This is a genomic window from Streptomyces sp. SID13666 (assembly GCF_010548325.1).
In the GTDB taxonomy this organism is placed as follows: Bacteria; Actinomycetota; Actinomycetes; order Streptomycetales; family Streptomycetaceae; genus Actinacidiphila; species Actinacidiphila fildesensis.
This window is the reverse complement of record NZ_JAAGLX010000028.1, coordinates 1-57,671: the sequence shown is the minus strand read 5'-3', so window position 1 is coordinate 57,671 and position 57,671 is coordinate 1. Positions and strand designations below refer to the sequence as shown.

Sequence of the window (57,671 nt, the reverse complement as noted above, 5' to 3'; positions counted from 1 at the left end):
CGGTCCCGGTACGCCGCGCCGGCCTGGACGGCCAGTCCCTGCCCTTCGCCGACGACAGCTTCGACGCCGCCCTCTCCACCTGGACCCTGTGCACCATCCCCGACGCCGACGCCGCCCTGCGCGAGGTCCGCCGCGTCCTCAAGCCCGGCGGAACCCTGCACTTCGTCGAACACGGGCTGGCTCCGGAGACGGACGAGAACGTCCGCCGCTGGCAACGCCGCCTGGAGCCGATGAACAAACGCCTCCTCGGCGGCTGCCACCTCACCCGCCCGACCGTCGAGATGCTGACGACCGCCGGTTTCACCATCAGAGAAGTCGACACCTTCTACGAAGAAGGCGCCCCCAAACCCATGGGCACCGCCGCACTGGGTGTGGCGGTGGCGCCGTAGCGGGCGCGGCCTGCGGCAACGGGTTCGACCTCTTGCGGTCACGTGGTGGCTGTGGCCAGAGCAGTACGGAGTGGTTTTCTGCGTCGCTTCGCGCCTTGACCGGGCGGAGGGGGAGGCCCCGGCGCTGCGCGCCTGCCAGTGGGGCGGTCCGCTGCGCGGCCCGGCGTCGCGCAGGGAATCCGGTCCGCTGCGCTCCCCGGGCGGGCCCCTCGCCTGGTGGTGGGGGCGTATCCCGACCTCTTGGCCTTGTAAGTGAGTCTTGAGACCAGTGGTAGGTGAGTTCCGACTCCAGCGGAGTGGGGCGGCGCGTCGCGCAGGCTCGCACCCGAATCCCGCCAGCGCCGCTGGTCAAGACACCTGTGGCGGCGCTGTGCGCTGAGCTTTGCGCACCTCGGACAACGCACTCTCCAAGGCCGCCGTCCTATTGTTGGCTGATGCGCGCAGACCATATCGACCGTCCGGCCGATCTCGACGTCGTCCGTGAGTCCTATGACCAGGTGGCCGACAACTACGCCCACATGGTGGTGACGACGGGCATGGGTGACATCCGTCGCCATCCCTGGCTCAAGGCGTCGATCGACGCCTTCGCCGACACCGTGGGCGAGTTCGAGCCCGTCCTCGACGTCGGTTGCGGCCCCGGCACAGTGACCGGCTACCTCGCCGAACGTGGACTCGACGTATCTGGGGTGGATCTCTCTCCCCGCATGATCGAGAACGCGCGCCGTCTTCATCCGCATTGCCGCTTCAGCGTCGCCTCCGCCACCGAGCTCGACCTCGGTGAAGCATCGCTCGGTGGCGTGCTCGGGTGGTGGTCACTGTTCAACCTCCCCCGCGATGTCCTTCCTCAGGTCCTCGCCCATTTCGCATACGCCCTGAAGCCGGGCGGGCACTTCATCGCCGGCACACACGTCGGCGACGAGGACGCGGTGCGCACCGAGGCATACGGAGGAGTGCCCGTTCGTTGGACCACGCACAAGTGGCGGCCGGAGCAGCTCGTGGACCTGATCGAGCAGGCCGGACTGCACCCGGTCGCCGAACTCCGGCTCCCCGCGGATGAGTGGAGCGGGCCGGGCGTAGTCGTCATGGCCAAGCGCCCCGCCTGAGATCCAGGCCCCGGAGACGGCACAAGATCTCGTGTCGGGATCCATTACCTGGCCTGCCCAGAGCCGCCCCGACCGAGCAGCCGACGCCGGCAGGTGGAGTCGCACTCACTTACACAACGAGGTCCCCAAGGCGGCAACTGGAGTCAGAACCGCCAGACAAGTGGAGTCCGACGTCACATAGGAAGCCAACTGGCCGCCCGCAATGGATCAGTCTGTGTGGACGGAGTTCCGCCATGTTGAGTTCTGGCCGTCGCTAGTGATCCACGTCTGCCGAGAGACCGCCCCACACGTCCCGTTGGACATCACTCGTCACACCCGCCCCACTTTCCCGGCCTGGAGAGCGGTTCAAGCTCCGCCCCTGCCCAAGAGCACCACCCGCAGGGCACCCCGGCCCCAACTACCCCACCACCCGGCAAGGGGAGCGCAGCGGACCGCCCTCACTCCGCTCCGGGGCGCGCAGCGAACCCGGCCCCACTGGCAGGCGCGCAGCGCCGGGGCCTCCCCTCCGCCCGGTCAAGGCGCGAAGCGACGCAGAAGGGCACTTCGCACTGCTCTGACCCCAGCCACCAGGTTCACCGCAGGATGTCGAACGCTCCGGCCCTGACATCCCGCAGGAACGCGCGGAGCGCGGCAGGGGTTGTGGTGACGATGACGCCGGGATCGTCGCTCTCCCGGAGGAGGACCGCGCCGGCGAGGGGTGCGATCTCGACGCAGCTGTTGCCCTCATCGGCGCCGGAGAAGGACGACTTCTGCCAGACAATGGAGGTGCGCATGTCGTGTGGTCTCACATTTCCCGTGCAATGGAGTGGATGAATCGGCGCGACTCCTCCGCGCCCAGAGCGACCTGTGACAGCAAGCGGAACAGCACGCGGTAGTTGTCGAGCTGGGCCTCCACATCGAGGAATCCGCTGCCGTAGGCGGCGTCGATCTGAACGGTGTCCAGCTGCGGCACGGTTCCGCCTGCGTAGAGCATCGGTTGGGCGGATCCTGTTAGTTCATCCACGTCGAACGGAATGACGTGGATGTCAACGGCGGGCCACTCTGAGGCTTCCAGCAGAAGGTCCAACTGCCCGCGCATTACCTTCCTGGCTGCGTACCGCAGGCGCAGCGCGCTCTCGTGGATGACCACGTCGAGCTTGGGCGGTGCCGGGCGTTCAAGGATCGCGCGGCGGCGTAGCCGGTGCTCCACGCGGGCGTCGAGTTCCGACGGGGACAGCTCGGTGATTCCGCCGGAGAACAGAGCGCGGGCGTACTGCTCGCTCTGCAACAACCCCGGCATGTGCAGCATATGGACGGTTCGCAGGAATGTCGCGTGGTGTTCCAGCTCGGCCAGATCCAAAAAGCTCGGGGCGAGCACGCCCCGGTACTCCGCCCACCAGCCCTTGCCCCGCTCCTCGGCCATGGCGACCAGCGCCTCGACGAGCTTCTTGTCGTTGGCCGAGTAGTGCGTGGCCAGGCGGCGGACCCGCTCACCGCTCACGCCGTACCGGCCGGACTCGATGTGGCTGATCTGGGCCCGCTCACCGCCGAGGAACGCCGCGGCGTCGCTGCCGGTCATGCCCGCCTGCTCGCGCAGCTTGCGCAACTCCGCTCCGAGGCGCTGCTGTCGGGCAGTTGGGTAGCTCCTTGGCGGCATCGCGGGCCCTCCCAAGTCGATCAGTCCAAGGGTGCAGCGTAACCGTGCCACGGGTTCACCCATTGGCGCGAATCTCGCGTAACACCATTGCACCGTCCCACTAGTGGGACCTACCGTCGGTAATGACCAACTCACACAAGGGAGTTGGCGGCCTCCTGCCGCCCCGACTCCATCGTGCGCTGCCCGCCAGCCGGAAGAGCACCCCCGTACTACCAGCAGGGGCATCGCCACCGGCCCGCCCTCTCCGTAGGAGGTCAGCATGATCGCTGCACTCGTCCCCGAAACCGGCTCCGGCTGGAGTTACTCCCTCCAGTTACCGCACGACCTCCGCGGGGCGCGGGTCGCCCGCGTCACCTTGCGGGCCGTACTGACCGCCCATCGATGCGAGCGGCTTGCCGAAGTCGCGGAGCTGCTCGCGTCCGAGCTCGTCGGCAACGCCCTGCTCCACTCCGACGGAGTCGTGACGTTGCGCGTGCACTGGCGGGAAGAGACGCTGCGGCTCGCCGTATTCGACGACTCGGCCGAACCACCGGTGTACGAGGCGGTGGACCCGGCCGAGTCGGAGAGAGGGCGAGGGATGCATCTGGTGCGGGAGCTGGCGGAGGACTGGGGGTACTACCTGGTCGGCGAGGAGATCCTCGGTGTCTCCGGGAAGCTGGTCTGGTGCGACATCGGCACGGAGACCAGCACCGGCACCGACACCGCCCCCGACCCCGCCACCGCCACAGAACCCCGCCGCTGGTAGTGCACCTGTCCCAACAGCGTTCCGGTGAACGCGATCGCCATGCCGAGGAGTTGGACGGGGGTCAGGGACTGGTCCAGGATCGCCCAGCCGATGGCGGCGGCGGAGAGCGGGCTCAGGAAGCCGAGGAGGGAGACCGAGGTTGCGGGGAGGCGGCCGATGCCGCGGAACCAGAGCCAGTACGCGGCGGCGGTGTTGGCGACGGCCAGGTACGCGTAGCCGGTGACGGCGCGGGCGTCGAGGGCGGGCGGGAGGCCCTCGACGAGGAGGGCGACCGGGGCGATCAGCAGGCCGCCGGCGGTGAGCTGCCAGCCGGTGAAGGCGAGCGGGCCGACGCCTTCCGGGCGTCCCCAGCGCTTGGTCAGGACGGTCCCGGCCGACATGCTCGCGGAGCCGGCGACGCCGGCGAGCAGGCCGAGGGCGTCGAATCCGGCACCGGCCCGCAGGACGACGAGGCTGACGCCGACCGCCCCGATGACCGCGGCCGTGAGCGTACGGGCACTGGGGCGTTCGCTGAGCAGGGCCGCCGCGAGGCCTGCCACGAACAGCGGGCCCACCGAGCCGACGACGGAGGCGACGCCGCCGGGCAGCCGGTAGGCGGCGAGGAACAGCAGCGGGAAGAAGGCGCCGATGTTGAGAGTGCCGAGCACCGCCGACTTCCACCACCAGGCCCCGCGCGGCAGCGCCCGGGTGGCGGCGAGCAGTACGAGCCCGGCGGGCAGCGCCCGCATCAGCCCGGCGAACAGCGGGCGGTCCGGCGGAAGGAGCTGGGTGGTGACCGCGTAGGTGGAGCCCCAGGCCAGCGGGGCGAGGGCGGTGAGGGCGATGGTGGAGAGACGGGACATCTGCGGACTCCTCACAGGAACAGCGGTCACAGCGGTCACAAGGGCAGGGGCCGCGAGAACGAAAGCCGGGCGACGACCAGGCGATGAAGCGGTCAGGCGAGCGGGAGGGCGGGCGAGCGGGCGGGCGGGCGGGCGGGCGACCGGACCGTCAGCCGAACAGGCGATCTGACGGGCGGGCCATCAGGCGAGCGGGCCATCAGGCGAAAAGGCGATCAGGCGAACCCGCAGCGATCAGGCGGCCGGCACAAGGTCCGGCTTCGGGGAGGCGGCCACCGGGCGCGGGGCCGCCGGGTGGACGGCGTCCGATGCCAGGTGCGGCTCCAGCCGCACCAGGAGGAGCGCCGCGCCGAGCGTGGTGCCGATGAGCAGCAGCCACGGGAGCCGGCCGTCGACGGCCATCAGGCCGGTGAAGAGCGACGGGGCGATGGCCCGCACCAGCTGCCAGGAGAACTGGTAGGCGGCCATGTACCGGCCGCGTACCGCGTCCGGGGCGGCGGCGATGGCCAGGGCGCCGGCCGACGGGTTGTGCACCATCTCGCCGATGGTGTGCACCGTGATGATCACGGCGAGGCCGGCGCCGATCGCCCAGCCGGCCTGCGGGCGCACCGTGCCGAGCACGATCTGTCCGGCGAAGGCCACCGCGAAGAGCACCGCGCCGAGCGCCGCGGACCGGTTGCGGCGGGCGCCGCGGCGGCGGACGAAGGACGCGACCAGGACGCCGCCCGCGGCGCACAGCACGGTGTTGACGGTGAAGGCGGCGCCGGTCAGGGACTCGGGGCCGTGCAGCCAGGTGGAGATGTAGAGCGGGTACAGGACGGGCAGCGCGGTGTAGCCCAGGGCGATGAGGAAGTTGGCCGCGGTCAGACCGAGGAACGGGCGGTCACGGAGCACCAACCGGTAGCCGGCCTTCTGACGGGCGACGGCCGCCGCGTCCCTGACCACCATGACCGGGCGAACCCGCCACATCAGCAGCGCCGAGAGGATGAAGCTGGCCGCGTTGAGCCAGGCCGCCGCGGTGAAGCCGGCGTCGCCGCCGAAGCCGACGACGAGCGAGGCGAGCAGCGCGCCGGCGCCCATCCCGCCGTTGCTGAGCGCCCGGGAGGCGGCCTGCAGCCGGTCCCGGTCGGCGCCGCGGGCGATCTCGCCGAGGAAGGACTGCTGGACGGCGGGGAATGCGCCGTCGCCGATGATCGTGACCAGGGCGACGACGGCGAAGGCGGGCACCGACTGCGCGAACGGGTAGAGCGCGAAGCCCAGCCCCCGCACCCCGAAGAGCACCAGCTGGACGCGGCGCGCCCCGAAGCGGTCGACGGCGGTGCCGGCCAGCGGCAGCGTGGTGAGCCCGATGAGCCCGGCCGCCGTGAGCACCGCGCCGACGGCGGCGAACGACAGGCCCGTGACGTGGTGGAAGAAGATCAGGGTGAAGGGGAGGTACATCCCGGAGCCGACCGCGTTGACGGTCATCGCAGCGAGCATGGACCGCTCGCCGGGTATCCGTGAAGTGCGTGTTCGCGAGGTGCTGGCCATGTCCGCTCCTGGGATCGTCGCCCGAAGTAGCTCGGTGATAAGTAGCTTACTTCTAAGCGACTTACCGTCAAGCTACTTTCTTGCCAGCGACTGTTCTTCGTCCGATACTGATGTGTATGACCACCCCGGCCCCGGACTCCCCGGACCTCCCCGACGCCCCGGACCCCGCGAACGCCCCGGATCCGGATCCCCTGGACAGGATCACCGCGCAGTGGAACGAGGTCCGCCCCGACCTCGACACCGTGCCGATGGCGATCTTCGGCCGCATCTACCGCATCGCGCGGGCGGTCGGCGACCGGATGGAGAAGGAGTACGGGCGCTTCGGCATCAGCCGCGGCGAGTTCGACGTACTGGCGACGCTGCGCAGGGCCGGTGAGCCGCACACCCTGTCACCGCGCGAGCTCTCCTCGACGCTGCTGCTCACCACCGGCGGCATGACAGGACGGCTGGACAAGCTGGAGCGCGCCGGCCTCGTCGAGCGCAGCCCGGACCCACACGACCGCCGCGGCCTGCGGGTCACCCTCACCGAACGCGGCCTCACGCTGCTACACGAGGCGGTGGGCGCCGGGCTCGCCGTGCAGAAGGCGGCTCTCGGCGCGATGGACGACGAGCAGGCGGCGCAGCTCTCCGGTCTGCTGCGGCAGCTGCTCAGCTCGTCGGAACAGCACTGAGCCCCCTGCCGCGCATGCGGTCAGGGGGCCAGCAGGAGAAAGGCGTCAGCCGCGCTCTTGCTGCTGCTTACGGGTCTTGTCGGTCGCCATCACCACGCCGGCGATGATCACGAACAGCGCGATCGGCGCGAGCACGAAGAGGCCGAGGGTCTGTACGACACTCAGGCCGGAACCCGGGTCGTCGCCGTCGTCGCGGGAGACCGCGAACGCGGGGGACGACATCAGCAGCATCAGCGTCGTCCCGGCGGTGATGACCCCGGCGCGCACGGCCTTCTTGTTGAGCTTCTTGTCCACGCCCTCAATGTAGTGAACGACCTCCGGGCCCGCACGCCCGGGGTGTCCTTATGGGGGTCCTTGCCCATGTCTTTACGCGCCCATGTCCCTGCGACCTGCGGCAACGGCAGACAGCGTTACTCAGGGCCGGTCTCCGGACCGGCCGCCAGCGCGGCCCGTACCTCGTCCAGCAGCGCGTGCAGCCGCGGCGATCCGGCCAGCTGCTCCAGCGTGACCGGCCGGCCCGCCGCGTCGGCCACCGGCAGCCGCCAGTTCGGGTACTGGTCCCAGGTGCCCGGCAGGTTCTGCGGGCGGCGGTCGCCGACCGCGTCCGGCAGCCAGACGCCGACCATCGCCGCCGGGGTGCGCGCCAGGAACCGGTGGACGGCCTTGACGACGGCCTCCTCGTCGGCCGCCCCCTCCGGCAGCAGCCCCAGCCGGCCGAGCAGCGCGATCCACTCCGCGACCTCCGCCGCGTCCTCCGCCTGCTCCTCGGCCAGCGGCCGGGTCAGCAGCCCCAGCCGGTAGCGCAGCTCGACGTGCTCGCCCGTCAGCCGGGCGGCCGTGCTGGGCAGATCGTGCGTGGTGACGGTGGCCAGACAGGCCGGCCGCCACGCCTCCGGCGCCAGCGGCTTGCCGTCCCCGTCGTGGTTCCGCTCGAACCACAGCACCGACGTGCCGAGGATGCCGCGGTCGGACAGCTCCTCCCTGACCCCGTTCTCCACCGTCCCCAGGTCCTCGCCGATCACCACCGCGCCCGCCCGGTGCGCCTCCAGGGCGAGCACTCCGAGCATCGCCTCCGCGTCGTACCGGACATAGGCGCCCTCGGTCGGCGGCCGGCCCTCCGGCACCCACCACAGCCGGAACAGCCCCATCACATGGTCGATCCGCAGCGCCCCCGCATGCCGCAGCAGCCGGCTCAGCAGATCCCGGTACGGGGTGTACCCGGTGGCCGCCAGCGCGTCCGGCCGCCAGGGCGGCAGGCCCCAGTCCTGGCCGCGCGAGTTGAACGCGTCCGGCGGTGCGCCCACCGACATGCCCCGCGCCAGCGCGTCCTGCATCGCCCATGCGTCCGAACCCGACGGATGCACCCCGACGGCCAGGTCGTGCACGATCCCGATCGGCATCCCGGCGGCGCGCGCCGCCGCCTGTGCCGCGCCCAGCTGATCATCCGTCAGCCAGGTGAGCCAGCAGTAGAAGTCCACCCGGTCGAGCAGCTCGCTGCGTGCCCGCGCGACCTGCGGGGACCGCGGATCGCGCAGCCCGGCGGGCCACGCGTGCCAATCCGGACCGTGCACCTCCGCGAGCGCACACCAGGTGGCGTGATCGTCCAGCGACTGTCCCTGCTCGGCCAGGAAGTCGGCGTACCCGGCCCGGCGCCCCGGCTGCAGCGGCACCTTCCGCACCAGCCCCAGCGCCTCCAGCTTCAGCTCCCACACCGCGTCCCGGTCGATCAGCGCGTCCTTGTACAGCACGCCCGCCCGCAGCGCCGCCTGCCGGCCGGCCAGCTCCACGGCCTGCACCCGGTCGTCCGGCGCCAGATACGCGTACTCCGGGATGTCCTCGACCCGCAGATACACCGGATCGGGGAACCGCCGGGACGACGGACGGTACGGCGAGGGATCCGTCGGCCGCCCCGGCACCGCGATGTGCAGCGGATTGATCTGCAGGAACCCGGCCCCCAGCGCCCGCCCCGACCAGGCCGCCAGATCCGCGAGATCGCCGAGATCGCCCATCCCCCAGGAGCGCTCCGACAGCGTCGAGTAGAGCTGCGCCATGAAGCCGAACGTGCGCCCCGGCGGACCCGGCAGCCGCTCGGGCGCGATCACCAGATCGGCCCGCGCCGTCCGCCCGTCCAGCGCGGTCGCCCGCACCACGTGCCGGCCGAGCGGAATCCGCTCCCAGTCACCGGCGTCGAACACCTCGCCCGACTCCGCCTCGATCAGCACCCGGGTCCCCTCGGGGAGCCCGAGCGGCAGCGGCCGGCCGGTCCGCACCACCGTGCACGGAGGCAGCAGCCGCTGCCGGTCGCGGTGCTCGTACGCGGCCAGCGCGTCCCGCACCGCCTGCGGCGTCGAGGCGTCCACCCCCAGCGCGGCCAGCACGGCCACCACCGTCTCCTCCGGCACCCGGACCTCCCGGTCGGGCCCAGGGCGGTACGTCGTGTCCACGCCGTGCAGCGCGGCCAGCCGCTCCCGGTCCATCGGGCCTCCAAGATCACAGTGCGGGGTGGGGGTCACCCCAGCCTTACCCCACCGGACACCCCGTCAGACGCCGCCACCCCGCCCGGCACCGCTACCAAACCACCGGCCGCCGCTCCCGCCACGGCGCCGCCGCCTCCACCTGGGCCGCGAGCGCCAGCAGCGGGCCCTCCGCACCGTGCGCCGCGCCGAGCATCATCCCGACCGGCAGCCCGCCGTCCGTCCACTCCACCGGCAACGACACCGCCGGCAGCCCCGCGATGTTCCACGCGCCCGTGAACGGCGTGAACGCGTACTGCGCCGCGAAATCCGCCGCCGGATCCGCGTCGTCGCGCAACGCCCCCACCGGCTGCGGCAGCTGGGCCAGCGTCGGCGTCAGCACCGCGTCGAACGGTGCCACCGCCGCCGCGAACTTCCGCCCCACCACCTGCATCGCCCCCAGCGCCGTCGCGAACCGCTCCCCCGAAGCCGTCCGGCCGCGCTCCCGCAGCCACCGCGTCAACGGCATCAACTCGCCCTCCCGCTCCGCGGGAACCGGCGCCAGCAGCGCCATCACCTCCCACACCGGATCGAACGACCCGTGGTCCCCGGGCCCGAGCGGCTGTTCGACGTCCACCACCTCGTGGCCCAGCCCCGCCAGCAGCGCCGACGTCCGCTCGTACGCCGCCAGCACCACCGGATCCACCGGCACATCGACATCGGGCCGCGCCCACCGCCCGATCCGCAACCGCCGCGGCTCCCGCTCGCACCACTCCAGGAACGACGTCCCCGACGCCGCCAGCGGCACCGGATCCCCGGGCACCGGCCCCGCCATCACATCCAGCAGCGCCGCGGTGTCCCGCACGTTCCGCGCGATCGGCCCCGTCTCCGCCAGCCCCGTCACATCCCCGTACGGCGCCGGGCTCACCCGCCCCCGGCTCGGCTTCAGCCCCACCACCCCGCAGCAGCTCGCCGGGATGCGGATCGACCCCCCGCCGTCGCTCCCGTGCGCGGCGGGCGCCAGCCCGGCGGCCACGGCGGCCGCCGCTCCCCCGCTCGACCCGCCGGCCATCAGCGCCGTGTCGTACGGGCTCCTCGCCGGAGGGGCCACCCGGCCCTCGGTGTACGCCGGCAGCCCGAACTCGGGCGTGTTCGTCTTCCCGAGCAGCACGGTCCCGGCGGCCCGCAGCAGATCCCCGACGTGCGTCCCCGACTCGGCGACCTGGTCCGCGAACACCGCCGACCCCGCCGTCCACCGCACCCCCGCCACCGGCGTCAGATCCTTCACCGGCACCGGTACCCCCAACAACGGCGGCAGCACCCCACCCTCCGCCAACCGCCGCTCCGCCCGCCGCGCGTCCTCGAGCGCACGCTCGGGCGTCACGGTCACATACGCCCCGACGGCATCGTTCAGCCGGTCGATCCGCCCGAGGTAATGCCGCGCCAACTCCGTTGGCGAGAGAATCCTGTCCCGGACCGCGGCGGCCTGCTGCAGCATCGTCAACTCATGAGGTTCGCCCATCCGGGCAGGTTAGTTCGGTACCGGCGGAAGCACGGGTACGCCGGCCCGTGCGAGCCGCTTCCGCCTACGGCGGGCTGTTCCCCACCCACCCGCCCTCTTCGCCTCACGGCGGGGCTCGGCCGCCCCGGGACGGCCGTTGCGCCACGCACCCGGCGGGGGTTGCGGGTACGCGGGCGCCAGCGGCACCGTTGCGCCTGCGGCGGGCTGTTCCCCACCCACCCGCCCCGTCTACGCCTACCGGCGGGGTGGGGCGGCGCCCGCGTGCACCGGGACCGGGCCACGGAGGTCAGCGAGCCGGTGGGCCGACGGGCTGGGGGGCGACCGGAGGGGCAGTGGCCGGCGCTTTACGCCTACCGGCGGGGTGGGGCGGCGCCCGCGTGGAGGTGCCCGCCTCCGTCGTGGTGCGGCGCGGCGCGGCCCCGGTCGAGCCGGTGCGCGTGTCGGTGCCGCCGGGTTCCGCGCCGGGCGGGTACTCCATCCCGGTGCGTTTCACGGTGGACGGCCGTTCGGCCGAGCAGCGGATCACCGTACGGGCCCGCCCGCGGACCGGCGGCCCGGACCTGGTCAGGGGCGCGCGGGCGATGTCCTCCGGGGACGAGACCCCGGACTTCCCGGCCGCGGCGATCGCCGACGGCGACCCGGAAACCCGCTGGTCATCGCCGGTGTAGGACGATGCCTGGGTCCAGCTGGAGCTGACCGCGCCGGCCCGGGTGGGCCGGGTGCTGCTGCACTGGCAGGACGCGTACGCCGCCCGCTACGAGGTGCGGACCTCGGCCGATGGGGTGACATCGCACACCGCGGCGACCGTGCGCGACGGCAAAGGCGGTACCGAGTCGGTCCGCCTGGACGACGCGTCCGCCCCCTGGGCGGGGGCGAAGTTCCTGCGGGTCCACGGCGTGCAGCGCGCGACGAAGTACAGCTACAGCCCGTTCGGGGTGGAGGCCTACGCCGTCCTGCCGTGACCAGCCCACGCGAGACGGGCGCCCGACGACCGGGGGCCGACGACCACGACGCAGCAAGGTGCCGGCCGGGCCGAGCCCGGTCGGCACCATCACCGCCGAAACAACCAGCCTCGCATCCGCCTCCGCAGACACGAAAGCCCGGATATCAGGCAGAGATGCCGTCAATCCGGGCCAGGGCGTCGTCCGCGCCGAATGGTTGCAGGTACGGCAGCCAGCGCGGGTCTCTGTGTCCCGTTCCGATGATCCGCCAGGCCAGGCCCGCCGGTGGTGCGGGTGTATGGCGCAGCCGCCACCCCAGCTCCGCGACATGGCGGTCCGCCTTGACGTGGTTGCAGCGTCTGCACGCGGCGACGACGTTCTCCCAGGCGTGCTGACCGCCGCGGCTGCGCGGGATGACGTGGTCGACGCTGGTTGCGGCGGCTCCGCAGTACGCGCACTTGCCGCCGTCGCGGGCGAAGAGTGCCCTACGGGTCAGCGGGACGGTGCCTCGAAAGGGGACTCGCACAAATTTGGTGAGTTTGACGACACTGGGCGCCGGAAGAGCGCAGGACTCGCTGTGCAGATAGGCGCCGGTTTCCTCGAGGCACACGGCCTTCTTGTTCAGTACGAGGACAAGCGCACGGCGGAGCGGTACGACGCCGAGCGGCTCGTACGACGCGTTGAGGACCAGGACATGCGGCACGGGTGCCTCCTTATACGCCGGCGGCGCGTGGCTCGCGCCGGGACGATCTGCCCTCAGTCTCTCCGGAAGCCGGGTGGCGGCGCCACCATGACCAGGTAACGGACTCAGGGTGTTTTCGACCACACTCCTTTACTTCCCCACCTTTCGGGCTGTTGGCCCTCGAACATGGCAACGAGGCATATCCGTTAGCCCGTTAGTGTGGAGGGTCTGTCCCACAACGGAGGTTTTCCACCGTGTCCACCCCCGCACCGTCCCCGAGTGCTCCTGCAACCAGCTTCGACGACGCCCAGAAATCCGCGACCGAGGCCGCGGGCTGGGTCGAGGCCAACTGGGCGGACTGGCTCGGCGCGGGCCTGAGAATTCTGCTGATCATCGTCATCGCGCTGGTGCTGCGCGGTCTGGTCCGGCGGACCATCAGCAAGCTGATCGACCGCATGAACCGGGGCGTGGAGGTCGCGCAGGGCACCACCCTGGGCGGGCTGCTGGTCGTCAACGCGGAGCGGCGCAAGCAGCGCAGCGAGGCGATCGGGTCGGTGCTGCGCAGCATCGCCTCGTTCACCATCCTGGGCACCGCGGCGCTGACCGTGCTGTCGGTGCTGCAGATCAACCTGGCGCCGCTGCTGGCGAGCGCCGGGGTCGCGGGTGTCGCGATCGGTTTCGGTGCCAGGAACCTGGTGACGGACTTCCTGTCCGGCGTTTTCATGATCCTTGAGGACCAGTACGGCGTGGGTGACGTCATCGACGCCGGGGTGGCCAGCGGCACGGTGATCGAGGTCGGGCTGCGGGTGACGAAGCTGCGCGGCGACAACGGTGAGATCTGGTACGTCCGCAACGGCGAGGTCAAGCGGATCGGCAACCTGAGCCAGGGCTGGGCGACGGCCGTGGTGGACGTCCAGGTCGGCTACGCGCAGGATCTGGACCGGGCACGCGCGGTGATCGAGGCCGCCGCCGAGGACATGGCGAAGACCGATCCGTGGGACGAGGCGCTGTGGGAGCCGGTGCAGGTGCTGGGCCTGGAGTCGGTGAGCGCGGACTCGGTGGTGATCCAGGCGCAGGCCAGGACGATGCCGGGCAAGGCCACGGCGGTCGCGCGGGAGCTTCGCTGGCGGATCAAGCGGGCCTTCGACGAGGCGGGCATCACGATCGTCGGCGGGACCCCGACCGCGGCCGTGGACGACACGGGTGTGCCGGCCGACCCGATGGTGGCGGTGGCGGCCCCTTCGGCGCACTCCAACCCGGATTCACCGCAGGCGCTGGCGGCCCGTCCGGTGCCCTCGCAGGGGGCGGAAGGCGCCAAGTAGCCAGGCGCCCCTTGGGTCTCCTCCTTTCGGCGGTCTTGACAACTGCCGCCTCCGGCCTCTGGCGCACTGCGCCGGAGGCCGCTTTCATGGAGGTAACGCTTTGGTCGACCTGTGGCCGAGCCCCCTTGACGCTCCGCCGAAAGCGGGCCTACCTTTCGTTTCACCAATAGGAAAGTTTCCTAACAGTGAACTGAGGGAGGATGGCGCGCATGGCTGGCACCCCTGGAACCCCGCGCGTACTGCGCGCCATGAACGACCGCGCGGCGCTCGATCTCCTGCTGGAGCACGGGCCCCTGTCGCGAACCCGGATCGGTAAGCTCACCGGCCTCTCCAAGCCGACCGCCTCCCAGCTGCTGGCGCGGCTCGAAGCGGCCGGACTGGTACTGGCGACCGGCACCACGGCCGGCCGGCCCGGGCCCAACGCCCAGCTGTACTCGGTGAACCCGGCCGCGGCGCATGTCGCGGGGCTGGACGTGACACCGATACGGATCAAGGCAGCCGTCGCGGACATCACCGGCCGTACCGTCGGCGAGTTCGAGCTGCCGACCCCGGGCCGCCGCGCGCAGGGCACCGTCGAGCAGGTCGTACAGGCGGTGGACGAGGCGGCCAAGGCCGCCGGGCTGAACCGCTCGGACCTGCACCGGGTCGTGATCGGCACGCCCGGCGCCTTCGACCCGAGCACCGGCCGGCTGCGCTACGCCAGCCATCTCCCGGGCTGGCACTCCACCACGCTGCTCGACGAACTGGCCGCCGCGCTCGCCGTACCGCTGGAGTACGACAACGACGTGAATCTCGCCGCGGTCGCCGAGCAGCGGGTCGGCGCCGCCCGTGACCACGAGGACTTCGTCCTGCTGTGGAACGAGGAGGGCATCGGCGCCGCCATCGTCATCGGCGGCCGGCTGCACCGCGGCTGGACCGGCGGCGCCGGCGAGGTCGGCTTCCTGCCGGTGCCGGGCACGCCGCTCGTACGGCACGTGACCAAGGCCAACAACGGCGGCTTCCAGGAACTGGCCGGCTGCGACGCGGTAGTGCGCGTCGCGCGGGAACTCGGCCTCACCCCGGTCAGCGGGGCCCCGCTCGCGGATCTGGCCGCCACGCTGCTCGCCGAGGCGGTGCGGTCCGCGGAGACGGCCGAACGCGACGGCACCCCGGACACCGGGCCGCACGCCGAGCTGCTGGCGCGGATCGCCACCGGGCTGGCCACCGGCCTGGCCTCGATGGTCGCCGTCCTCGACCCGGAACTCATCGTCCTCACCGGCAGCGTGATCGTCGCCGGCGGGGAGCACCTCCGTGCCCTCATCCAGGCCGAACTGGCGGAACTCGCCGTGCCCAGGCCTCGGTTGGTGATCGGCGCGGTGCAGGAACACCCCGTCCTGTGCGGGGCGCTGCAGAGCGCCCTCGCCACCACACGCGACGAGGTGTTCGACACCTCGCGCTGACCCCCGCTCCCCCGCCGACCACCCCTCGACGCACCACACCCCGCACCCACACACCACAGCGTCACCGTTCCGGACCGGCCCCGACAGCCGGCCCGTTGGCTCCGCACACCCTTCGCCCGCCCGTCAACGACCCCTCTCATCCCCCGGAGGAAGCGCAGTGTCCCGTACCAAGAAGGTGGCCGCCGCCGTCGCGGCCACGGCCGCGATAACGCTGTTCGCGAGCGCCTGTACCAGCCAGAGCACCACCCAGGCGAACGATGACGCCACCAAGGACGTCACCATCACCTTCTGGCACGGGTGGACCGCTCCCAACGAGCTCAAGGCGATCAACGACAACGTCGCCCGCTTCGAGAAGGCGCACCCGAACATCCACGTCAAGGTGCAGGCCAACATCACCGACGACAAGATCAACCAGGCGGTGCGGGCCGGCGGCGCCACCGCCCCCGACGTCGTGTCGTCCTTCACCACCGACAACGTCGGCAAGTTCTGCTCCTCGGGCGCGTTCGCCGACCTGGCGCCGTTCCTGAAGAAGGACAACATCGACCCGGCGAAGGTCTTCCCGAAGCCGATGCTCGAGTACACCCAGTTCCAGGGCAAGCGCTGCACGCTGCCGCTGCTCGGCGACGTCTACGCCCTCTACTACAGCCAGAAGGCCTTCAGGGAGGCCGGCATCGCCGGCCCGCCGAAGACCCTGTCGGAGTTCAAGGCCGACGCGGTGAAGCTGACGAAGTCCAGCGGTGCCTCGTACTCCCAGCTGGGCTTCATGCCCAACTTCCACGGCTACGAGTCCACTCCCGGCCACTTCGCCGCCCAGTGGGGCGCCAAGTACTTCGACGCCAGTGGCAAGGCCCAGCTCGCCAAGGACAAGGGCTTCGCGGAGATGCTCACCTGGCAGCGGGACATGGTGAAGTCCCTCGGCGGCTTCGACAAGCTGGAGAAGTACCGCAACACCTTCGGTGACGAGTTCGGCGCCAAGAACCCGCTGCACACCGGCCAGGTCGCGATGGGCATCGACGGCGAGTGGCGGCTGGGCATGGCCAAGGAAGCCAACGCGACCTCCGACCTCGCCGTGGCGCCGTTCCCGGTCCCGGACGACCAGGCCGACACCTACGGCCGCGGCTACCTCTCCGGCACCATCGTCGGCGTCGCCAACACCAGCTCGAAGAAGAACGCCTCGTGGGAGCTGGTCAAGTTCATGACCACCGACACCCAGGCCGTCGTGTCGTTCGCCAACGCCATCCACAACGTGCCGTCGACGTTCGAGGCGCAGAAGTCCCCCGAGCTGACCGGTGTCCCGAAGGTCTTCCTCGACATCGCCCAGAACCAGTACAGCAACACCACCCCGGCCAGCCTCAACGGTGGCGCCTACCAGGTGACGCTGCAGGACTTCGGATACGCCTTCGAGTCCGGTAAGAAGACGGATGTCCAGGCCGGTCTGCAGGGTGTCGACGCTCAGGTCGACAAGGACATCGCGCAGGCCAAGTGATGACGACCATCCATCCCCTGCTCAAGGCGAAGCGCAGGAAATCGACCCTCCGCACCCTCGGCTTCCTCTCGCCGTGGCTGATCGGCTTCACCGTCTTCTTCGTCTACCCGCTGCTGTCGACCGTCTACTTCTCCTTCATGCAGTACGACGGGTTCAACCCCCCGACGTTCGCGGGATTCAAGAACTGGTCGTACGTCTTCAACGACTACCCCCTGTTCTGGCCGTCGCTGCGGAACACCCTGTGGCTGGTCATCGTCATGGTGACGCTGCGGGTGGTCTTCGGACTCGGCATCGGTCTGCTGATCACCAAGATCAAGACCGGCGCGGGCTTCTTCCGCACGGCGTTCTACCTGCCGTACCTGGCCCCGCCGGTCGCCGCCACCATGGCGTTCGTCTTCCTGCTCAACCCGGGCACCGGACCGGTCAACCACATCCTGGACTCGGTGGGCATCCCGACCACGGGCTGGTTCACCGATCCGGCGTGGTCCAAGCCGGCGCTGACCATCCTGGCCGTGTGGGGCATCGGTGACCTCATGGTCATCTTCATGGCCGCGCTGCTCGACGTACCGAAGGACCAGTACGAGGCGGCCGAGCTGGACGGCGCGGGCGCGTGGGCTCGGTTCCGCTTCGTCACGTTGCCCAACATCTCGCCGATCATCATGTTCGCGGTGGTCACGGGCGTCATCCAGACCATGCAGTACTACACACAGCCACTGGTCGCGGGGAAGATCGCGTCCGGCATCATCGGCAACTCGGGCCAGCAGCTCGAGCCCGGTTACCCGGACAAGTCGACCCTGACCCTGCCCCAGCTCGTGTACAACCTGGGCTTCCAGCGCTTCGACTACGGCTCCGCCTGCGTGATCGCGCTGGTGCTCTTCGTCCTGGCGATGGCGTTCACGGCGCTGCTCATGCGACGCCGCAACGGCTTCCTGTCGGCGGAGGACTGATCACCATGACCCACGCAACTCTCGCCCCGCCGGCCCAGGCACCGGCCCCGCACGCCACCGCGGTGGCGGCCAGACGGACCGCGAAGCGCAAGGACGTACTGCACTGGATCGCGGTGCACTCGCTCGGCCTCGCGGCGGCGCTGTTCTTCGTCCTGCCGTTCGTCTTCGTCTTCCTGACGGCCGTGATGAGCGACAACCAGGCGCTCAGCCGCGACCTGTGGCCGCACGACTGGCAGTGGAGCAACTTCCGGCAGGTCTGGGACACCCCGGGCTTCCTCACCTGGTGGCGCAACACCCTGGTGTACGCGGTGTCCGGCACGGTGCTGACCGTCGTGTCCAGCCTGCCCGTCGCCTACGCGCTCGCGAAGTTCCGCTTCCGCGGCCGCAATCTGGTGATGGTGCTGGTCATCTCGACGATGATGCTGCCGCCCCAGGTCATCATCATTCCGATGTACCTGTTCTGGACCCGGCAGCTGGGCATGGACGGGACGCTCTACCCGCTCATCATCCCGATGGCGTTCGGTGACGCGTTCACCATCTTCCTGCTGCGGCAGTTCCTGCTGACGATCCCGAAGGAGTACACGGAGGCCGCCAAGGTCGACGGCTGCGGCGAGCTGCGCACGCTCCTCACCGTGATCGTGCCGATGATCAAGCCGGCGATCGCCGCCGTGGGGCTGTTCCAGTTCTTCTACTGCTGGAACGACTACTTCGGCCCGCAGATCTACGCCAGCTCCAACTCGGCCGCCTGGACCCTCAGCTACGGCCTGGAATCGTTCAAGGGCGCTCACCACACCAACTGGAATCTCACGATGGCCGCCACCGTTCTGGTGATGGCTCCCGTGATCGTGGTCTTCTTCTTCGCCCAAAAGGCCTTCATCGAAGGCGTGACCCTGACTGGAGTCAAGGGATGAAACTGGCAGTTGTCGGCGGTGGCTCGACCTACACCCCCGAACTCATCGACGGTTTCGCGCGGTTGCGCGACACGCTGCCGATCGAGGAGCTGGTGCTGGTCGACCCGGCCGCCGAGCGCCTCGAACTCGTCGGCGGACTCGCCCGGCGGATCTTCGCCAAGCAGGGACATCCCGGAAAGGTCACCACCACCGCGAACCTGGAGGCCGGCGTCGCCGGCGCCGACGCGGTACTGCTGCAGCTGCGCATCGGCGGACAGGCCGCGCGCAACCAGGACGAGACCTGGCCGCTGGAGTGCGGCTGCGTCGGCCAGGAGACCACCGGGGCCGGCGGTCTCGCCAAGGCGCTGCGCACCGTCCCGGTCGTGCTCGACATCGCCGAGCGGGTCCGCAGGGCGGCGCCCGACGCCTGGATCATCGACTTCACCAACCCCGTCGGCATCGTGACCCGCGCCCTGCTGCAGGCCGGCCACAAGGCCGTCGGCCTGTGCAACGTCGCGATCGGCTTCCAGCGGAAGTTCGCCGCCTTCCTCGACGTGGCCCCCGACGCCGTCCACCTGGACCACGTCGGCCTCAACCACCTCACCTGGGAGCGCGGGGTGCGCCTCGGCGGCCCCACCGGCGAGGACCTGCTGCCCAAGCTGCTCGCCGAGCACGGCGACGCCATCGCCGAGGACCTCCGCCTGCCGCGGGTGATCCTGGACCGGCTCGGCGTCGTCCCCTCGTACTACCTGCGGTACTTCTACGCGCACGACGAGGTGGTGCGCGAGCAGAAGATCAAGCCGTCGCGGGCCTCCGAGGTCGCGGCGATGGAGAAGCAGCTGCTGGAGATGTACGGCGACCCGACGCTGGACGAGAAGCCGGAGCTGCTCTCGAAGCGCGGCGGCGCCTTCTACTCCGAGGCGGCGGTGGCCCTGGCCTCCTCCCTGCTGCGGAACACCGGCGACATCCAGGTCGTGAACACGTACAACAACGGGACCCTGCCGTTCCTCCCGGACGACGCGGTGATCGAGGTACCGGCGACGGTGGACGGCTCCGGCACCAAGCCGCTGCCCGTCGCCCCGCTGGACCCGCTGTACGCGGGCCTGATCGCCAACGTCACCGCCTACGAGGACCTCGCCCTGGAGGCCGCGATCCACGGCGGCCGGGACCGGGTGTTCAAGGCACTGCTGTCGCACCCGCTCATCGGCCAGTACGAGTATGCCGAAGCGCTGACCGACAGTCTCGTCGCGCACAACCGGGAGCACCTCGCGTGGGCCTGAACGAACCGCTCGTGCCGGGTGGCGTCCTCGCCATCGACGCGGGCAACAGCAAGACCGACGTGGCGATCGTGGCCGCCGACGGGACGGTGCTCGGCACCGCCCGCGGCGGCGGCTTCCAGCCGCCGGTCGTCGGTGTCGACGCGGCCGTCGCGGCCCTGGCGGCCATCGTCGGCCGGGCCGCCGCCGAGGCCGGCCTGACCCTCGGCGAGCGCCCGCTGACCGAGCACACCTCGGCCTGTCTGGCCAACGCCGACCTGCCCGTGGAGGAGCAGCAGCTCGAACTGGCCGTGCACGCGCAGGGCTGGAGCCTGAGCACCCGGGTCGCCAACGACACGTTCGCGATACTGCGCGCGGGCGTCGACGAGCCGCGCGGCGTCGCGGTGGTGTGCGGCGCGGGCATCAACTGCGTCGGCATGCTGCCGGACGGCCGGACGGCCCGCTTCCCGGCGATCGGCAAGATATCCGGCGACTGGGGAGGCGGATCGGGTCTGGCGGAGGAGGCCCTGTTCCATGCCGCACGGGCCGAGGACGGCCGCGGCGGCCCCACCGAACTGGCCGTCGCGCTGCCCGCGCACTTCGGCCTCACCTCGATGTACGCGCTGATCGAGGCGCTGCACCTGGAGCACATCCCGCCGTCCCGCAAGTACGAGCTGACGCCCGTGCTGTTCCGCACCGCGGACGGGGGCGATCCGGTGGCCCGGGAGATCGTCAGCCGGCAGGCCGACGAGATCGTCGCGCTGGCGAGCGTGGCGCTGGGGCGGCTCGGTCTGCTCGACGAGGAGGCCGACGTGGTGCTCGGCGGCGGTGTCATGGCGGCCGGGAATCCGACCCTGATGGACGCCATCTCGGAGCGCCTCACCGCCCGCGCGCCGAAGGCCGTCACCCGTGTGGTGAGCGCCGCCCCGGTGCTGGGCGCGGCGCTGCTCGGCCTGGACCACGTCGCCGCGGAACCCGCGGTGCACGCCAGGCTGCGCGCGCACTACGCGTAGTGCCGTACCCGAACGCCGGACGGGCCCGTTCCACGGGCCCGTCCGGCTTTTCACGGGTGCCCCCGGAACCGGGCGCGGGTCCCGGGCGTGATGGGATACGGGTGAAGTTCGTACGGCAGGGCCGCATAGCGGGCAGTTCGCGCAAGATCCACGCAATCCCTAGGTGGATGACACCGCGTACGGCCATACTGCTGGCCAAGAGCTTGACTGCCGTGCGCAGGGGAGTTGTTCCGGGGGAGGGTTCAGTGACACAAACGCCGACGGGGAGCGGAATCCCGGCCGCGCAGGGCTACGGTGCCCCGCCCGCGCCGCGCGTTCCCCAGCCGCCCGCGAGGCCGCCGGCCCCGCCGCCACGGCGGCGGGCCTGGAGCGAGGGCGCGGACCGGCTGCGGGCCGCCGCGACGACCGAGCCCGGCCGGCTGCGGATCATCGGCGCGGTACTGGCCGTGCTGGTCGTGGCGTTCGGGGCGGTGACGGCGTGGCAGATCACCGACCGCGCGTCGGCGGCGAGCGACGTGGTCAACCACAGCGCCCCGCTGAGCGCCAAGGCCGCCGAGATCTACCGGTCGCTGGCGGACGCGGACACCACCGCCTCCGGCGGCTTCCTCATCGGCGGCCAGCAGCCGAAGTCCGTCACGGACCGGTACGACAACGACCTGCGGACGGCGTCGAAGCTGATCGCCGAGGCGGCCGGGAACGCCCAGGGGTCCGCGACGACCCTGGAGCAGATCTCGCTGCTCAACCAGCAGCTCAAGGGGTACACCGAAGAGGTGGCGCGGGCCGGCGTCAACAACCGGCAGGGCTTCCCCGTCGGCGGCGCCCATCTGCGGTACGCCAACGAGCTGATGCGCCAGGACGGCGGCCTGCTGGACACCGCCGACAAGCTGTACAAGGCCGAGGCGGCCCGGCTCGGCGAGGACTACGGCTCCGCCAAGGCGCTGCCGTGGCTCGCCTGGTCGCTCGGGGCGATCGCGCTCGGCGCCCTGCTGTGGGCCCAGCGCCGCTCGTACCGGCGCACCAACCGTGTCTTCAACCAGGGGATGCTGGCCGCCAGCGCGGCCTCGGTGGTGGTGCTGCTGTGGGCGGTGGTCGGCCACACGGTCGCCGCCTCCCAGCTCGACACGTCGTACGACCATGGGGCGAAGTCGCTGCAGGTGCTCAACAGCGCCCGGATCGGCGTGCTGCAGGCCCGCGGCGACGAGAACCTGACGCTGGTCGCCCGCGGCTCCGGCGCCTCGTACGAGACCAACTTCCAGGGCGGCATGTCGACCCTGGCCGGCAAGGACCCCAAGGGCGTCGGCGGCGAGATGGCGCAGGCCCTGGCGCTCGCGGACGACGAGGCGGGCCGCAGCCCGGTCAACGACGCGATCAAGGGCGTACAGGCCTGGCGGGGCCGGCACACCGCGGCCCGCGCCAGCGACAACGAGGGCAACTACGCGGACGCCGTCGCTCAGGTGATCGGCGGCAAGAACCAACAGGGCGAGGTGGTCACCGCGACCACCGGCCAGTGCTTCGACGTGGTGGACGCCAGCCTGCGCAAGGCCGTCGACCATGAGCAGCAGGAATTCGTACAGGCCGCGAACGACGGCCGCGGGGCGCTGACCGGGCTTCCGGCGGGTGCCGCGCTGCTGGCCGTGCTGGCCGCGGCCGGCGCCGCGCTCGGCATCGGACGCCGGCTGTCGGAGTACCGGTGACCGGGGTGATCGGCCAGGCCGGTGGAGGGAAGCGGACCATGGGCGAGGACACGCCACGGACCCGGCGGACGCGCCGCAGTTGGCGCGGCTGGGGCGGAGTCGCGGGGATGGCGGCCGCCTGCGCGCTGGTCGTCACCGCGGTGGCGGTCCCGCTGCGCGGTGCCGGCGCGGCGGACGGCGCGCGGTCGGCGACGCCCGGCGGCGTGCTGAGCGCCAAGTACGCCTCCACGGACGACACCTGCGACCACCCGGAGGCCAGCGGTCAGCGGCCGTCGACGGTGGACGGTGACGCCGTGCGGCGGATCAAGGAGCACGGCAAGCTCATCGTCGGCGTGGACCAGAACAGCTATCTGTGGGGCTTCCGCGATCCGGCCACCGGCCAGATCACCGGCTTCGACATCGACCTGGTGCGCGCCATAGCCAAGGACATCCTCGGCGACCCGGAGAAGGTCCAGTTCCTGACGGTGCCGACCGACCAGCGCATCCCGATGATCAAGGCAGGGAAGGTGGACATGGTGGTGCGCACCATGACCATCAACTGCTCACGGCTGAAGGACGTGGCGTTCTCCACCGCGTACTTCGAGGCCGGCCAGCAGCTGCTCGTGCCACTGCAGGGCACCACCATCACCGGCTTGGACACCTCCCTCAACGGCCGGACGGTCTGCACCGCGAAGGGCTCCACGGGCGAGACCAAGCTCAAGGAGGACTCGCACGGCGCCAAGGTCGTCCTCGTACCGAACCAGCTGGACTGCCTCGTGCGGCTGCAGCTGAACCTGGTGGACGCGGTGTTCACCGACGACGCGCTGGCGGCCGGCCAGGCCGCGCAGGACCCCTCGGTCCACCTCATCGGCCAGAAGGTCACCACGGAGCCGTACGGGGTGGCCATGAACCTCAGGGACACCGATCTGGTGGCCCGCGTCAACAAGGTGCTGGAGGATTACCGCAGCGGTGGCGTCAACAGCCCCTGGATGCAGGCGTACCGTCATTGGCTGGCCGCCAAGCTGCCGGATGTGACCGGACCGCCCGCACCGCTCTACAAGAACTGAACCACCGGGCCCCCGGGGCCGGGAAGGCCAGGGCCGACCAGCAGGACTGAGCTCCGCACACGACGTGCCGGTTACGGGAAAGAAGGTTCGATGGCGGAGGGGGCACCTCCCGGCCGGAGGTCGGTGGAGGGACCGTCCGGGCCGGTGATGGGCCGGGAGGAGGTCGACCGTGCCCTGGCGCGGATCGGCGCGGACCACGAGGCGATCGAGTCCTCGCTGCTCGCCCTCCAGGACCACTCCGGCCGCCGGCTGCTCGAAGGCGCCGAGCTGGCCGGTGTCACCAAGGAGCGCTGGGCCGAGACGGATTCGGCGATCACCCTGCTGTGGTCGCACTTCGAGGCCTACACCGCTGCCCTGAACTCCGCGCGCGAGCTGCGCGGCCGCCGCCGCTGGCCCACCCAGACCGATCTGAACACGCTCACCGAACTGCTGCGCGGCACCGGCGTCACGGTGTCCGGCGGCGCGGTCCCGGACGCGGCCCGCAGTCTGACCGGCCCCGCCGTGCTCACCGAACGGTTCAGCCTGGAGCAGCTGCTGGACCGGATGAACGGCTGGTACGAGCAGGCCATGGCGATGGTCGCCGGCGCCGACTCCGTCTGGTCCGCGCTGCCCGCCCGTATCGATCTGCTCGCCGCGGACGTGCAGCGGGTCCGCTCGCTGGCCCACTCGGTGGGGGTGCGCCCCGGCGCCCACCCCTCGGGGGACGAGCTGGAGCGGCTCATCACCGACCTGGCGGCGCTGCGCGCCCAGGTGGTCTCCGACCCGCTGGCGTTCTGGCTGCCGGAGCCGAAGCCGGGCCGCGCGGACACCGCCCGCTACGAGCAGGCCGGCCGCCGGCTGGAGGAGCTGCGCCGTGAGGTCGACGCCGTGCTGCACGTGCGCGACGACGCCGACCAGCGGCTGCTGCACCTGCGGGACGTGCTGTCCCGGGCGGACCGTACGCTCACCGAGGCACGCAGCGCGCGCGTCGAGGTGCTGGCGAAAATAGCGGCGTCGGAGGTCCCGGCGGTCAGCGGCCCGTCGTCCGCGCTGCACGAGCGGCTCGCGGCGGCCGACGACTACCGCAGGACCGGTCAGTGGCACCGGCTGTCCCCGCTGCTGGACGGCCTGGAGCAGCGCGCCGACGAGGAGTTGCTGCGGGCCCGCGACTCCCTGACGGCGGTGACGGCGCCGCTCGCGGTCCGCGCCGAGCTGCGCGGCCGGCTGGACGCCTACCGCGCGAAGGTGGCGCGGCACGGCATGGCGGAGGACCCGCTGCTGATCGAACGGTACGACCAGGCGCGCCGCATGCTGTGGAGCGCGCCCTGCGATCTGCGGGCCGCGGAGTCGACGGTGCTGCGCTACCAGCAGGCGGTGGCCGAGGTGCTCGGGCCGAGGCAGTCGCAACCCGCGGACAGGCGGGAATCCTGATGCGGAACCATCTGCCGGTGGGACCACAGAAGAGGGTTGGATGGAAGAGGGCTGGACGGCTACGGGCCGGCCGCACGATGGAACGAGGGGGGACACCGTGAGCAAGTGCCAACGGCCCGGCTGCGGCGGGGCTCTGGAGGACATGGGCGGCGGCGAGCTGTACTGCGACACCTGCGGGCTGGCTCCCGTGGCCGTCGCGGCGGCGAGCAGTTCGGCACGGTCGGCCGCCGGCGGCGGCCTGGACTCGGGGCGCTCGTCGGCGCACTCCTCCCGTTCGTCGAAGTCGTCCTCGCGGTCCTCGCGCCGTTCGGTGTCCGGGCGGCTGTCCCGCGCCCTCAGCGGCTCCACCACCGGACGTTCGGTGTCGGTGCGCAGCTCCCGGAGCACGGGCAGCGGCTCCACCCGCGGCAAGCTGGGCGCCGGGCTGGTCTCCGTACCGCCCATCCCGCGCCCGGATCCGGCCGCGGCCGTCCTGGACAACCCGCAGGTCCCCGAGCGCAAGCGGTTCTGCAGCAAGGGCGACTGCGGGGCGCCGGTGGGCCGCAGCCGCGGTGACAAGGCCGGCCGCACGGAGGGCTTCTGCACCAAGTGCGGGCACCCGTACTCCTTCTCGCCGAAGCTGCGGGCCGGCGATGTCGTGCGCGGCCAGTACGAGGTCGTGGGCTGCCTGGCGCACGGCGGGCTCGGCTGGATCTATCTCGCGGTGGACCGCGCGGTCTCCGACCGCTGGGTGGTACTCAAGGGCCTGCTGGACACCGGGGACGAGGACGCGCTGGCCGCGGCCGTCTCCGAACGGCGGTTCCTCGCCGAGATCGAGCACCCGAACATCGTCCGCATCTACAACTTCGTGGAGCACCTGGACCAGCGGTCCGGCACTCTCGACGGCTACATCGTGATGGCCTACGTCGGCGGCAAGTCGCTCAAGGAGATCGCCAACGACCGGCGCGGTCCCGACGGCAAGCGCGCGCCGCTGCCGGTGGCGACGGCCATCGCGTACGCCATCGAGGCGCTGGACGCGCTCGGTTATCTGCACAGCCGCAACCTGCTGTACTGCGACTTCAAGGTCGACAACGCCATCCAGCAGGAGGACCGCCTCGAACTGATCGACATGGGCGCGGTCCGCCGGATGGACGACAACGACAGCGCGATCTACGGCACGGTCGGCTACCAGGCCCCGGAGGTCGCCGAGCTGGGCCCGTCCGTCGCCTCCGACCTGTACACCGTCGCGCGCACCCTGGCCGTGCTGACCTTCGACTTCCAGGGCTACACCAACGTCTTCGCCGACAGCCTGCCCGACCCCGACAACATCGAGGTCTTCTCCCGCTACGAGTCCTTCTACCGGCTGCTGGTGCGCGCCACCGACCCGGACCCGGACAAGCGCTTCGCGTCCGCGGAGGAGATGTCGGACCAGCTGCTGGGCGTGCTGCGCGAGGTCGTCGCACTCGAGACCGGCAAGCCGCGGCCCGCGCTCTCCACCCTCTTCGGGCCGGAGATCCGGGTGGTGGACACGGAGTTGGTGCACCCGCTGCCCGGCGACGCGTCCCGGCTCGGCGCGGACCGCCGCCGCAAGCCCGGCGCGGGCGCTGCGGGCGCTGCGGGCGCTGCGGGCGCTGCCAACAGCTTGAACGGCGCGCCGCCCGCGTTCATCCCGCCGCAGGGCGGCGCACAGCAGGGAGCCCTGGCGGGCACTCCGGGCGCACCCGCCCTGCCGCCCGGCGCGCCCCTCCCGTACAGTGCGACCGTCGTCGGCACGGTGCCCATCGCCCCGGCCGCCCTGCCGGGTGCGGCAGGACCGGCGGGGGACGGCACCGGATTCGGCTTCCCGTCGGTCACCCGGCTCGACGCACCCGCCGCCGTACTGGCGCTGCCCGTGCCGCATGTGGACCCGTCCGACCCCAACGCCGGTTTCCTGGCGGGTCTGTCGTCCGCGGCGCCCTCCGAACTGATCTCCGCGCTGCAGTCCTCCCCCGTCGAGTCGGTCGAGCGGCGGCTGCGCGATCTGCGGGCCCGGCTCGAACTGGGCGACGGCGGCGCCGCGCTGCTCGTCCTGCAAGGCCTGGCCGACGACGACCTGGAGGACTGGCGCGTCGTCTGGCACCGCGGCCTCACCGCGCTGACCACCGGCGACCACGAGACGGCCGCGCTCTCCTTCGACGCGGTCTACGACGCGTTCCCCGGCGAGTCCGCGCCGAAGCTCGCGCTGGGCATCTGCGCCGAGGTGCTGGGCCAGCTGGACAACGCGACCGAGTACTACCGCCTGGTGTGGACCACCGACCAGAGCTACGTCAGCGCCGCCTTCGGCCTGGCCCGGGTGCGGCTGGCGGCGGGCGACCGGCCCGGCGCCGTCCAGGTCCTGGAGTCGGTGCCCGAGTCGTCCATCCACTTCACGGCGGCACGGGTCGCGGCGATCAGGGCCCGGCTGCGCGACCGGTCCCCGCACGAACCGCTGCTGGACGATCTGACGGCCGCGGGCCGGCAGGTCGAGCAGTTGCAGCAGCAGGGCCTCGACGCCGACCGGCGCGAGCAGTTGTCCGCCGAGGTGCTCGGCAGCGCGCTCGACTGGGTGCTGGCGGGTGGCCAGGGTACGCAGCCCGCCGCCGCCCATCCGGTGCTGCTGGGCAGCGCCCTGGACGAACGCGGGCTGCGCTTCGGCCTGGAGCGCTCGTACCGGGTGCTGGCCCGGCTGGCCCAGAAGGACCGCACAAGGATCGAACTGGTGGAGCGGGCCAACCGTTTCCGCCCCCGGACGTGGGTGTAACCGAATGCCAGGACTGCCGGAGTCGGCCCAGTCAGCTCAGTCGATCAGCTGCCCCAGCTGCGCGGAACCGCTGGAGGAGGGCGACAAGTTCTGCGGCGTATGCGGCGCGGACGTGACCGCGCCGCTCCCCGCCGCGGGCGCCGACCTGCCCGGAACCGGGCCCTCCGGCAACGGCTCGGCGGCGGCGGACACGGGGAACGGTGAGTTCACCGATCCCTTCGCGCTCGCTCCGCCCCGAAGCCCCGCTGCGGCCCCCGGGCAGACCGCACCGGGGCGGCCGCCGGCGAGCGCCGACGCACCCGCTCCGCCGCAGCCCGCCGCGGAGGTCACCGACCCGCGCGAGGAACTGCTCGCCGGACCGGCGCCGCAGGGGCGGACCTGTGTGGCGTGCGGAGTCGGCGGGGTCGACGCCGACGGGTACTGCGAGCACTGCGGGCACGCGCAGCCGCGGCTGCGCGACCACCAGGAGCGCGAACTCGAAGGCGTGGCCGCGGTCAGCGACCGCGGTCTGCGGCACCACCGCAACGAGGACGCGTTCGCCGTGGCGGCGACCTCGCTGCCGGACGGGACACCCGCGGTCATCGCGGTGGTGTGCGACGGCGTCTCGTCGGCGTACCGCCCGGACGACGCCTCGGCGGCGGCCGCCGCGGTGGGCAGCGAGAAGCTGCTCGACGCGCTGGAACACGGCAGTCCGCCGGAACAGGCCATGCACGACGCCCTGCTGGCGGCGGCCCACGCGGTGGCCGTGCTCGCCGAGGAGGACGACGTCCGGCAGGGCCCGCACCACAACGCCCCGGCCTGCACCTGCGTGAGCGCCGTCGCCGCGGGCCCGGTCTTCACCGTCGGCTGGATCGGCGACAGCCGCGCGTACTGGGTCCCGGACGACCGGAGCACCCCGTCCGCCCGCCTCACCGAGGACGACTCGTGGGCGGCCCGGATGGTGTCGGCGGGGCTGATGTCCGAGGCCGAGGCGTACGCGGACGAGCGCGCCCACGCGATCACCGGCTGGCTCGGCGCCGACGCCGTCGACATCGATCCGCACACCGCTTCCTTCCAGCCGGAGGGAACGGGTGTAGTGGTCGTGTGCACCGACGGGCTGTGGAACTACGCCGAGTCCGCGGCCGAACTGGCGGCGGTGGTACCGGCCGACGCCCGCACCCGGCCGCTGCACTGCGCGCAGACGCTGGTGGGGGTGGCGCTCGACGGCGGGGGCCACGACAACGTAACAGTCGCCGTACTTCCGTTCCCGGCCACGGTGGGGCGGGCAGGATCCGAACCTGCGTAGAACCGGTCCCTCTCCGGGGGATGTCTTTGTGGACTGAGGAGCGCGAGGAGCTCACGCGATGGCCAATTTCTCCAAGTCGAACGTGCCGCAGTTTTCGGTCGACATCTATCAGAACGAGTACCTGCCCGAGGGCGGCCGCGAGGTCAATGCCATCGTCACGGTGACGTCGACCGGCGGCGGCACCTCCGGCGGTCACCCGCTGGCGGCTCCCGGTTACGCCACCGACGGCGCCCCGGGCGGAGCTGTGGTGATCATGGTGGACTGCTCCGGTTCGATGGACTACCCGCCCACGAAGATGCGCAACGCCCGTGACGCGACCGCCGCCGCGATCGACACGATCCGCGACGGGGTGGCCTTCGCGGTGGTCGGCGGCACCCATCAGGCCCGCGAGGTCTACCCCGCCAACGGCGGTCTCGCGGTGGCCGATGCGCAGACCCGCGGCCAGGCCAAGCAGGCGCTGCGCAAGCTCACCGCGGGCGGCGGCACCGCGATCGGCACCTGGCTGCGGCTCGCCGACCGGCTGCTGGCGACCGCCGATGTGCCGATCCGGCACGGCATCCTGCTGACCGACGGCCGCAACGAGCACGAGAAGCCGGAGGACCTGCGGGCCACCCTGGAGGCGTGCGCCGGCCGCTTCACCTGTGACGCGCGGGGCGTGGGGACGGACTGGGAGGTCAAGGAGCTGACCGGGATCGCCTCCGCGATGCTCGGCTCCGTCGACATCGTCGCCGACCCGGCCGGGCTGAAGGCGGACTTCCAGGCGATGATGGAGACCGCGATGGGCAAGGAGGTCGCGGACGTGGGGCTGCGGCTGTGGACCCCGCAGGGCTCCGAGATCAAGTTCGTGAAGCAGGTCGCACCGACGGTCGAGGATCTGACGGCACGCCGTACGGAGGCCGGTCCGCGGGCCGGCGACTACCCCACCGGCTCCTGGGGCGACGAGTCCCGCGACTACCACGTGTGCGTCCAGGTGCCGAACGCCGGTGTCGGCCAGGAGATGCTCGCCGCCCGGCTCTCGCTGGTCCTGCCGCAGCCGGACGGCACCTCCCAGGTGCTCTCCCAGGGGCTGGTGCGGGCGGTGTGGACGGACGACATGGCCGCCTCGACCCGGATCAACCCGCAGGTCGCGCACTACACCGGCCAGGCGGAGCTCGCCTCCGTCATCCAGGAGGGCCTGGAAGCACGCAAGTCGGGCGACATCGACGGGGCGACCGCGAAGCTGGGCCGCGCCGTTCAGCTCGCGAGCGCCTCGGGCAATGACGACACCGCGAAGCTGCTGGCCAAGGTGGTCGACGTGGTCGACGCGCCGAGCGGTACCGTACGGCTGAAGGCGCGGGTCGCGGACGCCGACGAGATGACCTTGGAGACGCGGTCGACGAAAACCGTACGCGTCAAGAAGTAACCGCGCTCGCAGGCGGAGGGGGAGCCAGCCGTATGTCGACTTGTCCGAACGGTCACCAGTCGGGAACCGACGACTGGTGCGAGGTGTGCGGCCACCGCATGTCCGCACCCGCCGTGCCGTCCTCCTCCGCGGCCTCCGGGCCCGCCGGGCCGGTGGTCTCCGGCTACGATCCGGACGCCACGGCTGCGGCCGAGCCGTGCCCGACCTGCGGTACGCCGCGGGAGGGGCTGGCGCTGTTCTGCGAGGAGTGCCGCTACAACTTCCAGACGCACACCGCCACCACCTTCGTCGCGCCGCCGTCCCCTCCCTCGCCGGGGTTCCCGCCCTACCAGCGGTACGAGTCGCAGCGCTCGCGCCCGTCCCAGATGAACCGCCCGGCGGAGCCGCTGGCTCCCGAGGCGATCATCCCGGGCGGCTCGGGCGACTTCCTGCTCACGCCGCCGAGCGCGCCCTCCACCCCGTCGGCGCCGTCCCGGCCCGAGGCCGTCGTGCCGGAGCCGGCCGTGGCCCCGGTCGTGCCCGAGGTGACGGCCTGGACCGCCACCGTCGCCGCCGACCGTGACTACTTCACCGCGATGATGGCCCGCAGCGGACCCGACGCCACCGGTCTGTACTTCCCGTCGTACTCCCCCGAACTGCGGCTGCCGCTGGTCGGCAACCAGATCACCATCGGCCGCCGCCGGCACAGCACGGGCGAGGCTCCCGACATCGACCTGTCCCGCGCCCCCGAGGACCCGGGCGTCTCGCACCAGCACGCCGTTCTGGTGCAACAGCCCGACGGCGGCTGGTCCGTCGTCGACCAGGACTCGACGAACGGCACCACGGTCAATGGGGCCGCTGACCCGATCCAGCCCTACCTCCCGGTACCGCTGAAGGACGGCGACCGCGTCCACGTCGGTGCCTGGACGACGATCACGGTCAGCCGCGGCTGATGTCACTCCCGCACCACCTTTACCAAGGATGAGCAAACTTCGTACACCTGAACGACGCTCGCGTTCGCACAGCTGATAGAAAGCTTTGCTGGCTGTTCTCATCCGGTGAAGGGGTTCGGTCACCCTTCGCCCGGTGATCCGCCGGGGGGGCTCTTTCGCAGGTCCGGTACGGGTCGTGCCCGTACCAGGGGGGACCAACTCTTCTCTGCCGCCGTCCGCCGCGCTCCGCGCGGTGCCGGGGGCGCCCTCTCGCGGTATCGCCGTGGCCGCACGGCCGTTCGACGCAGATCTTGAGGGAGTTGACGCATGGGCATTGCAGCCCGTGAAAAGGTTTTTCGCATAGGCATGGTGACCGCCACCGCGGTCGCCATGATCGCCACCGCGGCGCCCGCCGCCCTGGCCGACACCACCCCGGCTCCGGCACCGAAGCGGATCGGGTCCGCCCCGGTCGCTCCGCACGGCGCCTTGCGCACCGGTACTCCCGACGGGGACGCGGCGCTGGACCTGAGCGTGTCGCTCAGCCCGCGCGACCCGGCCGGCCTGAAGAGCTTCATCGCGGCGGTGTCCGACCCCGCCTCGCCGCAGTACCACCACTACCTCAAGACCGGTGAGTTCGGCCCGGCCTTCGGCCCGACGCGAGCCACCGTCGACCGGGTGCGCGCCGCCCTCACCGCCCAGGGTCTCGACCCGGGCGAGGTCTCGGCGGACGGCTTCTCCATTCCGGTGCACACCACCGTGAGCGCGGCCGCCAAGGCGTTCGGGACCAGCTTCTCGGACTACCGGCTGGCCGACGGCCGCACCGGCCTGACGAACAACGCGGCGCCGGCCGTGCGGGCCGACATCGCGTCGGCGATCACCGGTGTCGTGGGGCTGAACACCCTGACCACCGTGAAGCCGAAGCACGTCACCTCCAAGGGGCAGTTCACCGCGAAGTCGAAGGCCTCGGCGGCCACGGTCGCCCCGCACGCCGCGGGCAAGTCCCCGCAGCTGTGCGCTGACGCCAAGTCGCTGTTCAGCGACAACTTCCTCACGGACACCCAGCAGTACTGGAGCGCCGGCGAGCTCTCCAAGGCCTACGGGATGAACAACCGGCCGATTCCGACCACCGGCGTGTCCGTGGCGCTCTTCGAGCTGGAGAGCTACGACCCGAAGGACATCGCCGCCTACCAGGCGTGCTACGGCACGAAGGTCCCCGTTACCGCGATCAATGTCGACGGCGGTCCGACGGCTCCGGCCGACGCCACCAAGAACATCGGCGGGGAGGCGGCCCTCGACATCGAGGACCTCATCGGCCTGGTGCCGGAAGCCTCGATCCTGGTCTACCAGGGCCCGGACGCCAACAAGGCGACCTGGAACCAGGTGCTCGACACCTACCAGCGGATCGTCACGGACAACCGCGCCCAGGTGATCTCCACCAGCTGGGGCTCCTGCGAGATCGGCACTCCTCCCGCGGTCATGGCCGCCGAGAACGTGATCTTCCAGCAGGCGGCGGCACAGGGCCAGACGGTCACATCCTCCGCAGGTGACAGCGGTTCCACCGACTGCTCGCGTCCGGGAGCGCCCGACCCCACCGTCGGGACGGACGACCCCTCCAGCCAGCCGTACGTGCTCGCCGTGGGTGGCACCAACATGGTCGGTGCCAACGAGTCGGTCTGGAACGACGGCGACGGCGCCACAGGCGGCGGCGTCTCCTCCATCTGGAAGTCGGCCACCGCTGCCGGCTACCAGAACGGCTTCACCGGCCCCGGCTACAACAACGCCTGCGGCGCAGCCGCGGGCGAGACCTGCCGCCAGGTACCGGACGTGGCGGCTCTGGGCGACCCGAACACGGGTTACCCGATCACCTGGGGCCGTGACTCCCAGGGCTACCCGATCTGGCACATGTTCGGCGGCACCAGCGCGTCCGCGCCGACCTGGGCCGCGCTGATCGCCCAGGCCGACATGGACCTGGCGTGCGCCGCCGACGGCCCGCTCGGCTTCGTGAACCCGGCGCTCTACAAGCTCCCGGCGTCCTCGTTCCGTGACGTCGTCACCGGCAACAACGACCTGCTGAGCTCCGGTTACACCGGCGGCCTCTACCAGGCCGGCTCCGGCTACGACCTCGCCACCGGCCTCGGCGCCCCGCACGGCCGGGCCATCGCCACCGGCCTGTGCAAGGCGCTGCCGGAGAAGCCGGCCGGCACCTTCACCCCGGCGAACCCGGCCCGTCTGCTCGACACCCGGTCCGCCATCGGCGTCCCCACCACCACGCCGGTCCCCGGTAACACCACGGTGAACCTGAAGATCAAGGGCGCTCCGGGTGCCCCGGCCAGCGGTGTGACCGCGGTGGTCCTCAACGTCACGGTCACCGCGACCACGCAGCCCGGCTACGTGACCGCCTGGCCGCACGGTGCGACCCGGCCGACCTCGTCCAACCTCAACTGGGTGAAGGGCGACACCGTCGCGAACCTGGTGACGGTACCGGTCGGCGCCGACGGCTCGGTCGACCTGGGCAACGTCACCAGCGGAACGACGCACCTCATCGCCGACGTCTTCGGCTACTACTCGACGAACCCGTCGGGTTCCACCTACGCCTCCGCGGGTCCGGCGCGACTGCTGGACACCCGGACCTCGATCGGCGTTCCCACCACGACGCCGGCCGCGAGCAAGGGCACGGTGAACTTCAAGGTCGCGGGCGCCCAGGGCATCCCGGCGACCGGCGTCACCGCGGTGGTCCTCAACACCACCGTCACCGCCACCGCGCAGGGCGGCTTCCTGACCGCGTGGCCGCACGGCACGACCCGGCCGGCCTCCTCCAACCTCAACTGGGCGAAGGGCCAGACGATCGCCAACTCGGTGATCGTCCCGGTCGGCGCCGACGGTTCGGTGGATCTGTACAACGGCAGCGCCGGAACGGCCCACATCATCGCCGACGTCTTCGGTTACTTCACCGACTCGGGGACCGGCAGGACGTTCCACACCGCGGGTCCGACCCGGCTGCTCGACACCCGTTCCGGAGTCGGCTCGACCGGCAACGGCGGTGCGATGGCGCCCAACTCCCAGCTGGCGCTGAGCCTGAACGACGGCAATGTCCTGGCCAACGCCAAGGCCGTCGTCCTGAACGTCACCGTCACCGGCGGCACCGGCCTCGGGTTCCTCACCGTGTGGCCCGACGGGACGACCCGTCCCAACGCCTCCAACATCAACTGGGTCCCCGGACAGACGATCCCCAACCTGGTCACGGTCCCCGTGGTCAACGGCAAGATCGACTTCGGGAGCACCAGCCCGGGCACCGTCCAGGTCATCGCCGACCTGTTCGGCTACTACAGCTGATCCCGGCGGTCCGGTAACCCGGACTCCGGCTCTCGCAGCAACACGAGGCAACACGAGGCAGGCCCCGCACCCGGCAGTTCCGCCGGGTGCGGGGCCTTCTCGCTGCCCTTCTCGTTGCCCTCTCGCTGCCCCTGTTGCCCCGGGCCCTTCAGGCGGCCGGGACGTCCCAGACGTGCGGCCCGTCAGGAGCGTCCAGCCAGGTCCACTGGCGGTCTCCGTCGACGGAGAGGCCGTAGCGGTCACGCGCCGGCCGGGACGCGCGCAGCCACAGCTCGTGGGCGTCCTCCGCGATCGCCCACAGATCGCGGGGGCCGGCCAGCAGGACCCTGCCGTCGCGGTCGGCGCGGGCGCTGGAGCCGTCAGGGGCGGTGATGGCGACGCCGCGGTCGCCGGAGGCCCAGCGGACCTCCAGCGCGCCCGTCCGGAGGGTCAGCAGGAAGCGGAAGAGATCGTCCTCCAGGACCCGCGGCGGCGTGCCGGACCAGCGGACCGTCTCCGGGGCCTCGTCCGGCGGCGCGTCCGGTGACCCGTCGTCCGGCCCGTCCGGTACGGGATCCCGCCGGTGGGAGGCGGCCGCTCCGCGCAGCGGGACGAAGTAGGCCGCGGTGTGCAGGAAACGGCCCTCCGCACGGTCGGGACCGGTGACGGTCAGCCGGATCAGCCCGCCCGCGAACGGCGCGAGGATCCGGCCGCCGGGGCGGCACTGGCGCAGCCACTCGACCGGCACGGACGGCAGCTCGCAGGTCGCGACGATCCGGTCGTAGGGCGCCCGGTCCGGGTGGCCGAGGGCTCCGTCGCCGGTGACGACGGCCGGTGCGGCGCCCGCCGTCGCGAGGTGCGCGCGGGCCGCGTCGGTGATCTCCGGGTCCAGGTCGACGGTGGTGACGGCGTCGTCGCCGAGGCGGTGGGCGAGCAGCGCCGCGTTGTAGCCGGTGCCTGCGCCGATCTCCAGCACCGTCCGCCCCTCCCGCCCCTCCCGTACCTCCAGTGCCTCGGCCATCGAGGCCATCAGCGACGGCTGGCTGCTGGACGAGATCAGCCTTCCGTCCTGTACGTGCGTGACCAGCGGAACGTCCTCGTAGGCGCCGGTCAGCCAGCGGGCGCGCTCCTTCGGATCGGGGTCGTCCGCGGTGAGCCGTTCGTATCCGCCGGGCCGCGGACTGTAGTACTCGGGGACGAACAGATGGCGCGGCACCTGCTCGAAGGCCGCCCGCCACCCGGGGTCGGCCAGCCCGCCGGCCGCGACGATCCGCCGTACGAGCAGGTCGCGCAGCGCGTCCGCCGCCTCGGTGCGGTGATCCTTCCGGTCCGCGTCCTCCATAGCTCCACTGTGCGGCGGCCGGGCCCGATCCGCGACGCCCCGCGCCCGCACCGGGCGGCCGGAGACCGTTCCCGCCCTCCGTCGCGCCCTCGTCCCGCCCCCGTCGCGCACCGGGTCGTAGGTCCCAGGTCCTCCGCCGGGTCGTCTGAGACCATGGAGGAGTGCCGCGCGCTTCCCGGGGGCGACCCCGGTGCCCCGTGCGCGCACCACGTCGACCGGCGCCGGGCCGGTGCGACATCTTGAGGTGGAGCTGAGTGAACGAGACCCCGCAGGACACGGCGCCGCAGCAGACGTTCTACGACGCCGTCGGCGGCGAGCAGACGTTCCGGCGGCTGGTGCACCGCTTCTACGAGGGTGTCGCGGCCGACCCCGAACTGCGGGCGATGTACCCGGAGGAGGACCTCGGCCCGGCCGAGGAGCGCCTGACGCTCTTTCTCATGCAGTACTGGGGCGGCCCGCGCACCTACAGCGACAACCGCGGCCACCCGCGGCTGCGGATGCGCCACGCGCCCTTCCAGGTCGACCAGGCCGCGCACGACGCGTGGCTGCGCCACATGCGGGACGCGGTCGACGATCTGGCCCTCGCGCCTGAGCACGAGCGGCAGTTGTGGGACTACCTGGTGTACGCCGCCGCGTCGATGGTGAACACCGCGGGCTGAGCGGACCGCCGTTACCGTCTGACCGTGCTGCGACCGTCCGCTGACCGGACATCGGACAACGGACAACGGGTCACGATCGTATTGCGACAATCTTCTACACTTCCTCACGCCCGATCTGTTTGAGAGCATCCGAACAGCGGTCGAACGGGGGATAAGCGTGACGGGGTTTGTGTTTCTGCGTGTCCGCGCGCACCGATTGCTGCTGACCGCCGCCCTCCTCACCGTGGTTCTCACCACCAGCGTGCTGGCCACCCTCGCCGCGTTCACCAGCGCCATCGGCGATGCCGGGCTGCGCCGCACACTCGAACACCAGTCGGCGGCGCGGACCACCGTCAACGTCCAGATGACCGTCACGGCCGACGCCTGGCGGACCTCGGACGCCGGGATCCGCAAGAACCTGGGGAGCGCGTACGACGGGCTGCCCGCGGAGGTGCGGTCCAGCACCCGGTCCGGGCCGTACGCGCTGCCGGCCACGCTGGGCGGTGCCGCGTCCGGCGCCCCCAAGGGCGCCGACCCGGACCTGACGCTGCTGGCCACCTTCGACCGGGCGCACGTGACGCTGGTCCAGGGCGGCTGGCCCACCGCGGTCGACCGCGGCACCGGCGTCGTGCCGGTGGCGGTCCCCGAGCCCGTGGCCCGCTCCCTGGGCGTGCGGCCCGGCACCCTGGTCGACCTGACCAGCCGGCTCGGCGGCCCGGTGCTCCACATCCGGGTCACCGGCACCTACCGCCCGACCGACCGGACCGACCCGTACTGGCAGCTCGACCCGATGGGCGGCCACGGCATCCGCACCGTGTCCTTCACCACCTACGGGCCGCTGCTCGCCGACCCGAGCGTCTTCGCCTCCGACCGCCTCACGCCCGCCGAGATGTCCTGGCAGAGCACCGCCGACTTCCGGAACCTGGACGTGGCCGGGATCCCCGGGGTGCGGGACGACGTGCGGCGGACCATCGACGCCACCGCCAAGGACCCGGCGAATTCCGGCATCCAGATCTCCTCCGAGCTGCCCGACCTGCTCACCGGGGTGCAGCGCACCCTGCTGGTGACCCGCTCCACGCTGCTGATCGGCGCACTGCAGCTGCTGATCCTGGCCGGTTTCGCCCTGCTGCTCGTCGCCCAGCTGCTGTCCGAGGAACGGGCCGGCGAGACCGCGCTGCTGCGGGCCCGCGGCGGCTCGCGCGGCCGCGTCGCCCGGCTGGCTGCCACGGAGTCACTGCTGCTCGCGGTGCCCGCGGGACTGGCCGCGCCGCTGCTCGCCGGGCCGGTCATCCGGCTGCTGGCCGGGCAGGGTGCGCTGGCCAGGTCCGGCACCGACCTGGGCGGCGCGATCGGTGCGGCCGCCTGGTGGGTGGCCGCCGGAACCGCGCTGGCCTGCGCCTTCGCCGTCATCGTGCCGGCCCTGCGGAGCGCCGGGAGCTATGTCGAGGAGCGCTCGGCACGCGCCCGGCGCGGGGCGCTGCCCGCCGCGGTACAGGCCGGGGCCGACCTCGGACTGCTGCTGCTCGCCGGCATCGCCTACTGGCAGTTGTCGAGCCGCGCCTCGGACACCGGGGTGCTGAGCGCCGACACCGGCGGCAGCCTCGGTGTGGACCCGGTGCTGGTCGCCGCGCCCGCGCTGTGCCTGCTGGCCGGCACCGTCCTGATCCTGCGGCTGCTGCCGCTGGCCGCCCGGCTCGGTGAGCGCAGGGCGGCGCGGGGCAGCGGGCTGGCGCTCGCCCTCGCGGGGTGGCAGCTCTCCCGGCGGCCGCGGCGCGGCGCCGGAGCCGTGCTGCTGCTCGTACTGGCCGTCGCCATGGGCATGTTCGCGATCGGACAGGGCGCCAGCTGGGACCGGTCGCAGCGCGACCAGGCCGACTTCGCGGTGGGCGCGGACCTGCGGGTGACCGGCGCCACCACCCCGCCGTTCGGACAGGCGGGGGTGTACGAACACACTCCCGGCATCGCCACCGCCGCCCCCGCGGCGCGGTCCCAACTGACGCTGCCCGAACAGCGCGTGGCCTCCGTCCTCATGATCGACACGGCGAAGGCCGGCGAGGTGATGCGGTTCCGCCAGGATCTCGCCGACCGTCCGCTGCCGGAGCTGCTCCGGCCGCTGCGGGCCGATCCGTCCGGCGGAGCGAAGGAGACCGCGGGCTTCCCCGTCGACGCCACCGCCCAGCAGTTGCGCTTCACCGCGCGGCTCGACTCGGACGGGCAGGGCGGGGTCGTCGACTCGCTCACCGCGGTCCTCAAGGACGGCAACGGCATCACCTACGCGTTCCCGCTCGGCGATGTCCCGGCCGACGGAAAGCCGCACCTCCTGGTCCTGGACCTCGCCGACGCGGCGGGCCGGACGGGCGGGTCCCCGGCGGGACCGCTGCGGCTCACCCGCGTCGAAGTCGACTACTCGGCCCCCGAGTTCGTCGAGAAGCACCGGCTCACCCTCGCCCCGGCGACCGTCACCGCGGACGGCGCCGTCCGCCCGCTGACGGCCGCCGCCGGCTCGTCCTGGGCCGCGAAGGCGCAGATGCAGCGGGCCGACACCACGCTCGGCAGTGACCCCGCCCTCCAGCCGAACGCCGGCACCGTCACCAGCACCCAGGCCGGGGCCGCGCTGACCGTGGACTACTCGACCGGGGCCACCGACCCGACCCTGGCGGACTCCAAGGGCGCCCACCTCTCCGTACGTGTCGCAGAACCGGCCGCCCCGCCGCTCGCCGGGGTCGCCACCGACGCCTTCCTGCGGGCCACCGGCAGCAAGGTGGGCGGCGATGTCCGCGTCGAACTGAACGGCATCGAGACGACCGTGCGCATCACCTCCGCGATCCGCGCGCTGCCCGGCACCACCGCACCGCCGTCCTCCCTGAACGACGGCGGAGCGCTGCTGCTGGACCTGCGCGCCGTGAACCGGACGCTCAACGCGACGGGCGGCCGCGGCATGGAGCCCAGCGAGTGGTGGCTGGCCGCCACGCCGGGCGCCACCGGAAAGATCGCCGCCGCGCTGCGCGACCGGGCCGACATCGATTCCCTGCTGGTGCGTGACGAGACCGCGTCGGAGCTGCGGGCCGACCCGCTCGGCGCCGGGCCGCAGTCGGTGCTGCCGGCCGCCGTGATCGCCGCCGCGGTGCTGGCGGCGGTGGGCTTCGCGGTCAGTTCGGCCGGCGCGATCCGCGAGCGCAGCGGGGAGTTCGCGGTGCTGCGGGCGCTGGGGGCGCCCCGCCGCAAGCTGGCCCGGATGATGGCCGCGGAGCAGGGCCTGCTGGTGCTGCTGGCCCTGGTGGTCGGGGTGGCGCTGGGCGCGCTGCTGACCCGGCTGGTCGTACCACTGATCGTTCTGACGGCGCAGGCGTCCCAGCCCGTTCCGGGACTGCTGGTCACCCTGCCGGTGGGGCCGCTGGCCCAGCTGATCGCCATCGTGCTGGTCGTACCGCTGCTGGTGGTCGTCCTGACGGCGGTCCGGCGCGGCGACCCGGTCACCGCGCTGCGCAGGCAAGGGGAGGACTGACATGACGAACGGGACCGAAGGTCTCCCGGCGGCTCCACGGGCCGCCGCGCTCTCCTGGGTGCGGGTCCGGCTGCGCGCCGCTCCGGCCGCCGCCATCGCGATGGCCCTGCTCGTGCTGGTCACCGCCTTCCTCGCGGCCGCGCTGCCGCGGGCGGTGGACCGCTACGAGGTCAAGGCGCTGCGCGGTTCGCTCGCCGACGCCAAGCTGCGCGACCGCACGCTGTCCCTCAGCGACACCTCGTCGGGTCCGGACACCGAGGGCGCCTCCGGAGCGTCGCGGTTCGCGCCGGAGTGGATCGCCGGCGTGGAGTCGGAGTTCCAGAAGCTCGTACGACCGCCTCTGCGCCTGCTGCCGGGTCAGTCCGTGATCGGGGTCAGGACCGGCAGCGACTCCGCGGCGCTGGATCCCGGACTGCCCCGGCCGACCAAGGTGCTGAACCCGATGGCCGACCTCGTCGCCCAGCAGGGTCTGGAGCAGCACTCCCGGCTGGTGGCCGGCAGCATGCCGCGCGGTCCCGCTCCCGCCGACGCGTCGGGCGGGTCGAACCGCGTCGATGCGGCGGTCACCGAACAGACCGCCAAGGTGATGGGCCTGCGTCCCGGCTCCGAGATCCACCTCAGCACCCTGCGCACGGCGTTCACCGTCCATGTGACCGGCATCGTCTCACCCACCGAGCCGGGAGGCGCGTACTGGAACGAGGAACCCGACGTCCTCGCTCCCCAGTTGACGTCACCTCCCCCGCGACCCGGCGAATACCCCACGTTCTACTGGCACTTCACCGTGCTGATCGCGCCGGAGGCGGCACCGGCCCTGCTCAGCCTGGGCAAGGGCGCGTCCTTCTACTGGCACCACCCCGCCGACGCCGGCCGGCTCACGGCCCAGGACGTGGCCCCGCTCCAGGCGCAGCTGGCCTCGCTCGACAGCGGCCCGGCCGCGACCGCGCTGCAGGAGGGCACCGGGAGTTACATCCACATCACGACCGGGCTCGGCCGGCTGCTCACCGCCTACGAACGCGACCGGGCGGCGGCGCTGCCGCTGGTCCTGGTCGCCGCGATCGGTGTCGGCGCCACCGCGTTCGCCGTCCTGCTCATGGCCGGCGGGCTCGCGGCCGAGCGGCGGCGCGGCGAACTCGCCCTGCTGCGCTCGCGCGGCGGCTCCCTGCGCGGCATGGTCGGACGGCTGCTCGGCGAGACCACGGCGGCCGCCGTGCCGGCCGCGCTCGCCGGAACCGTGCTCGCCCTGGTCCTGCTGCCGACCGACCGGTATCTGCTGTCCGTGCTGCTCGGCTCCGCAGTGGCCGTGACCGCCTCGCTCGCCCTGCCATTGCGGGCCGTCGCCGTCCACCGCAGGCCGCGCCCGGCCGCACGCGAGGACGTGGCCGCCGCCCGGCCCTCCCGGCGCCGTACGGTGGCCGAGCTGACGGTCACCGTCCTGGTCATCGGCGCGGTCGTCGCCCTGCGCCGGCGGGGCACCGTCAGCGGCGCCGACCCGTTCCTCGCGGCCGCACCCGTCCTCGTCGCCATCGCCGCCGCCCTGATCCTGCTGCGCCTGTACCCGCTGCCGCTGCGGCTGCTGGCCCGGCCCGCGGCCCGGCTGACCGGCGCCGTCACCCACCTCGGCCTGGCCCGCGCCGGCCGCTCCCCGGCCAGCGCCCAACTGCCGCTGCTCGCCCTGCTGATGTCGCTGACGGTGGCCTCGTTCGGTGGATCGGTGCTCGCCGGGGTCGCGGACGGCCGTGACGAGGCGGCCCGCGCGGCCATCGGCGCGGACGCCAGGATCGACGCCAACTTCGTCCTGCCCGAGAAACTCGCGGCGAACATCCGGCAGGTGCCCGGCGTCGCCGGGACCACCGGCGTCCGGGTCGAGCCCAGCGCCCCCACCTCCGGATTCGGGATGCCCTACAGCGTGCTCAGCGTCGACCCGGTCGCCTACGCCGCGCTGACCCGCTCCATCGGGCTCCCCGACTTCCCCGCCGACGCACTCCTGCACGACGACGGCACCGGCCCGATGCCGGCCGTCGTCTCCCGCAAGGTCGCCGCGAAGCTCGCGGGCAGCACCCTCTCGGTGCAGCCCGCCATCGGAACGACCGAGATCAAGGCCGCAGCGGTGCTGGACCTCACTCCGGCGGCACCCAACACCGATTTCGTGATCGTCTCGTCCGCGCAACTCGCCAAGCGCCACCCGGACATGAACTACAGCCAATACACCGGCCCCACGGTGCTGATGATCACCGCGAACGGTCCCATCGACGGCAAGGCGCTGCGCGCCGCCACCGCCGCGTCCGGCTCCAACATGTTCGTCGCCCTGCTGAGCGAGGAGCGCGGCGTACTCGCCGACTCGGCCCTGCAGTCCGGGGCGCGGGGCATCTATCTCGCCGCGGTCGCGGGCGGCGCCGGTTACAGTGCGCTCGCGCTGCTGCTGTCCCTGCTCCAGGCCGCCCCCCAACGCGCCGCGCTGCTCGCCCGGCTGCGGACGATGGGCATGGGGCGGCGCGACGGGCGACGGCTGGTGTTCCTGGAAATGCTGCCGCAGGCACTGCTGGCGGCGATCGGCGGCGTGCTCGTCGGCCTCGCGGTGATCCCGCTGCTCGGGCCCGGCGTGGACATCACCGCACTCGCGTTCGGCAGCGACCCCGGCACGAACGTACCCGCCGGCCTCGGGCTGCGCGCCGACCCGCTCTCGCTGGCGCTGCCTTCGGCCGGACTGCTGGCGCTGGCCTGTGTGGTGCTGCTGGCGCAGGTGTGGGTGACCGGACTGCGCCGTGAGAGTACGGACCTGAGAGTAGGAGACCGCTCATGACCCATACCACCGAGGGCGGCGCCGGCGGCGCCACGACCACCCTGGCCGATCTGGAACAGCGGGCGGCGGCCCGCCGCGAGCAGCCCGCCTACGGGCAGGACGCGCTCATCAGCTGCGACCGGCTGGTACGGATCTTCACGGCCGACGGCGTCGAGGTCCAGGCGCTGCAGGGCCTGGACCTGCTTGTCGCCAAGGGGGAGCTGATGGCCCTGGTCGGCGCCTCGGGCAGCGGCAAGTCCACCCTGCTGAACATCCTCGCCGGCCTCGACGTCCCGACCGCGGGCGCTGCCTCCGTCGGCGGCTACGACCTGCTCGACATGGACGCCAAGTCCCGGCTGCGCTACCGCCGGGAGGTCGTCGGCTTCGTCTGGCAGCAGACCGCCCGCAACCTGCTGCCCTATCTGACGGCGGCTCAGAACGTCGTGCTGCCGATGCAGTTGTCGGGGCGGGACGGGTTCCGCGCCAAGCGGCTGCACGCCGCCCGCGCCACGGAGCTCCTCACCATGCTCGGCGTCGGCTACTGCCACGACCGGCACCCCGGGCAGATGTCCGGCGGCGAGCAGCAGCGCACGGCCATCGCCGTCGCACTCGCCAACTCCCCGTCCCTGGTGCTGGCCGACGAGCCGACCGGCGAACTGGACTCCGCCACCGGCGAGCAGGTCTTCGCCGCGTTCAGGACCGCCAACGAGGAGCTCGGCACCACCGTTGTCGTCGTCACCCACGACCACGCCGTGGCCGACGCCGTACGCCGCACGGTCGCGATCCGGGACGGCAGGACGGCGTCCGAGGTGCTGCGCCACACCGAGATCGACGAACACGGCCAGGAGTCGGTCGTCGCCCGCGAGTACGCCACCGTCGACCGCGCCGGACGGCTGCAGCTGCCCCGCGACTACACCGCGGCGCTCTCCATCGAGAACCGGGTCCTGCTGGAACTGGAATCCGACCACATCGGCGTCTGGCCGGACCGGCCGACGCCGCCGGAGGAGGACTGATCCGGCGGCGTTGTGGCGTCGTTGGGTGCGGCGTTGTGGTGCGTCGTTGTCTGCTTTGGCACGCGTCCGAGGCGGGCCTGGCCTTGACCGTCAGGCGGGCGTGACCGTCAGGCCGGAGCCGAGGGCGGTGCGCCGTACGGCGATCGATCCGTAGGGCGTACGCAGCCGCAGCCAGGCCCCTGCCGTCAGCAGCGTGAACGGCTCGTCGCGGCCACCCCGCAGGAAACCCAGCGCCTGCGCCGCGTGCACGGCGCGCATCGGCAGCGCCGTGTCCCCGACCGGCCGGGACCAGACCTCCTCGGCGAGCGCGTCGAGCTCGGCCCGCGTCCGCCGTTCCGGCACCAGCACTTCGGTACGCGAGCGGAACTCCCCCACCAGCCGCTCCGCGGCGGCCCGTACGTCCTCGGGCGCGAACTCCGCGACCCGCTGCCAGCCACCGCGCGGCGGCAGCAGCCCGGCCCATGCGGGGCCGGTGACGGACGGCGGGACCACGACGGCGTCGCCGCTCCCGTCGGGGGCTTCCCCGGCGCCTGCCTCGATCCGTTCCTCGATGCCTTCCAGCAGCTGCCCTGCCGAGACCGTGGCATCGAGGTCGAGAACGTCGCGGAGCGAGGCCGTGCGAATGGCGAGCACGCCGCCGAAGGGCGGCTGGCCGAAGACCGCCAGCACCCCCTCCGCGGAGCGCAGCCGCACCACGGCGGCCTTGTCCCAGCGGACCAGCCGGCCCAGGAAGGCGGCGAGGCCCGCCGCCTCCCCGGCACCGGCGAGAAGCAGCCGCGTCATGCGGCGACGGCCTCTTCCGCCACGGCCTCCGCCGTCGACGGCGGTTCGTCGCGGTACGCCTCGAGGAACGACCGTTCCTCCGGGCTGATCCGCCGCGGCCGCGCTTCCGCGAGGTCGTACGGGACCACGATCGTGGAGGCCCGTACGTACACGGTCTCCTCGTCCTTGATCTCGTACGCGACGGTCATCGAGGCCGCACCGATCTTCGTCACCCACGACTCGATGGTCACCGGCGCGTGCCGGTGCACCAGCGGTCGCAGATAGTCGATCTCGTGCCGGGCCACGACGGACCCGCCCGTGAACGACGTGCTGCCCTCACCGGGCGCCAGCCGGAACATGAAGTCGATCCGCGCCTCTTCCAGGTACCGCAGGAAGACCACGTTGTTGACGTGCCCGAAGGCATCCATGTCCGACCAGCGCAGCGGGCAGCTGTAGATATGCCGGGCCATCAGCCGCGGGTCAGCTTCTTGTAGGTGGCGCGGTGCGGGCGGGCCGCGTCGGCGCCGAGCCGCTCGACCTTGTTCTTCTCGTACGACTCGAAGTTGCCCTCGAACCAGTACCACTTGGACTCACCCTCGTACGCGAGGATGTGGGTCGCGACTCGGTCCAGGAACCAGCGGTCGTGGGAGATGACCACGGCCGCGCCCGGGAACTCGAGCAGGGCGTTCTCCAGCGAGGACAGGGTCTCGACGTCGAGGTCGTTGGTGGGCTCGTCGAGGAGCAGCAGGTTGCCGCCCTCCTTGAGCGTCAGCGCCAGGTTGAGGCGGTTGCGCTCACCACCGGAGAGGACGCCGGCGGGCTTCTGCTGGTCCGGCCCCTTGAAGCCGAAGGCGGAGACGTAGGCCCGAGACGGCATTTCGACCTGGCCGACGTTGATGTAGTCCAGCTCGTCCGACACGACCGCCCAGAGGGTCTTCTTGGGGTCGATGTTGGCGCGGCTCTGGTCGACGTAGCTGATCTTGACCGTGTCGCCGATCTTGACCGAGCCCGAGTCCGCGGGCTCGAGGCCCTGGATCATCTTGAACAGCGTGGTCTTGCCCGCACCGTTGGGGCCGATGATGCCGACGATGCCGTTGCGCGGCAGGGTGAAGGAGAGGTCGTCGACCAGGACCTTGTCGCCGAACGCCTTCGAGAGGTTGTTGACCTCGACGACGATGGAGCCCAGACGCGGGCCCGGCGGGATCTGGATCTCCTCGAAGTCCAGCTTCCGCACCTTGTCGGCCTCGGCCGCCATCTCCTCGTAACGGGCCAGGCGCGCCTTGGACTTGACCTGACGGCCCTTGGCGTTGGAGCGGACCCACTCCAGCTCTTCCTTGAGGCGCTTGGCGCGCTTCTCGTCCTTGCGGCCCTCGACCTTGAGGCGGGTGGCCTTCTTCTCCAGGTACGTGGAGTAGTTGCCCTCGTAGGGGATCGCGCGGCCGCGGTCGAGTTCGAGGATCCACTCGGCGACGTTGTTCAGGAAGTACCGGTCGTGAGTGACGGCGACGACGGCGCCCGCGTACTTCGAGAGGTGCTGCTCCAGCCAGTTCACCGACTCGGCGTCAAGGTGGTTGGTGGGCTCGTCGAGGAGGAGCAGGTCCGGGGCCTCGATCAGCAGCTTGCAGAGCGCGACACGGCGCTTCTCGCCACCGGAGAGGGTGGTGACCGGCCAGTCGCCGGGCGGGCAGCCCAGCGCGTCCATGGCCTGCTCCAGCTGCGCGTCGAGGTCCCACGCGTTGGCGTGGTCCAGGTCCTCCTGGAGCTTGCCCATCTCGTCCAGCAGCGCGTCCGAGTAGTCGGTCGCCATGAGCTCGGCGACCTCGTTGAAGCGCTTGAGCTTCCCCATGATCTCGGCGGCGCCGTCCTGGACGTTCTCCAGGACCGTCTTGGACTCGTCGAGCTTCGGCTCCTGCATGAGGATGCCGACGGTGAAGCCGGGCGACAGGAACGCGTCACCGTTGGAGGGCTGCTCCAGACCCGCCATGATCTTCAGCACCGTGGACTTACCGGCACCGTTGGGACCCACCACACCGATCTTCGCGCCGGGCAGGAAGCTCAGCGTCACGTCGTCAAGGATCACCTTGTCGCCGTGTGCCTTGCGCGTCTTGCGCATCGTGTAGATGTACTCAGCCAAGAGAAACCGTCCGGCAATCGATGTGTGGGCAGATACACCCCATCTTGCCGCACGTCCACCCCGACGGGCGAACGGGTAGGTCAGGGCCTCGCGACCTGCGCCTTAGCCGCGACCCTCGCCCGGTGACTGTCGTCCTCCGTCGTCATCTGTCGTCCCCGAGCACCCTCGGACGGCCCACAGACGGCCCAGGAGGCGCGTACGGAGGCCGCTACCGATAGCGGCCTCACGTGCTATCGATAGCGGCTCCAATAGCAGCCTAAACGGCTCCTGAGCAGGCCGTTAGCCGATAGCGGCCCGAAGCGCCCGATCGGCCCAAACGCCTCCTGGAGGGCTTCGAGCCCCTTGCCCCAGCCGCTATCGCCCTCCCACCGGCCGAACCTGCCGCCGCCGGTTCACGGCAAGAGCAAGCAGGACCGCCCTTCGGGCGGGCAGTCCTTCTACTCGCCCGCACGTCCCCCAATGCGGCCGTCGAACGCGACGCCGGGGCGATTCGGACCGAGGGAGGCGCCAGGGAGGCAGGGAGTTCTCCCTAGCTGCCTCCCTCACCTGCCTCCCCCGGGCTGAGCTGCTGAAAGAACCCCCGAGGGAGGCAGGGAGGTAGGGACCCGGACAGCCCGAAACACCTTCGAAGCGGCCTCGACAACCCTGGCGCCTGCCTCCCTCCCTCTCTCGCACACCCGTTGCGACCGAGGAGGCGCGGGCCAGGGAACTTTTCAGCGGGGGGGTGCCCATGCGGCCCATCGTTTAGCCGCTCGGACGGCTCTTAAGCGGGGAAAGCAGGAGTCGGGGCGGGCTCAGCGCCCCCTGAAAATCCGTCGCTGCCCGGGCACTGGCCGCGCCTCTCTACTAGCCGTCCTAGAGGGTTAGGGGAGACAGTGTCCGCAGCGTCCAGAAGGCTTTTCGCCCACCACCTGACCTGCGGAGATTCCGTGGACGCTAAACAATCTGTTTAGCGTCCGCCAGTGTCCGCAGTGTCCGCAAGATCCAGTCCTCTTTAGTGCTATCACCCCAGCTCACAGCCATCCCCGTCGCGGGAGAGACTGCGTCATCTAGGGCACCTTGGAGGGTGCGAGGCAATCTCTCTGAACTACTGACGCCCTTGCAACCGACCGCCAGAATGGGGACTCGTGGTTCCCCCCGCCAGCCCATCCTGTCAGACTTCGACAGGGAACACGTCGTGGTCAACCACGCAGTTAAGCGAACAACCCCAGGGGAGATCTCATGGACTCCGATAGTTGGCCGTCACTCGACCAGGTGGCCGCGCAACGAGCCGATCAGGCACGACGCACCGCCGAGGAGGCACGTCGTGCGCAGGACACGGCAGCCGCCGACCAGCGCAAATGGGACGCCTACGCCAACACGCTTCTCGTCGACTTCGCCCATAGGGCCAAGACTGCATCTATTCCACAGGAACCGCTGATGATCGACATCGGAGTAAAGCTGTCATATCTCGAACGGCGTCGGAATAGGTCTCAATTTAACGAAGCGGATAGACATAAAACCGTCACGGAGCCTGACGGCCGTACGGTATGGCACGTTGCCAAAAACGAACTCCGGATATTTAGCGACGGCACCGTCGCAAAGTGTGAGAGCCTCCAGAATACGACCGGACCGCGTTCCGCCTGGACAGCGACACGCGAAGGCCTACCCAAGACCATTCGCAATAATGCGTGTAGTACCTGCTCGCCAGCACTTCCGCTAGCCGATGCGCTTTTTTTGTTTCTCGATACTGGAAAGATGGTAGACCCTGGAGGAAACTGCGTGTGCGCTTGGTAAGTACGAGGGAAACGATCATTGGGGCATGACCCGCGACGACCTCTCAGCGCTACTGGACCAGGACACCACAGCATGCCGACTGGCCCGGGCAGCCCTGCTGGCTGGCGGCAGTTTCGAGATCTATGACGGCCCGGCCCCCGCGAACCGACACGCAGGCGTCTACGGCATACGGCTGCGGCGCATGCAGAGGCGCAGCCGTATGACGCTCGCCCTTGATGAGGCCGTCGACATCCTCCGCTGTGCGGGGGACCAACCAGTCCGCGTCGGTCTCATCATGCCCGCTGACAGAACATGGACGTTCATGCTCTTCCTCAACGCCACAGCCACCGCAGTGCTCGCATGCGCAGGAGTCGAACGCACAACAGTCAACGACTGACAAGCACATCGAACAGCGGCCAGCCCTCCCAAGAAGAGCACCCGCCGCAGCGTGCTCCTCTTGCTCGTCCGGGCGGCACGCGGCCGCCCGCTCGGCTTCCCTGCGGAGCGTCCGTACGGCTCTCAAGGGGGCAGAGGGGCTGCACACGTGGCGTCGTCGCCCCCCGCCTGAAAAGCGATCTCTGATAGGGCTTCCCACAGCCTTCAACGCTTTTCAGCGGGGGTGCGGATGCTGACCCGCCGGCAGAGCCACGACGGGGGGCGGGACCGCCTGTATCGGGAGCGTGCTGCGCGGTACCGTAACGCCCCGCCATCGGCATGGAGGTAAGTCGTGAACGTCGCAGCGCTGGCCCTATCGATCATGGCCGTATTCGTCTCCGTCGTAGTTTCCTTCCGACAAATTACCCTTGCTCGCCACTCCAATACATTACCTGTCGTCATTGATCTCTTTCGAGAACATCGAAGTGACTACCTCACTAACGCACGATCTTTTGTGTATCGGGAACTCTCCACCTACGATTTATCACAAGGGCTGGCAGCGCTCACGGAGGAAAAGCAGCGCATCGTCCGTGATCTCGCGTGGTTCTACGACAATTTGGGAGCTTTGGTCACTCACAATGTTGTCGATATTGAACCCGTCTCGGGCTACTTGGGTGGTTCCGTAATCTTGATCTGGGAGAAGATGGAACCCCTAATTCGCGGTGAGCGAATTCAGAGAAATCCATCTACGCAGGATCCGATTCGCTGGCAGGTCTATTTTGAGAACCTCTACCTTTTGGTGAGAGAGACGCCTCCACAGAAAGCCAGATCCGATGAGAAACTATGGCGACTGCCCGAGTGACCAGATTCCCCGACCACTAAGCCGTCTCTTATGGATCATGTCTAGACGGCGTCGTCCTCTGGCCGCAACCCGGCCAGTTGAGTGTCACTCAGCTGGGGATCGAAACCTTCCGGGAATCCCAGCATGAGTGGGTCTGGCCACATGTTCTCTGGCCCGTGCTCTTGGCAGTGCAGGGCGATGAGATGCGGCCCCTCCCCGCAGGACTCGTGCCGGTAGCGGCGGTCATGCGTCTGGCAGAAATACCCGAATGTTGAGCAGTCGGGTCTGCCGCACGATCGGGTGACATCTTGACCTGCCCCACGGTTTGGGTTCCAGCTGTGGTGGCTAACCGGCGGCGGGGATGGTGTCTTGTTCGGAGAGTAGTTCGTACTCGATCGGGGTGCGGTAGCCCAGAGCTGAGTGGCGCCGCTGTCGGTTGTAGAAGACCTCGATGTACTCGAAGATCGCGTTCGCCAACTCGACCCGGGTCTTCCACCGTTTGCGGTTCAACAGCTCGATCTGCATTGAGGACCAGAACGACTCCATCATCGCGTTGTCCAGGCCGTCTCCGACGGTGCCGAACGATGGCAGGAGCCCGGCGGAGCGGATCCTTTCCCCGAAGACCCAGGAGGTGAACTGGGCGCCGTGATCGGCGTGAACTATCCCGCCTGGTTCGGGGCGCCGGTTGCGGAGGGCCATGTCCAACGCGTTGACCACGAGGGTGGAGTCCTGTCTGGAGTCGATCGACCAGCCCACGATCTTTCGGCTGAACGCGTCCAGGACCGCCGCGCAGTACACCCACCCTTCTCTGGTGCGGTGTTGCGTGATGTCGGTGACCCACAGCTCATTGGGACGCAGCCGATGGAACTTCCGGTTGACCAGGTCATCGGCGGTGACGACACCCCGCAGGCGCTTGATCCGCACCGGGCCGGGCAGTCCGTAGATCCCGGCCTGTGTCATCAGCACCGACACGGTCCTCGAGCACACCTGGATGCCCATGCCCAGGGTGAGCTCGGCGTGGACGCGGCGGTAGCCGTAGGTGCCGCGTGAGGCCACCGGGTAGAGCCTTTTGGGACCGGCTTGTCCTCGCCGAGGAACTTCGCGGCCTTGCGCACGATCTCGAGCTCGGTTTCCAGCTCGTGGATTCGTCGCCGCGCTGCACGCAGCTCTGCGGACTCCACCGAGACCCTGCCAGGCCGTCGGCCATTGTCGATGTCGTCCTGGCGCAACCACTTCGCCAACGTGACCGGATGGACGCCGAGGTCAACGGCGGTCTGCTTCTGTTCTTTTCCTGCCCGCACCAATGCGATGGCGCGGGCGCGGAACTCAGCGGGGTAGGCGCGGGGCATGTCCGGCAGCCTTTCGTGAAGGCCGTCAGCTAGCCAGCAGAACTGGAACCTGTGAGGTGGGGCAGGTCAACCTGTCACCCAAACCTGCATCAGACCCTACATTGGAACTCGTCCGCTCGGTTCCTTCCAGCCCGAGCACATCCGGGACTGGAACCGCGAACTCCAGACCGCGATTCCGTCAGCCTCCTACCGGCGGTCCATCTTCGAGAACGTGTCATCAGTCCTGAACGCGGCCGTAGATGACGGCATCCTGCGGCGCAATCCGTGCCGGGCAACCTCCGTCAAGGCTCCGCAGGCAGTCCCGACGCGGGTCAAACCCTGGACGGCAGAGCAAGTGTTCGGCGTCCGCGCTGCGCTACCTGACCGATACCGGGCCATGGCCGATGTGGGCGGCGGCTGCGGGCTCCGACAGGGTGAGGTGTTCGGCCTGCCCGTCGCTGAAGTCGGCTTCCTCACCGGCTGGGTGCACGTCGGCTACCAAGTGAAGCGCGTACACGGGACGCTGGTGTTCGCACCGCCGAAGCGCGGCAAGGTCCGGGACGTTCCCCTGCCGGGTGAAGTCGGGAACGCGCTCACCGAGCACATGCACCGGTTTCCGCCGGCCAAGGTGACGCTGCCGTGGCTCACCCCGGACGGCCCTCCGGTCACCAAGCGATTGGTGTTCAGCAGCACGACCGGCAACCCAGTGTGGCGCAGTGCCTTCAACGATCAGTCCTGGAAGCCCGCCCTCATGGCCGCGGGCATCATCCCCGGGCGGGAGAAGGGCAAGCGGTACGCGGCGGCCCGTGAGCACGGCATGCACGCGCTCAGGCACTTCTACGCCTCGGTGCTGCTGGACGCGGGCGAGAGCATCAAGGCTCTGAGCACGTACCTCGGCCACAGCGATCCGGGCTTCACGCTCCGGGTGTACACGCACCTGATGCCCAGCAGCGAGGGGCGGACCCGGAAGGCCGTCGACTGCGTCTACAACACGCTTGGGGCGCAGCGTCGCGAGGCGAGTAGCGATCAAGCAGCTTAAGCGGCCGAACAGCGGTGACGGAAGTTCGCAGAGGACCCCGCCACCGCCGTGTTGCGCGGCAGTATGGCGCTGAACCGCTAGGAGGCACCGTGAGCAACGCGATGATTGCGCTGGCCGCCGCGATAGTAGGCGTCGCTGGCACCCTGATTGCACCGGTCCTGTCCCAACGAGGGCTCGCCCGCGTTCAGGCGGCCACCTTCGATCGCGAGCAACGTGCGACTCATGCCCAGTGGCTCCGTGAGCAGGAAGAAGCTGAGCTGGGCCGGCGGCGTGACTGCTACATGACGGTCAACGCCTCCTTCAGGCGCTACCGGACTCACCTGATGAACTTCCTCTGGATCGTCGACAAGGGGCAGAACACTCCGGAGGCCCGAGAAACGGTCGAGGAAGCGAGGCGGGAGCATCATTCGGTGTTCGCCGGGGCTCAGATGATCGCTTCGGTCGCCGTGCTGGCCGAGCTGGACGGTATGGCTCTGGCGCTGTCAGAGGTGTACCGCCGGACAATGTGCCTGGAGGAGGGAAACCCTGACCCCGATGGGTCGTTCCAGGAGATCCGTGCAACGGACTTCCCGCGACTCTGGGAGCGATGGGACCGCATGCGCAACGTGATGCGAGCGGATCTCGGGGTCGGCGTTGCCCCTGGCGGCTATCCCCCATCGGGCTCATGACAGCCCCGCCTTGCGCCAATTACGGCCCGCAGACGGCCCAGGCGCCATCAAGCGGCCCCCTGTCTGCGGCTCCGTCGCAGCTCAGAGGCTGTTCTGCATGATCGGGGATTCAATAACACCCCATCTTGCCGCACGTCCACCCCGACGGGCGAACGGGTAGGTCAGAAACCCCGGCCTGCGCACTCTCGGCCGATCCCTGCGGAGGGCGCCACGGCCCAGGGACGGCCCGGGACCGGCCCGGGCAAGGCCTGGGACGGCCGCCGCCCGGTCGCCGCTTGGTTGCGGTGGCCGGGCGGGGACGGAGCGGGGGCGGGACTCCAAGAGTCCCGCCCCCGTTGTTTCAGTTACTTCTGCCTGCGGCTACTGCCCGCTGCTACTGGCCAGCGGGAGTTGCGGCCGACTTCTTCCGGCGGAGGAAGAAGACAGCGCCGCCACCGACCGCGACGAGCGCGACGGCGATGCCCGCAATCATCGGGGTGGCGCTGCTGCCACCCGTCTGAGCGAGGTCACCGCCGGTGGTGCCGGTGGTGGAGCCGGCCGAGGCCGGGCTGGGCTGGGTGGTGGGGGTGCTCGGCGCCGGGGTGGGCGTACCGGTCGTCTTGCAGTCCAGAACACCCTTGAACGTCTTGGTGAAGCCGTTCGGGCCGGAGATCGTGATCTCGTACTTCTGGTCTTCCTTCACCGGGACGGTGATGGTCTTCGACTTGCCGGCCTCGATGGAGAACTTCTTGCCGGCGAGCTCGAAGGTGAACGCCTCGTCGCCCTTGTTGCTGGCGGTGACGTCGACGCCGTTCTTGGCGCAGTTGACCGTGGCGGAGACCGCCGGGATCGGGCCCTTCTTGGCCCAGGTGCCCGTGGCCGTGGCCGTGGCGGTGGTCGCGCTGGAGCCCGCCAGGATCTGGACCTGGCTCTTGCTGTCGACGCCCGTGAACGCGCGGCCGACCGGAACCTGGGTGACGGCCGTGGCCGTCACCGACGTGGTGCCGTCGGCGGCACCCGCCGGGATGGCGAAGAAGAGCTGGTCACCGTTGCTCGCGGAGGTGACGGCCTTGCCCGACTTGTTGACGATCTTCACGCCGGCCGGGATGTCCGAGGCGGGCACGATCTGCACGGGCGTGGTGGAGGTGGTGTGCACCGTGACCGGGCCGAGCTTGTCGCCGGACTTGCCGGAGACGGCCGGCGGGTCCAGCGTCAGGGTCGCCTTGGGCTCGGGGGTGTCCGTCGCCGTCTTGCCCAGGTACTCGGCGAGCTTCTCGGCGGCCGGGTCGTTCGCGTCGACGTTCGCCTTGTCCGAGAAGCGCCAGATGGCGACCTGGGTACCGGCCGCGGCGGTCTTCTCGGTCAGCGGACCGGAGCCGGCGGCCTTGGCCAGCGCGCTGAGGTCGGCCACCTGCGGGTAGGAGTGCTGCAGGATCCAGTTGATCTTGCCCGCGTCAGGGTTGTTGTGCAGCGAAGAGGAGTCCCACGGGACCTCCTGGTACTTCGCGTGCTTCTGCGTCGGGTTGTGGATGTCGATGCAGTACGTCTGGATGGTGCCGCCGCCGACGTCCATGGTGAACAGACCGGCGTTGACGGGCTTGTTCTTGCCACCCTCGTGGATGACGACGCCGTCCGACTTGTCGGCCTGCAGACCGCCCAGTACCGCGGTGGCACCGCCGTCCGCGAAAGCGGCTCCCGCGCCGGATATCGCGCCGGCTGCGAGCAGACCCGTGGCCAGGCCCGCGGCGGCGAGGCGGGCAACGCCGCGCCTCTGAATCTTGAACATGGAACTCCCCTTCGGGCGAAGCCGGGTCGTGAGGGTGGCCTCGCCTGCGGCTCCGAGAGCATCCGGGCCCCCGCAGTACCGAAGGAATCCTAGGAACCACAGGTATCGCGGCCACCAACAATCCCCTCCCATAACCGTTTCGAATCGCAATCGTTATGTGATTAAGGGATGGTCATGAGAATGTCGATAAGTCACCGATGCCACTCGCCCGTATAAAGCTGCACAAACGGGCCTCTCAGGACATCTCGACCGGCCCGGGCGAAATAAGTTCCGGCCGGACCACCGACACCCGCCGGAACGCCGCCGTCCCCCGGGACAAATCGTGTCCGATCGCCACCGCGTCGATGTCCGCGGCGACATACCACCGTCCGTCGTACTCCTCCTCGCGGACCCGCAACCGGCCCCGCACGACCAACGGTTCGCCGACCTGGACGGACGTCCGCACATTGGCCGCCAACGTCCGCCACGCGCGCACCATGAAGAAGCTCGTACTGCCCTCGCTCCAGGCCCGCCGCTCCGCGACCCAGCGGCGCGCCGTCGTCTCCAGCCGGAACCGGATGACCGGCACTCCCGTCTCGGTCTCCCGGAATTCGGGCTGCGTCACGACATTCCCCACCACCGTCACCGACGTCTCATTCATGCGCCCGCTCTCCCCCCGCCGCCGAATTCCCGCTCCCGAATGCCCTGAGAACATCGTGCACGAGCCGGACGGAGCGTGGAAAAAACGGACCGAATCTGTGGATTACCGGCCGGTTGTGGATATCTCCGTCACTCCTGAGGGTGAAATCCCGGCCCGGGTGCCGGGCTCGGGTACCGGCCCGCAGGGCCGAGCAGGGGCGCAGGGCGGGGCGCAGGGCGGGAGGCGGGGGTGCCGGCTCGCGAGGCCGAGCAGGAGCGCAGGGCGGGGCGCAGGGCGCAGGGCGGGGGTGCCGGCTCGCGAGGCCGAGCAGGGGCGCCGGACAGCTCAGCCCGCGGCCACCACCGCGTACTGCTCCCGCACCTCGCGATAGCGCAGCAGTTCCGCCGCGACCGGCTCCAGCACCCGCGCCCGGCCGCAGTCCGCCGCGGCGGCCCGCAGCCGGCGCTCGGCCGCCTGCCCGTACCGGCGGGCCGGACCGCGCGCGGAGATACGGCAGGCCCAGGCGAGCGCCCGGCCGCCGAGGGCGCCGACCGCGAGCAGGACCACCGGCAGCCACCACGAAGCGTCCAGCGAACCCACCGCGATCGCGACCAGGCACACCACCCCGGCCACCGCGAGACTCATCAGCAGCCACTGGGCGGCGCCCACCGCCGACCACCAGGCGGGCCGTTCCGGCTCCCCCGGCTCCGCGCGGGCCGCCGCCGTGTCCAGCGCCGCCGGCAGTCCCTCGCCGCCGCGCCGCGCCGCGTCCCGCACCGCCTGCGCCCACGGGACGGGCAGCCCCTGGGCCGCGTCGTCCGCGAGCGCCCGCACCGCCTCGTCCACCGCGGGGCGGGACGCGGCGAGCCCGGCCGGCCCACGGGCCACCCGGTCCGCCCCGCCCTGGCGTTCGCCGGTCAGCCGCCCCCACGGAGTGCCGCAGGCAGCCTCCGCGGCACGCGCCCAGTCCCGTTCCGCCGCCTCGCCGGCGCCCGCGACACCCACCGCGTCGGCCAACCGGTCGACGAAGTCCTCACGCGCGGGATCCGTCAGGCCCACCGCACCCTCGCCCACGTACAGCGACTGCAAGCGGCCGGCGGTACGGTCCACATCGGCCGCGAGCCGCCGGTTCGCCGACCCCCGTTCGGCCACGATCTGCCCGAGACAGGCCCGCAGATCGGGCACCCCGACCCCGTTGAGCGCCGAGACCGCGAGCACCACCGCGCCGGCGTCGCCGTGCTCGCCGACGGCGAGGCCGTCCTCGTCGAGCAGCCGCCGCAGATCGTCGAGCACCTGGTCGGCGGCGTCGCCGGGCAGCCGGTCCACCTGGTTCAACACCAGCAGCGTGACGTCCGCGTGGCCGGCCAGCGGCCGCAGATAGCGTTCGTGCAGCGCGGCGTCCGCGTACTTCTCCGGGTCCAGCACCCACACCACCACGTCCACCAGCTGCAGCAGCCGGTCCACCTGGTCGCGGTGGCCGGGCGCGGCCGAGTCGTGGTCCGGCATGTCCAGCAGCACGAGCCCGGCCAGCCGCTCGTCCGTCCCGGGGACGCGGTCGGTGCCGTCCAGCACGCTCCTTCTGGCGTAACGATCCTGCGGGGCGATGCCGAGCCGGTCGAGCAGTCCGGCAGCGCCCTCGGGGTCCCAGGAACAGGAGACCGGCGCGGCGGTCGTCGGCCGGCGGACGCCCGTCGCCGACAGTTCCAGTCCCGCGAGCGCGTTGAACAGCGTCGACTTGCCGCTCCCGGTGGCACCGGCCAGCGCGACGACCGTGTGATCGAGCGACAGCCGCCGACGCTCCCCGAGCCGTTCCAACAGCGCTCCGGTCTCGGCGAGTTCGTCCGGGCTGACGCGCGTCCGGGACAGCCCCAGCAGCTCCCCGAGCGCGTCGACCCGGGCCGCGAGCGGGTCAGGGGAACGCGAGGCCCCGTACGAGCCCCCGGAAGAACGCGCTCCGCTACCCCGAGCCGCGCGCGTCCCTCCGCCGAAACCCGATCCTCTGGCGGAGTCCGATCCTCCGCCGGCACCCGCGCCTGTGGCGGCGCGTGATCCTCCGCCCGCACCCGGTCCTCCGCCCGCACCCAGTCCTCCGCCGGCACCCGTTCCTCTGGTGGCGCCCGTGCCGGTTCCTGCCGTGGAAGCCACCGCGATCACCTTTCCTTCTGCAGTAGGGACAGTGCGGCGATCAACGAGGACTGCTGCTGCGCGGTCACATCGAGGCCGTCCACGGGCGCCAGTCGACGCTCGCACTCACCGCGCAGCAGCCCAGCGACGCCGTCCTCCAGCTGCTCCCGCGCCCGGTCGCGCATCCGCAGCGCGGCCTGCGCGCCGACGGTCTCCGCGAGCCGTTCGCCGGCGGCGCTCCCGCGCCGGCCGCCGAGCAGGACGGTGGCCAGCAGCGCCGCCGCGTCCTCCGGGTCGGCGGG

Annotated in this window: 43 protein-coding genes and 5 pseudogenes (1 of these 48 running past the window's edge); 29 read left to right on the top strand and 19 right to left on the bottom strand. The window is 71.2% G+C overall.

The genetic code is table 11. The features are described 5' to 3' along the window. A protein-coding gene (locus G3I60_RS29085) for a class I SAM-dependent methyltransferase (RefSeq protein ID WP_164295715.1) crosses the window boundary here: on the top strand, positions 1 to 389 show its 3' portion. It extends 235 nt beyond the left edge of the window; 389 of the gene's 624 nt are visible here — the last part of the coding sequence; its start codon lies off the left edge, out of view; its stop codon occupies positions 387 to 389. A 434-nt stretch (positions 390 to 823) separates the two neighbouring features. After that, positions 824 to 1,492 carry a class I SAM-dependent methyltransferase gene (locus G3I60_RS29080; RefSeq protein ID WP_164295714.1) on the top strand — a complete coding sequence of 223 codons (669 nt, stop codon included), beginning with the start codon at positions 824 to 826 and terminating at the stop codon, positions 1,490 to 1,492. A 572-nt stretch (positions 1,493 to 2,064) separates the two neighbouring features. On the opposite strand, the gene G3I60_RS29075 is transcribed toward G3I60_RS29080, so the two are convergent. Together G3I60_RS29075 and G3I60_RS29070 are read right to left on the bottom strand one after the other, a co-directional pair. After that, entirely contained in the window at positions 2,065 to 2,265 is a 201-nt protein-coding gene (locus G3I60_RS29075) for a DUF397 domain-containing protein (RefSeq protein ID WP_164295713.1), read from the bottom strand. A gap of 11 nt (positions 2,266 to 2,276) precedes the next feature. Further along, complete coding sequence (locus G3I60_RS29070; protein WP_164295740.1) at positions 2,277 to 3,128, bottom strand: helix-turn-helix transcriptional regulator; 852 nt, start codon at positions 3,126 to 3,128, stop codon at positions 2,277 to 2,279. A 259-nt stretch (positions 3,129 to 3,387) separates the two neighbouring features. Between G3I60_RS29070 and G3I60_RS46890 the strand changes: the two are divergent. After that, positions 3,388 to 3,732 (top strand): annotated as a pseudogene (locus G3I60_RS46890) (ATP-binding protein); the annotation flags it as partial. A gap of 11 nt (positions 3,733 to 3,743) precedes the next feature. On the opposite strand, the gene G3I60_RS29060 reads toward G3I60_RS46890, so the two are convergent. Together G3I60_RS29060 and G3I60_RS29055 are read right to left on the bottom strand one after the other, a co-directional pair. Beyond that, on the bottom strand, positions 3,744 to 4,715 hold the full coding sequence (locus G3I60_RS29060; RefSeq protein WP_164607924.1) for an EamA family transporter: 972 nt from the start codon (positions 4,713 to 4,715) through the stop codon (positions 3,744 to 3,746). Positions 4,716 to 4,946: 231 nt separating this feature from the next. Continuing rightward, positions 4,947 to 6,179 (bottom strand): MFS transporter, encoded by a 1,233-nt coding sequence (locus G3I60_RS29055; protein ID WP_239070368.1) that lies wholly within the window; start codon positions 6,177 to 6,179, stop codon positions 4,947 to 4,949. Between the two features lie 179 nt (positions 6,180 to 6,358). On the opposite strand from G3I60_RS29055, the gene G3I60_RS29050 reads away from it, so the two are divergent. Next, a complete protein-coding gene (locus G3I60_RS29050; RefSeq protein ID WP_164295710.1) occupies positions 6,359 to 6,913 on the top strand; it encodes a MarR family winged helix-turn-helix transcriptional regulator in 555 nt (184 codons plus the stop codon). A 45-nt stretch (positions 6,914 to 6,958) separates the two neighbouring features. Here the strand turns inward: G3I60_RS29050 and G3I60_RS29045 are convergent, their stop codons facing one another. From G3I60_RS29045 to G3I60_RS29035, 3 genes are all read right to left on the bottom strand, one after another. Further along, entirely contained in the window at positions 6,959 to 7,207 is a 249-nt protein-coding gene (locus G3I60_RS29045; RefSeq protein ID WP_164295709.1) for a hypothetical protein, read from the bottom strand. A 116-nt stretch (positions 7,208 to 7,323) separates the two neighbouring features. After that, positions 7,324 to 9,390, bottom strand: coding sequence for a 4-alpha-glucanotransferase (gene malQ / locus G3I60_RS29040; RefSeq protein WP_164607922.1), 2,067 nt, complete (start codon positions 9,388 to 9,390; stop codon positions 7,324 to 7,326). Between the two features lie 91 nt (positions 9,391 to 9,481). Then, positions 9,482 to 10,888: an amidase gene (locus G3I60_RS29035; protein ID WP_203674130.1), complete on the bottom strand. Its 1,407-nt coding sequence runs from the start codon at positions 10,886 to 10,888 to the stop codon at positions 9,482 to 9,484. A 461-nt stretch (positions 10,889 to 11,349) separates the two neighbouring features. On the opposite strand from G3I60_RS29035, the pseudogene G3I60_RS45745 reads away from it, so the two are divergent. Continuing rightward, positions 11,350 to 11,850: pseudogene (locus tag G3I60_RS45745) on the top strand (discoidin domain-containing protein); the annotation flags it as partial. Positions 11,851 to 11,995: 145 nt separating this feature from the next. Here G3I60_RS45745 and G3I60_RS29025 read toward each other — a convergent pair. Then, positions 11,996 to 12,532: an HNH endonuclease gene (locus tag G3I60_RS29025; RefSeq protein WP_138355113.1), complete on the bottom strand. Its 537-nt coding sequence runs from the start codon at positions 12,530 to 12,532 to the stop codon at positions 11,996 to 11,998. 233 nt (positions 12,533 to 12,765) lie between these two features. Between G3I60_RS29025 and G3I60_RS29020 the strand changes: the two genes are divergently transcribed. The 15 genes from G3I60_RS29020 (at position 12,766) to G3I60_RS28950 (ending at position 34,703) form a co-directional block, all read left to right on the top strand. Beyond that, positions 12,766 to 13,833: a mechanosensitive ion channel family protein gene (locus G3I60_RS29020; RefSeq protein ID WP_138355112.1), complete on the top strand. Its 1,068-nt coding sequence runs from the start codon at positions 12,766 to 12,768 to the stop codon at positions 13,831 to 13,833. Positions 13,834 to 14,033: 200 nt separating this feature from the next. Beyond that, positions 14,034 to 15,272: an ROK family transcriptional regulator gene (locus G3I60_RS29015; protein ID WP_138355111.1), complete on the top strand. Its 1,239-nt coding sequence runs from the start codon at positions 14,034 to 14,036 to the stop codon at positions 15,270 to 15,272. Between the two features lie 157 nt (positions 15,273 to 15,429). Then, positions 15,430 to 16,758, top strand: coding sequence for an extracellular solute-binding protein (locus G3I60_RS29010; RefSeq protein WP_138355110.1), 1,329 nt, complete (start codon positions 15,430 to 15,432; stop codon positions 16,756 to 16,758). Continuing rightward, positions 16,758 to 17,705 (top strand): carbohydrate ABC transporter permease, encoded by a 948-nt coding sequence (locus tag G3I60_RS29005; protein WP_138355109.1) that lies wholly within the window; start codon positions 16,758 to 16,760, stop codon positions 17,703 to 17,705. Before G3I60_RS29010 ends, G3I60_RS29005 begins: the two co-directional genes overlap by 1 nt. A gap of 5 nt (positions 17,706 to 17,710) precedes the next feature. Next, entirely contained in the window at positions 17,711 to 18,616 is a 906-nt protein-coding gene (locus G3I60_RS29000; protein WP_138355108.1) for a carbohydrate ABC transporter permease, read from the top strand. Beyond that, the gene (locus tag G3I60_RS28995) at positions 18,613 to 19,875 is read left to right on the top strand and encodes a 6-phospho-beta-glucosidase (protein ID WP_138355107.1); all 1,263 of its coding nucleotides are present in this window, start codon (positions 18,613 to 18,615) and stop codon (positions 19,873 to 19,875) included. The genes G3I60_RS29000 and G3I60_RS28995 overlap by 4 nt, the downstream gene beginning before the upstream one ends. Beyond that, positions 19,866 to 20,864, top strand: coding sequence for a BadF/BadG/BcrA/BcrD ATPase family protein (locus G3I60_RS28990; protein ID WP_164295708.1), 999 nt, complete (start codon positions 19,866 to 19,868; stop codon positions 20,862 to 20,864). The genes G3I60_RS28995 and G3I60_RS28990 overlap by 10 nt, the downstream gene beginning before the upstream one ends. A gap of 245 nt (positions 20,865 to 21,109) precedes the next feature. Next, the gene (locus G3I60_RS28985) at positions 21,110 to 22,558 is read left to right on the top strand and encodes a hypothetical protein (RefSeq protein WP_164607920.1); all 1,449 of its coding nucleotides are present in this window, start codon (positions 21,110 to 21,112) and stop codon (positions 22,556 to 22,558) included. 38 nt (positions 22,559 to 22,596) lie between these two features. Beyond that, positions 22,597 to 23,604 (top strand): glutamate ABC transporter substrate-binding protein, encoded by a 1,008-nt coding sequence (locus G3I60_RS28980; protein WP_164607918.1) that lies wholly within the window; start codon positions 22,597 to 22,599, stop codon positions 23,602 to 23,604. A gap of 90 nt (positions 23,605 to 23,694) precedes the next feature. Further along, positions 23,695 to 25,014 (top strand): hypothetical protein, encoded by a 1,320-nt coding sequence (locus G3I60_RS28975; RefSeq protein WP_138355103.1) that lies wholly within the window; start codon positions 23,695 to 23,697, stop codon positions 25,012 to 25,014. Positions 25,015 to 25,156: 142 nt separating this feature from the next. Then, positions 25,157 to 27,772, top strand: coding sequence for a serine/threonine-protein kinase (locus tag G3I60_RS28970; protein ID WP_239070377.1), 2,616 nt, complete (start codon positions 25,157 to 25,159; stop codon positions 27,770 to 27,772). Positions 27,773 to 27,776: 4 nt separating this feature from the next. Further along, on the top strand, positions 27,777 to 29,057 hold the full coding sequence (locus G3I60_RS28965) for a protein phosphatase 2C domain-containing protein (protein ID WP_164295703.1): 1,281 nt from the start codon (positions 27,777 to 27,779) through the stop codon (positions 29,055 to 29,057). A 58-nt stretch (positions 29,058 to 29,115) separates the two neighbouring features. Beyond that, entirely contained in the window at positions 29,116 to 30,459 is a 1,344-nt protein-coding gene (locus tag G3I60_RS28960; protein WP_138355100.1) for a VWA domain-containing protein, read from the top strand. 32 nt (positions 30,460 to 30,491) lie between these two features. Beyond that, on the top strand, positions 30,492 to 31,391 hold the full coding sequence (locus G3I60_RS28955; RefSeq protein WP_138355099.1) for an FHA domain-containing protein: 900 nt from the start codon (positions 30,492 to 30,494) through the stop codon (positions 31,389 to 31,391). A 345-nt stretch (positions 31,392 to 31,736) separates the two neighbouring features. Next, positions 31,737 to 34,703 carry a protease pro-enzyme activation domain-containing protein gene (locus G3I60_RS28950; RefSeq protein ID WP_164295702.1) on the top strand — a complete coding sequence of 989 codons (2,967 nt, stop codon included), beginning with the start codon at positions 31,737 to 31,739 and terminating at the stop codon, positions 34,701 to 34,703. Between the two features lie 148 nt (positions 34,704 to 34,851). On the opposite strand, the gene G3I60_RS28945 is transcribed toward G3I60_RS28950, so the two are convergent. Then, positions 34,852 to 36,024: a methyltransferase domain-containing protein gene (locus tag G3I60_RS28945; RefSeq protein WP_164295701.1), complete on the bottom strand. Its 1,173-nt coding sequence runs from the start codon at positions 36,022 to 36,024 to the stop codon at positions 34,852 to 34,854. Between the two features lie 254 nt (positions 36,025 to 36,278). On the opposite strand from G3I60_RS28945, the gene G3I60_RS28940 reads away from it, so the two are divergent. The 4 genes from G3I60_RS28940 to G3I60_RS28925 all read left to right on the top strand — a co-directional run bounded on the left by G3I60_RS28940 (position 36,279) and on the right by G3I60_RS28925 (position 43,959). Beyond that, entirely contained in the window at positions 36,279 to 36,683 is a 405-nt protein-coding gene (locus G3I60_RS28940) for a globin (RefSeq protein ID WP_138355096.1), read from the top strand. A 157-nt stretch (positions 36,684 to 36,840) separates the two neighbouring features. Further along, positions 36,841 to 40,167, top strand: coding sequence for an FtsX-like permease family protein (locus G3I60_RS28935; RefSeq protein WP_164295700.1), 3,327 nt, complete (start codon positions 36,841 to 36,843; stop codon positions 40,165 to 40,167). Between the two features lies 1 nt (position 40,168). After that, positions 40,169 to 42,967, top strand: a complete 2,799-nt coding sequence (locus tag G3I60_RS28930) for an FtsX-like permease family protein (protein ID WP_164607916.1) — start codon at positions 40,169 to 40,171, stop codon at positions 42,965 to 42,967. Then, positions 42,964 to 43,959, top strand: a complete 996-nt coding sequence (locus G3I60_RS28925) for an ABC transporter ATP-binding protein (RefSeq protein WP_138355093.1) — start codon at positions 42,964 to 42,966, stop codon at positions 43,957 to 43,959. The genes G3I60_RS28930 and G3I60_RS28925 overlap by 4 nt, the downstream gene beginning before the upstream one ends. Positions 43,960 to 44,049: 90 nt before the next feature. On the opposite strand, the gene G3I60_RS28920 is transcribed toward G3I60_RS28925, so the two are convergent. From G3I60_RS28920 to G3I60_RS28905, 4 genes are all read right to left on the bottom strand, one after another. Then, positions 44,050 to 44,742, bottom strand: coding sequence for a hypothetical protein (locus tag G3I60_RS28920; protein WP_138355092.1), 693 nt, complete (start codon positions 44,740 to 44,742; stop codon positions 44,050 to 44,052). Then, the gene (locus G3I60_RS28915; protein WP_164295698.1) at positions 44,739 to 45,191 is read right to left on the bottom strand and encodes a thioesterase family protein; all 453 of its coding nucleotides are present in this window, start codon (positions 45,189 to 45,191) and stop codon (positions 44,739 to 44,741) included. Before G3I60_RS28915 ends, G3I60_RS28920 begins: the two co-directional genes overlap by 4 nt. Next, entirely contained in the window at positions 45,191 to 46,855 is a 1,665-nt protein-coding gene (gene ettA / locus G3I60_RS28910; protein WP_138355090.1) for an energy-dependent translational throttle protein EttA, read from the bottom strand. The genes G3I60_RS28915 and ettA overlap by 1 nt, the downstream gene beginning before the upstream one ends. Before the next feature lie 1,242 nt (positions 46,856 to 48,097). Then, positions 48,098 to 48,238, bottom strand: coding sequence for a hypothetical protein (locus G3I60_RS28905; protein ID WP_164295697.1), 141 nt, complete (start codon positions 48,236 to 48,238; stop codon positions 48,098 to 48,100). A gap of 418 nt (positions 48,239 to 48,656) precedes the next feature. On the opposite strand from G3I60_RS28905, the gene G3I60_RS28900 reads away from it, so the two are divergent. Together G3I60_RS28900 and G3I60_RS28895 are read left to right on the top strand one after the other, a co-directional pair. Next, positions 48,657 to 49,007, top strand: coding sequence for a hypothetical protein (locus G3I60_RS28900; protein ID WP_164295696.1), 351 nt, complete (start codon positions 48,657 to 48,659; stop codon positions 49,005 to 49,007). Positions 49,008 to 49,337: 330 nt separating this feature from the next. Continuing rightward, positions 49,338 to 49,847 (top strand): hypothetical protein, encoded by a 510-nt coding sequence (locus tag G3I60_RS28895; protein ID WP_164295695.1) that lies wholly within the window; start codon positions 49,338 to 49,340, stop codon positions 49,845 to 49,847. A 324-nt stretch (positions 49,848 to 50,171) separates the two neighbouring features. On the opposite strand, the gene G3I60_RS28890 is transcribed toward G3I60_RS28895, so the two are convergent. After that, positions 50,172 to 51,059, bottom strand: coding sequence for an IS3 family transposase (locus tag G3I60_RS28890; RefSeq protein WP_343241451.1), 888 nt, complete (start codon positions 51,057 to 51,059; stop codon positions 50,172 to 50,174). Continuing rightward, a pseudogene (locus tag G3I60_RS45740) lies at positions 51,008 to 51,127 on the bottom strand (hypothetical protein); the annotation flags it as partial. The pseudogene G3I60_RS45740 and the gene G3I60_RS28890, both read right to left, overlap by 52 nt. On the opposite strand from G3I60_RS45740, the gene G3I60_RS46530 reads away from it, so the two are divergent. The 3 genes and pseudogenes from G3I60_RS46530 (at position 51,077) to G3I60_RS28880 (ending at position 52,861) form a co-directional block, all read left to right on the top strand. Beyond that, positions 51,077 to 51,208, top strand: coding sequence for a hypothetical protein (locus G3I60_RS46530; protein ID WP_275405966.1), 132 nt, complete (start codon positions 51,077 to 51,079; stop codon positions 51,206 to 51,208). The pseudogene G3I60_RS45740 and the gene G3I60_RS46530 sit on opposite strands and share 51 nt — an antisense overlap. A gap of 61 nt (positions 51,209 to 51,269) precedes the next feature. Next, a pseudogene (locus tag G3I60_RS28885) lies at positions 51,270 to 52,193 on the top strand (tyrosine-type recombinase/integrase); the annotation flags it as partial. 89 nt (positions 52,194 to 52,282) lie between these two features. Next, entirely contained in the window at positions 52,283 to 52,861 is a 579-nt protein-coding gene (locus G3I60_RS28880) for a hypothetical protein (protein ID WP_164295694.1), read from the top strand. A gap of 373 nt (positions 52,862 to 53,234) precedes the next feature. Here the strand turns inward: G3I60_RS28880 and G3I60_RS28875 are convergent, their stop codons facing one another. From G3I60_RS28875 to G3I60_RS28860, 4 genes and pseudogenes are all read right to left on the bottom strand, one after another. Next, a complete protein-coding gene (locus G3I60_RS28875; RefSeq protein WP_138355089.1) occupies positions 53,235 to 54,626 on the bottom strand; it encodes an LAETG motif-containing sortase-dependent surface protein in 1,392 nt (463 codons plus the stop codon). A gap of 235 nt (positions 54,627 to 54,861) precedes the next feature. Further along, complete coding sequence (locus G3I60_RS28870; protein WP_138355088.1) at positions 54,862 to 55,266, bottom strand: single-stranded DNA-binding protein; 405 nt, start codon at positions 55,264 to 55,266, stop codon at positions 54,862 to 54,864. Positions 55,267 to 55,590: 324 nt separating this feature from the next. Next, positions 55,591 to 57,120, bottom strand: a complete 1,530-nt coding sequence (locus tag G3I60_RS28865; protein ID WP_239070374.1) for a GTPase — start codon at positions 57,118 to 57,120, stop codon at positions 55,591 to 55,593. A 275-nt stretch (positions 57,121 to 57,395) separates the two neighbouring features. Further along, positions 57,396 to 57,671 (bottom strand): annotated as a pseudogene (locus G3I60_RS28860) (ATP-binding protein); the annotation flags it as partial.

Coding starts and splice junctions, on each gene's coding strand:
- G3I60_RS29050 (WP_164295710.1), top strand. CDS start 6,359: ATGACCACCCCGGCCCCGGACTCCCCGGACCTCCCCGACGCCCCGGAC.
- G3I60_RS28965 (WP_164295703.1), top strand. CDS start 27,777: ATGCCAGGACTGCCGGAGTCGGCCCAGTCAGCTCAGTCGATCAGCTGC.
- G3I60_RS29000 (WP_138355108.1), top strand. CDS start 17,711: ATGACCCACGCAACTCTCGCCCCGCCGGCCCAGGCACCGGCCCCGCAC.
- G3I60_RS29070 (WP_164295740.1), bottom strand. CDS start 3,128: ATGCCGCCAAGGAGCTACCCAACTGCCCGACAGCAGCGCCTCGGAGCG.
- G3I60_RS28950 (WP_164295702.1), top strand. CDS start 31,737: ATGGTGACCGCCACCGCGGTCGCCATGATCGCCACCGCGGCGCCCGCC.
- G3I60_RS28995 (WP_138355107.1), top strand. CDS start 18,613: ATGAAACTGGCAGTTGTCGGCGGTGGCTCGACCTACACCCCCGAACTC.
- G3I60_RS29035 (WP_203674130.1), bottom strand. CDS start 10,888: ATGGGCGAACCTCATGAGTTGACGATGCTGCAGCAGGCCGCCGCGGTC.
- G3I60_RS29080 (WP_164295714.1), top strand. CDS start 824: ATGCGCGCAGACCATATCGACCGTCCGGCCGATCTCGACGTCGTCCGT.
- G3I60_RS28900 (WP_164295696.1), top strand. CDS start 48,657: ATGACCCGCGACGACCTCTCAGCGCTACTGGACCAGGACACCACAGCA.
- G3I60_RS46530 (WP_275405966.1), top strand. CDS start 51,077: ATGGACGCCGAGGTCAACGGCGGTCTGCTTCTGTTCTTTTCCTGCCCG.
- G3I60_RS29055 (WP_239070368.1), bottom strand. CDS start 6,179: ATGACCGTCAACGCGGTCGGCTCCGGGATGTACCTCCCCTTCACCCTG.
- G3I60_RS28980 (WP_164607918.1), top strand. CDS start 22,597: ATGGGCGAGGACACGCCACGGACCCGGCGGACGCGCCGCAGTTGGCGC.
- G3I60_RS28970 (WP_239070377.1), top strand. CDS start 25,157: ATGGGCGGCGGCGAGCTGTACTGCGACACCTGCGGGCTGGCTCCCGTG.
- G3I60_RS28955 (WP_138355099.1), top strand. CDS start 30,492: ATGTCGACTTGTCCGAACGGTCACCAGTCGGGAACCGACGACTGGTGC.
- G3I60_RS28905 (WP_164295697.1), bottom strand. CDS start 48,238: ATGGGCGAAGTCGACGAGAAGCGTGTTGGCGTAGGCGTCCCATTTGCG.
- G3I60_RS28930 (WP_164607916.1), top strand. CDS start 40,169: ATGACGAACGGGACCGAAGGTCTCCCGGCGGCTCCACGGGCCGCCGCG.
- G3I60_RS28945 (WP_164295701.1), bottom strand. CDS start 36,024: ATGGAGGACGCGGACCGGAAGGATCACCGCACCGAGGCGGCGGACGCG.
- G3I60_RS28875 (WP_138355089.1), bottom strand. CDS start 54,626: ATGTTCAAGATTCAGAGGCGCGGCGTTGCCCGCCTCGCCGCCGCGGGC.
- G3I60_RS28925 (WP_138355093.1), top strand. CDS start 42,964: ATGACCCATACCACCGAGGGCGGCGCCGGCGGCGCCACGACCACCCTG.
- G3I60_RS28870 (WP_138355088.1), bottom strand. CDS start 55,266: ATGAATGAGACGTCGGTGACGGTGGTGGGGAATGTCGTGACGCAGCCC.
- G3I60_RS28915 (WP_164295698.1), bottom strand. CDS start 45,191: ATGGCCCGGCATATCTACAGCTGCCCGCTGCGCTGGTCGGACATGGAT.
- G3I60_RS29060 (WP_164607924.1), bottom strand. CDS start 4,715: ATGTCCCGTCTCTCCACCATCGCCCTCACCGCCCTCGCCCCGCTGGCC.
- malQ (WP_164607922.1), bottom strand. CDS start 9,390: ATGGACCGGGAGCGGCTGGCCGCGCTGCACGGCGTGGACACGACGTAC.
- G3I60_RS28920 (WP_138355092.1), bottom strand. CDS start 44,742: ATGACGCGGCTGCTTCTCGCCGGTGCCGGGGAGGCGGCGGGCCTCGCC.
- G3I60_RS29015 (WP_138355111.1), top strand. CDS start 14,034: ATGGCGCGCATGGCTGGCACCCCTGGAACCCCGCGCGTACTGCGCGCC.
- G3I60_RS28960 (WP_138355100.1), top strand. CDS start 29,116: ATGGCCAATTTCTCCAAGTCGAACGTGCCGCAGTTTTCGGTCGACATC.
- G3I60_RS29005 (WP_138355109.1), top strand. CDS start 16,758: ATGACGACCATCCATCCCCTGCTCAAGGCGAAGCGCAGGAAATCGACC.
- G3I60_RS28975 (WP_138355103.1), top strand. CDS start 23,695: ATGGCGGAGGGGGCACCTCCCGGCCGGAGGTCGGTGGAGGGACCGTCC.
- G3I60_RS29075 (WP_164295713.1), bottom strand. CDS start 2,265: ATGCGCACCTCCATTGTCTGGCAGAAGTCGTCCTTCTCCGGCGCCGAT.